At 71.4% G+C, this 57,671-nt stretch carries 48 protein-coding genes (2 of these 48 only partly in view); 25 read left to right on the top strand and 23 right to left on the bottom strand.

Features of this window, described 5'->3' with window-relative positions; all coding sequences use genetic code 11:
* Positions 1-3,616: the 5' portion of a replicative DNA helicase gene (locus FB455_RS18040; RefSeq protein WP_486481544.1), read on the bottom strand. It extends 572 nt beyond the left edge of the window; only the first 3,616 of its 4,188 coding nucleotides appear in the window; it begins with the start codon at positions 3,614-3,616; its stop codon lies off the left edge, out of view.
* A 308-nt stretch (positions 3,617-3,924) separates the two neighbouring features.
* Between FB455_RS18040 and FB455_RS18035 the strand changes: the two genes are divergently transcribed.
* On the top strand, positions 3,925-5,595 hold the full coding sequence (locus tag FB455_RS18035; RefSeq protein WP_145754198.1) for a hypothetical protein: 1,671 nt from the start codon (positions 3,925-3,927) through the stop codon (positions 5,593-5,595).
* Between the two features lie 66 nt (positions 5,596-5,661).
* Here FB455_RS18035 and rplI read toward each other — a convergent pair whose 3' ends face one another.
* The 4 genes from rplI to rpsF all read right to left on the bottom strand — a co-directional run bounded on the left by rplI (position 5,662) and on the right by rpsF (position 7,303).
* Positions 5,662-6,108: a 50S ribosomal protein L9 gene (gene rplI, locus FB455_RS18030; protein ID WP_013289354.1), complete on the bottom strand. Its 447-nt coding sequence runs from the start codon at positions 6,106-6,108 to the stop codon at positions 5,662-5,664.
* 14 nt (positions 6,109-6,122) lie between these two features.
* Positions 6,123-6,362: a 30S ribosomal protein S18 gene (gene rpsR / locus FB455_RS18025; RefSeq protein ID WP_013289355.1), complete on the bottom strand. Its 240-nt coding sequence runs from the start codon at positions 6,360-6,362 to the stop codon at positions 6,123-6,125.
* Between the two features lie 41 nt (positions 6,363-6,403).
* Positions 6,404-6,931, bottom strand: coding sequence for a single-stranded DNA-binding protein (locus tag FB455_RS18020; RefSeq protein ID WP_018788497.1), 528 nt, complete (start codon positions 6,929-6,931; stop codon positions 6,404-6,406).
* Positions 6,932-7,012: 81 nt separating this feature from the next.
* Positions 7,013-7,303 (bottom strand): 30S ribosomal protein S6, encoded by a 291-nt coding sequence (rpsF, locus tag FB455_RS18015; protein WP_013289357.1) that lies wholly within the window; start codon positions 7,301-7,303, stop codon positions 7,013-7,015.
* 634 nt (positions 7,304-7,937) lie between these two features.
* Between rpsF and FB455_RS18010 the strand changes: the two genes are divergently transcribed.
* Entirely contained in the window at positions 7,938-8,720 is a 783-nt protein-coding gene (locus FB455_RS18010; RefSeq protein ID WP_145754194.1) for a deoxyribonuclease IV, read from the top strand.
* The gene (locus FB455_RS18005) at positions 8,717-10,789 is read left to right on the top strand and encodes a hypothetical protein (RefSeq protein ID WP_145754191.1); all 2,073 of its coding nucleotides are present in this window, start codon (positions 8,717-8,719) and stop codon (positions 10,787-10,789) included. The genes FB455_RS18010 and FB455_RS18005 overlap by 4 nt, the downstream gene beginning before the upstream one ends.
* 21 nt (positions 10,790-10,810) lie before the next feature.
* On the opposite strand, the gene FB455_RS18000 is transcribed toward FB455_RS18005, so the two are convergent.
* From FB455_RS18000 to FB455_RS17990, 3 genes are all read right to left on the bottom strand, one after another.
* Positions 10,811-12,367, bottom strand: a complete 1,557-nt coding sequence (locus FB455_RS18000; protein ID WP_145754175.1) for a glycosyltransferase 87 family protein — start codon at positions 12,365-12,367, stop codon at positions 10,811-10,813.
* A 122-nt stretch (positions 12,368-12,489) separates the two neighbouring features.
* Positions 12,490-15,315: a transglycosylase domain-containing protein gene (locus tag FB455_RS17995; protein ID WP_145754171.1), complete on the bottom strand. Its 2,826-nt coding sequence runs from the start codon at positions 15,313-15,315 to the stop codon at positions 12,490-12,492.
* 194 nt (positions 15,316-15,509) lie between these two features.
* Entirely contained in the window at positions 15,510-15,956 is a 447-nt protein-coding gene (locus tag FB455_RS17990; RefSeq protein WP_013289362.1) for a DUF5318 domain-containing protein, read from the bottom strand.
* Positions 15,957-16,131: 175 nt separating this feature from the next.
* Here FB455_RS17990 and FB455_RS17985 point away from each other — a divergent pair, with 175 nt between their 5' ends.
* Positions 16,132-16,770 carry a PadR family transcriptional regulator gene (locus tag FB455_RS17985; RefSeq protein WP_013289363.1) on the top strand — a complete coding sequence of 213 codons (639 nt, stop codon included), beginning with the start codon at positions 16,132-16,134 and terminating at the stop codon, positions 16,768-16,770.
* Between the two features lie 23 nt (positions 16,771-16,793).
* On the top strand, positions 16,794-17,873 hold the full coding sequence (locus FB455_RS17980; protein ID WP_145754169.1) for an inositol-3-phosphate synthase: 1,080 nt from the start codon (positions 16,794-16,796) through the stop codon (positions 17,871-17,873).
* 65 nt (positions 17,874-17,938) lie between these two features.
* Here the strand turns inward: FB455_RS17980 and FB455_RS17975 are convergent, their stop codons facing one another.
* Complete coding sequence (locus tag FB455_RS17975; protein WP_030269532.1) at positions 17,939-18,418, bottom strand: methylated-DNA--[protein]-cysteine S-methyltransferase; 480 nt, start codon at positions 18,416-18,418, stop codon at positions 17,939-17,941.
* 81 nt (positions 18,419-18,499) lie between these two features.
* Between FB455_RS17975 and FB455_RS17970 the strand changes: the two genes are divergently transcribed.
* Together FB455_RS17970 and FB455_RS17965 are read left to right on the top strand one after the other, a co-directional pair.
* Positions 18,500-19,042: an NfeD family protein gene (locus tag FB455_RS17970; RefSeq protein WP_013289366.1), complete on the top strand. Its 543-nt coding sequence runs from the start codon at positions 18,500-18,502 to the stop codon at positions 19,040-19,042.
* Between the two features lie 25 nt (positions 19,043-19,067).
* Positions 19,068-20,576, top strand: a complete 1,509-nt coding sequence (locus FB455_RS17965; protein ID WP_013289367.1) for a flotillin family protein — start codon at positions 19,068-19,070, stop codon at positions 20,574-20,576.
* Positions 20,577-20,633: 57 nt separating this feature from the next.
* On the opposite strand, the gene FB455_RS17960 is transcribed toward FB455_RS17965, so the two are convergent.
* Together FB455_RS17960 and FB455_RS17955 are read right to left on the bottom strand one after the other, a co-directional pair.
* On the bottom strand, positions 20,634-22,670 hold the full coding sequence (locus FB455_RS17960) for a S8 family serine peptidase (RefSeq protein ID WP_145754167.1): 2,037 nt from the start codon (positions 22,668-22,670) through the stop codon (positions 20,634-20,636).
* 176 nt (positions 22,671-22,846) lie between these two features.
* Entirely contained in the window at positions 22,847-24,307 is a 1,461-nt protein-coding gene (locus tag FB455_RS17955; protein WP_013289369.1) for a CCA tRNA nucleotidyltransferase, read from the bottom strand.
* A 132-nt stretch (positions 24,308-24,439) separates the two neighbouring features.
* On the opposite strand from FB455_RS17955, the gene murJ reads away from it, so the two are divergent.
* The 7 genes from murJ to FB455_RS17920 all read left to right on the top strand — a co-directional run bounded on the left by murJ (position 24,440) and on the right by FB455_RS17920 (position 32,710).
* On the top strand, positions 24,440-26,188 hold the full coding sequence (gene murJ, locus FB455_RS17950) for a murein biosynthesis integral membrane protein MurJ (RefSeq protein ID WP_013289370.1): 1,749 nt from the start codon (positions 24,440-24,442) through the stop codon (positions 26,186-26,188).
* A 410-nt stretch (positions 26,189-26,598) separates the two neighbouring features.
* The gene (locus FB455_RS17945; protein ID WP_030269537.1) at positions 26,599-28,209 is read left to right on the top strand and encodes a protein kinase family protein; all 1,611 of its coding nucleotides are present in this window, start codon (positions 26,599-26,601) and stop codon (positions 28,207-28,209) included.
* 43 nt (positions 28,210-28,252) lie between these two features.
* Entirely contained in the window at positions 28,253-28,957 is a 705-nt protein-coding gene (gene sigM / locus FB455_RS17940; protein ID WP_030269539.1) for an RNA polymerase sigma factor SigM, read from the top strand.
* Positions 28,954-29,895 carry a hypothetical protein gene (locus tag FB455_RS17935; protein WP_091330521.1) on the top strand — a complete coding sequence of 314 codons (942 nt, stop codon included), beginning with the start codon at positions 28,954-28,956 and terminating at the stop codon, positions 29,893-29,895. The genes sigM and FB455_RS17935 overlap by 4 nt, the downstream gene beginning before the upstream one ends.
* A 176-nt stretch (positions 29,896-30,071) precedes the next feature.
* Positions 30,072-31,025, top strand: a complete 954-nt coding sequence (gene trxB / locus FB455_RS17930) for a thioredoxin-disulfide reductase (RefSeq protein WP_041784681.1) — start codon at positions 30,072-30,074, stop codon at positions 31,023-31,025.
* A 38-nt stretch (positions 31,026-31,063) separates the two neighbouring features.
* On the top strand, positions 31,064-31,387 hold the full coding sequence (gene trxA / locus FB455_RS17925; protein WP_013289375.1) for a thioredoxin: 324 nt from the start codon (positions 31,064-31,066) through the stop codon (positions 31,385-31,387).
* A gap of 162 nt (positions 31,388-31,549) precedes the next feature.
* Positions 31,550-32,710 (top strand): N-acetylmuramoyl-L-alanine amidase, encoded by a 1,161-nt coding sequence (locus tag FB455_RS17920; RefSeq protein WP_013477529.1) that lies wholly within the window; start codon positions 31,550-31,552, stop codon positions 32,708-32,710.
* 8 nt (positions 32,711-32,718) lie between these two features.
* On the opposite strand, the gene FB455_RS17915 is transcribed toward FB455_RS17920, so the two are convergent.
* Positions 32,719-33,384 carry a GNAT family N-acetyltransferase gene (locus FB455_RS17915; protein ID WP_013289377.1) on the bottom strand — a complete coding sequence of 222 codons (666 nt, stop codon included), beginning with the start codon at positions 33,382-33,384 and terminating at the stop codon, positions 32,719-32,721.
* A gap of 282 nt (positions 33,385-33,666) precedes the next feature.
* Between FB455_RS17915 and FB455_RS17910 the strand changes: the two genes are divergently transcribed.
* Both FB455_RS17910 and FB455_RS17905 read left to right on the top strand, forming a co-directional pair.
* Positions 33,667-34,980 (top strand): aminotransferase-like domain-containing protein, encoded by a 1,314-nt coding sequence (locus tag FB455_RS17910; protein WP_013477530.1) that lies wholly within the window; start codon positions 33,667-33,669, stop codon positions 34,978-34,980.
* A gap of 7 nt (positions 34,981-34,987) precedes the next feature.
* Positions 34,988-35,983, top strand: a complete 996-nt coding sequence (locus tag FB455_RS17905; RefSeq protein ID WP_013289379.1) for a D-alanine--D-alanine ligase family protein — start codon at positions 34,988-34,990, stop codon at positions 35,981-35,983.
* A 2-nt stretch (positions 35,984-35,985) separates the two neighbouring features.
* Here FB455_RS17905 and FB455_RS17900 read toward each other — a convergent pair whose 3' ends face one another.
* The 9 genes from FB455_RS17900 to rpmH all read right to left on the bottom strand — a co-directional run bounded on the left by FB455_RS17900 (position 35,986) and on the right by rpmH (position 45,190).
* The gene (locus FB455_RS17900) at positions 35,986-36,849 is read right to left on the bottom strand and encodes a hypothetical protein (RefSeq protein WP_013289380.1); all 864 of its coding nucleotides are present in this window, start codon (positions 36,847-36,849) and stop codon (positions 35,986-35,988) included.
* A 1,926-nt stretch (positions 36,850-38,775) separates the two neighbouring features.
* Positions 38,776-39,816 (bottom strand): ParB/RepB/Spo0J family partition protein, encoded by a 1,041-nt coding sequence (locus FB455_RS17895; RefSeq protein WP_013289382.1) that lies wholly within the window; start codon positions 39,814-39,816, stop codon positions 38,776-38,778.
* 27 nt (positions 39,817-39,843) lie between these two features.
* On the bottom strand, positions 39,844-41,181 hold the full coding sequence (locus FB455_RS34810) for an AAA family ATPase (RefSeq protein WP_083791353.1): 1,338 nt from the start codon (positions 41,179-41,181) through the stop codon (positions 39,844-39,846).
* A gap of 245 nt (positions 41,182-41,426) precedes the next feature.
* A complete protein-coding gene (gene rsmG, locus FB455_RS17885) occupies positions 41,427-42,179 on the bottom strand; it encodes a 16S rRNA (guanine(527)-N(7))-methyltransferase RsmG (protein WP_425311453.1) in 753 nt (250 codons plus the stop codon).
* A gap of 341 nt (positions 42,180-42,520) precedes the next feature.
* Positions 42,521-43,111, bottom strand: coding sequence for a Jag family protein (locus FB455_RS17880; protein WP_013289385.1), 591 nt, complete (start codon positions 43,109-43,111; stop codon positions 42,521-42,523).
* Positions 43,112-43,321: 210 nt separating this feature from the next.
* On the bottom strand, positions 43,322-44,323 hold the full coding sequence (gene yidC, locus FB455_RS17875) for a membrane protein insertase YidC (RefSeq protein ID WP_013289386.1): 1,002 nt from the start codon (positions 44,321-44,323) through the stop codon (positions 43,322-43,324).
* Positions 44,324-44,563 carry a membrane protein insertion efficiency factor YidD gene (gene yidD, locus FB455_RS17870; RefSeq protein ID WP_013477538.1) on the bottom strand — a complete coding sequence of 80 codons (240 nt, stop codon included), beginning with the start codon at positions 44,561-44,563 and terminating at the stop codon, positions 44,324-44,326. It lies immediately after the preceding gene.
* A gap of 41 nt (positions 44,564-44,604) precedes the next feature.
* On the bottom strand, positions 44,605-45,018 hold the full coding sequence (gene rnpA / locus FB455_RS17865; protein WP_030269559.1) for a ribonuclease P protein component: 414 nt from the start codon (positions 45,016-45,018) through the stop codon (positions 44,605-44,607).
* Positions 45,019-45,052: 34 nt separating this feature from the next.
* Positions 45,053-45,190, bottom strand: a complete 138-nt coding sequence (gene rpmH / locus FB455_RS17860; RefSeq protein ID WP_013289388.1) for a 50S ribosomal protein L34 — start codon at positions 45,188-45,190, stop codon at positions 45,053-45,055.
* Positions 45,191-45,766: 576 nt separating this feature from the next.
* On the opposite strand from rpmH, the gene dnaA reads away from it, so the two are divergent.
* The 6 genes from dnaA (at position 45,767) to FB455_RS17830 (ending at position 52,438) form a co-directional block, all read left to right on the top strand.
* Complete coding sequence (dnaA, locus tag FB455_RS17855; RefSeq protein WP_013283211.1) at positions 45,767-47,590, top strand: chromosomal replication initiator protein DnaA; 1,824 nt, start codon at positions 45,767-45,769, stop codon at positions 47,588-47,590.
* A 571-nt stretch (positions 47,591-48,161) separates the two neighbouring features.
* Positions 48,162-48,434, top strand: coding sequence for a hypothetical protein (locus tag FB455_RS17850; protein ID WP_145754165.1), 273 nt, complete (start codon positions 48,162-48,164; stop codon positions 48,432-48,434).
* Positions 48,435-48,646: 212 nt separating this feature from the next.
* On the top strand, positions 48,647-49,780 hold the full coding sequence (gene dnaN / locus FB455_RS17845; protein WP_013283212.1) for a DNA polymerase III subunit beta: 1,134 nt from the start codon (positions 48,647-48,649) through the stop codon (positions 49,778-49,780).
* A gap of 40 nt (positions 49,781-49,820) precedes the next feature.
* Positions 49,821-50,693, top strand: coding sequence for a phosphogluconate dehydrogenase (NAD(+)-dependent, decarboxylating) (gene gnd, locus FB455_RS17840; RefSeq protein ID WP_145754162.1), 873 nt, complete (start codon positions 49,821-49,823; stop codon positions 50,691-50,693).
* A 16-nt stretch (positions 50,694-50,709) separates the two neighbouring features.
* Positions 50,710-51,840, top strand: a complete 1,131-nt coding sequence (gene recF / locus FB455_RS17835) for a DNA replication/repair protein RecF (protein ID WP_145754160.1) — start codon at positions 50,710-50,712, stop codon at positions 51,838-51,840.
* Positions 51,833-52,438, top strand: a complete 606-nt coding sequence (locus FB455_RS17830) for a DciA family protein (RefSeq protein ID WP_013283215.1) — start codon at positions 51,833-51,835, stop codon at positions 52,436-52,438. Before recF ends, FB455_RS17830 begins: the two co-directional genes overlap by 8 nt.
* Here the strand turns inward: FB455_RS17830 and FB455_RS17825 are convergent.
* Positions 52,429-52,668, bottom strand: coding sequence for a hypothetical protein (locus FB455_RS17825; protein ID WP_145754157.1), 240 nt, complete (start codon positions 52,666-52,668; stop codon positions 52,429-52,431). The genes FB455_RS17830 and FB455_RS17825 overlap by 10 nt on opposite strands.
* 81 nt (positions 52,669-52,749) lie before the next feature.
* Here FB455_RS17825 and FB455_RS17820 point away from each other — a divergent pair, with 81 nt between their 5' ends.
* Positions 52,750-53,238: a MarR family winged helix-turn-helix transcriptional regulator gene (locus tag FB455_RS17820; protein ID WP_013283217.1), complete on the top strand. Its 489-nt coding sequence runs from the start codon at positions 52,750-52,752 to the stop codon at positions 53,236-53,238.
* Here the strand turns inward: FB455_RS17820 and FB455_RS17815 are convergent.
* Positions 53,223-53,777, bottom strand: a complete 555-nt coding sequence (locus FB455_RS17815) for a hypothetical protein (protein ID WP_013283218.1) — start codon at positions 53,775-53,777, stop codon at positions 53,223-53,225. The two genes, FB455_RS17820 and FB455_RS17815, sit on opposite strands and share 16 nt — an antisense overlap.
* 547 nt (positions 53,778-54,324) lie before the next feature.
* Here FB455_RS17815 and gyrB point away from each other — a divergent pair.
* On the top strand, positions 54,325-56,271 hold the full coding sequence (gene gyrB / locus FB455_RS17810) for a DNA topoisomerase (ATP-hydrolyzing) subunit B (RefSeq protein WP_013283219.1): 1,947 nt from the start codon (positions 54,325-54,327) through the stop codon (positions 56,269-56,271).
* Between the two features lie 130 nt (positions 56,272-56,401).
* Positions 56,402-57,671, top strand: partial view of an intein-containing DNA gyrase subunit A gene (gyrA, locus tag FB455_RS17805; protein ID WP_145754155.1) — the 5' end (the start) only. It continues 2,510 nt past the right edge of the window; 1,270 of the gene's 3,780 nt are visible here — the first part of the coding sequence; the start codon lies at positions 56,402-56,404; its stop codon lies off the right edge, out of view.

Below are 57,671 nucleotides of genomic sequence, written 5' to 3'. Positions count from 1 at the left end.
CGATTTCCCGAAGGAAGCGGAGCTGGTCGTCTCGGCCGGAGATGTCCAGGGTGTACTGCGGCCGGTGTCGGGCGACCGGTACCTGCCGCAGTCGAGCCGAGATTCCGTAGCGAAGCAGCAGGCGTGAGATGTCCTCCAGCATGCGCCGCGACGTGGAGGAGAAGTAGACCCGTCCGCCTCGGCCGGACTTGTTGACGGTCACGGACCCGTCGGTGGCCCAGAGGTGCCGAAGGAAGAGGGTGATCTGCTCCTTGGGCAGACCGAACACCGCTTGAGGTACGAACTTCTCGTGGGACCGCAGCCCGAACAGCCCCAACCCGTCCAGCCACTCGGCGATCGGATTCCGCCGCCCGCGAGCGAGCCGGAATGGTGCCGGTAGCCGGAGCGTGGTCACTCGGGCAGCCGGGTAGTCGTCTCGCACAGCCGTGATCCCGAAGTGCGTCGCGGCCTCAGTCACGGCCGCCAGGTTGGCCTCGTCACAACTGGCGTAGCGGATCGGCTGCCGGCGGACGAACGAGCCGTCCCCGAGGAGGTGTGCCAGCATGACCACCGCCGACTCGGCCCACGGCTGGATGTTCAGCGGCGGCGGAATGTGCCGAGGCGCGGCGAGCCGCGTTCCAACCGTGAGTTCCTCCAGTGGCACCCACCCGCCGAACGTGAGGAAAGGATGGTTGGCAGTCGCCTCCACCTGTTTCCCGGAGGCGAGGGTCATCCGGAACACCTCCCGCGTCCCACTGGGGAATGCGTGCGTGAGCGTCCGGGGGGTGTAGCGGAGACCTTCATCGAGGGCCCAGACCGGAATGTCCCTGACGTTCCCAGCAAGAAGCGCCCCGAGGGTGATCTCCGAGTTGTCGTCGGCCCTGATAAGTCTCGTATCCGCGGTCAGGCAGCCCGATTCACGCAGGTCGGAAAGCTGGGGTCGCTTGTCGGTGCGCTGCTCGGGGCCACGGTTCAGCTGACTCACCGCGATCACCGGGCATTCGACCTCCTTGGCCAGCAGCTTCAGGCCACGGGACAGGTCCGCGACCTCCTGCTGCCGGCTCTCGGTGCGCTTCGGCGAGGTCATCAGCTGGAGATAGTCGACGACGATCAGCTTCAGGTCGTGCTTCTGCTTGAGCCGTCGCGCCTTCGCCCGGATCTCCATGAGGTTCATGCTCGGCGTGTCGTCGACGAAGAGCGGCGCCTCGCTGATCTCACCCATGCAGCGGGCCAGCTTGGTCCAGTCGTCGTCGGAGAGCTGGCCACTGCGCAGGACGTGCAGGGGCACGCGCGCCTCGGCCGAGAGGAGTCGCATGACGATCTCGACCTTGCTCATTTCCAGCGAGAAGATCGCCGACGCCTGGTTGGCGCGGATAGCTGCATTTCGGGCGAAGTCCATACTTGCCGTGCTGTTGTGCGTCGGGATCATCGAGCGGCCCGCCAGATACAGATGGTCGGGATTGTCGACGGTCACACAGCGCACCGGAACGCTCGGCACCGGACGGACGTCCACGATGAACCGCGAGTGGGAGCGGACGTCCGAGGACGTCCGGCGCCGGGCCGCATGGGCGGTCCGCTTCCGGTCCAGCCGGAAGACCGTGTCCGGGGTGGAGAAGTTCAGCGTGTACTCGATCGACGATTCCTCGGTACGGCCGCGCACCTTGCGCTCGGTCATGGTGCACCGATAGCCCAGGCTGACGACGAGTTCCCGTACGCCGTCGATCAAGCGCCGCGAGGTGGACGTGTACTGCAGGTTCCCGGTCGGCGCCACCGTGCCGTCGGTGTCCATGAGACCGGCGAGCAACGCCCGGCGCTGGGTTTCGGAGGCGCGTAGATAGTCGTCCGGAATGTGCTTGTCGTAGGCCACACCGACCCGGCGGAGCAGGGCCAGGAAGGAGCCGTTCCGCTCGTGGCACTCGGCGCAGCGGCGGGTTGCGGGGTTCTCCCGCAGGGCACGGGTGGAGCCGCCGCAGTCGACGCAGGTGCGGTCCGCCGTCCTGCCCGGCGTGGGCAGATGCACGCTGTAGACCATGGGCCCACTCGGGCGCACCAGGAAGCCGTCCTGGGCCACGAGGTCGAGCATCTCCGCGTCCGCGGTGGTGAAGCGGCTGGCCCCGGTGTGCCCGTCGCCGAGCCACACCCCGAGGGTGTACGGCGGGACGGTCAGGTCGCGTTCTGGAAGTCGGAGCGGCGCGCAGTTCCGCACGGCGTGGTTGAGACGGCGGTCGGCCGTCTCGGTACGTAGCGTGGCCGCGATCTGCGCCGTCGTGACGATCCCGTCATGCTCGGCGCGGCTGCCGGCGTTCACCGGTCGTTCCGCGCGTGCACGGAGGCCGGAGATCAACGCGCCCACCGGGTAGCCCGGAGCCGTCCAGTTGCGTGTCTTGCCGGCCCAGGTCACCGGGCGGGCGACCCGGCCGTTGGAACCCACTGTCTGCGCCACCGTGTGAAGCACGTTGCGGAATTCCGGACCGACCTGTTCCAGGGTTTCGGCGAGAGTGACCAGGCGGTGCGGTTCGGCGGATGCAGCCACCTCGGCCGCCCGTACCTTCGCCAACGCCGGCTCGGCCCAGTGGTGCCGCCGACGTGCCTCCGGCTGGCGTCGGCTGGCCCGGGTGGTGGTCTTCCACAGGTGCTCGGCGTCCGCCACGATGACGCTTCCGTCGGAGAACTCGACCTCGTAGCAGGGGCGGTCGTACATCACGTCGAAGACGTTGGTGATCGTCGTCGGGATGCCGTCCGCGGCGAGGAGCTGCTCGCCGACGCGCACCTCACCCATGGTGGTCCAGCCCTGTGGGGTGGGCAGCGGGGTGTCGAGTGCGAGCGCCTTACCGAGACCAGGCCGGCCGGCCACGATGATGAGCTGGCCGGCGTGCAGGCCGTTCAGCAGGCGGTCGAGGTCGGTGAACCCGGTCGGCACACCGGTCATCACCCCGCCCTGGGCGCCGACCGCCTCGATCTCGTCCAGCGTCGGCTGGAGCATGTCGGCCAGGACGGCGAAGTCCTCGCTGACGCGCTTCTCGGTGATCTCGTACACGGCCTGCTGGGCGAGGTCGACGATGTCGTCGACGTCGCGGCTGCCGCTCGGGCCGGTGCCGTAGCCGAGCTGCACGATCCGGGTGCCGGCCTCGACCAGCCGGCGGAGCACCGCTCGTTCGCCGACGATCCGGGCGTAGTACGCGGCGTTCGCGGCGGTGGGCACGCTGGCGATCAGCGTGTGCAGGTAGGGGGCGCCGCCGATCCGGGCGAGGTCACCGGAGTCGGCGAGCGCGGCCGCCACGGTGATCGGGTCGGCGGGTTCGCCGCGACCGTAGATGTCCAGGATCGCGTCGAAGATGGTGGCGTGGACCGGGCGGTAGAAGTCGTTTGTCTTCAGGATCTCCACGACGTCCGCGATGGCGTCCTTGGACAGCAGCATGCCGCCGAGTACGCACTGCTCGGCGGCGACGTCCTGGGGTGGTGTCTTCTCGAACGCAGATTCGCGCGGCGGCGGCTCGGGCGATGATCCCCCGGTCCGTTCCGCACGCGTCTCGTCGGTGACCGACACGGGTTCCCCCCTCGCTGCGTCGGATCGAGTCCAGCTGTATCGCCGGGGTATGACAACTCTCCGCCGACCCTCCGGTCGATCGGGGGTCATCGCCCGGCGGTCGGTGGACCACGATACGGAACCCGAGGTCAACCGCTCAACAAGGCCGGTGGATGAGCCTCGGGACAACCTGTGGACGCCTGGGGACAGGCATGTGCGCAGGGTGTGCACAGGGGTGTGGAAAAGTGATGGGGAATTCCGGGCTTATCGCCTCTGACCTGGGCTTTTTCTATCCCCACCCTGTGGACGGAAGATTTCCGGCCGAGCTTTGTCGTCGTTCGTCCCGTACTATCGCTGCGAAACGGCGACACCTGGGACAGCGGGTTTACTTTCGGGTTGAGAGAGGTCACGCTCCGGCCGTGAGACACCGGGACTGGGGAAGCGGGGAGGACAGCCCGCGCGAGCGACGGCCGAGCGGTTCCTGGGACGAGCCCGCCGGGCCGCGCCGGGTCGACTCGTACGCGCCGGAGGGCTACCGCACGGCGAGCCGGCGGCGGGCGATCGAGCGCGGCCAGGACGAGCCGGTGGAGACGTACCTTCCCCGTTGGGCGCTGGAGTCCGGGGTGAGTCGCGCGGACGGCGGCGGGCGGCATGCCGCACCCGACGACGACGAGGTGGAGGCGCCGGCCTCAGGTGCCGGTCGGCGGGATCTGCGCGCGATCGGTGCGGGTCCGTTGTCGGACCACACCGCCGAGTGGACGATGGACGCCCCGCAGGAGCGGGGGTACGTGGGCAACCGGCGGGCGGACGAGGACGACGAGCCGGTGTCGGGGGCGGCACCCCGGAGTCGCCCGCGCCGGGCGGCGACGCGCCGGCCGCAGGTGACCTGGTCCGGGCTGCCGGAGTCGGCGGGTACGAGCGAGGGGCCGGCCGGATCGGACGGTGAACGGCCGGCGGGTCGGCGTCGCCGGTCGGCGTCGGGTTCCTCCTGGCCGCCGCCGGCGGGGTCGGACTCCGCATGGTCGCGGCCGGCGGCCTCGGACGGCGCGTGGTCCCGCTCGGGGACGGATGCCGAGTGGCCGGCGGCGGCGTCGGACGCGGGCCGGCCGACGTCGACGGCAGCGGAGTCGGAGCCGGCCTGGGGACGGGCGACGGCGTCCGAGTCGGAGCCGGCCTGGTCGCGGGCGACGCCATCGGAGTCGGCGCGGTCGCGGCCGGCGGCGGATCCGTGGCAGCGCCGCCGGAGCGTCGAGCGTGAGCCGGTGGAGCCGCCCGCCGTCGATCCGTGGGACGCGTCGGGCGTGCACGCCTGGGACCGGCCGGTGCCCGCGAGCCGCTGGGAGCGGGCGGAGAGCCGGTGGGATCGTACGGAGCACACGGGTGAGTGGGACCGGTTCACCGACACCGGTTTCCTGGAGCCGGTGCGGGACACCGACGACCGGTACGCGGAGGCCGATCCGTGGGACCGTTCGGCGCCGCCGGTGCGGGAGGGCTGGGCGTCGCCGGCGCGAGCCGAGGCGTTCTGGTCGGGCACCCGGCTCTCCGGTGACGACCCCCGGTGGATGGAGACACCGTCGACGGCTCCGCGTTCGCCCGCGGTGGCGTACTCGGCGCCGCGGCCGCGTACCGCGCCTCGTCGTCGCCCGGTGGAGCCGGCGGCGTCGACGTTGCGGCGGCGGGTGGAGACGATCGGCGGCGGTTCGTGGGGTCGCCGGCTGGAGGACGACCTGCTGGACCCGGATCCGGGTGGTCCGTTGCGACCGCTGGTCTACACGGCGGCCTGCTATCTGGTTCCGGCGGTGCTGCTCGTGGTCGGCCTGCTGTTCCTGAGCGGGCAGCCTCCGGCGGGGTGCGTCACGGACATCACCGGCGGTGGTTGTGACTCGCCGCGTGCGCACGCGCTGGAGTCGTTGGTGTCGGCGGCGCCGCGGTTCGGGCTGGCGATGGTGAGCAGTCTGGTGGTGGCGGTGCTGCTGCGGCAGGTCGGGACGACGTGGCGGTCGGCGACAGTGGCGCTGGCGGCCGCGGTGGTGGGTGGTGGGCTGTCCACCGTGGTGATCAGCGCGGTGACCGGCAATCCGCTCGGCTGAGCGGCGGGGATGCGGAAAGGCCCGCACCGGCGACCGGTGCGGGCCTTTCGCGTCGTGCTTCGGGTGTCAGCCCTTGACCACGTTCAGGTCGAACTTGGCGGTCACCTCGGGGTGCAGCCGGATGCTGACCGGGTAGGAGCCGAGCGCCTTGATGTGGCCGGGCAGCTCCAGCCGGCGGCGGTCCAGGGTCGGGCCGCCGGCGGCCTTGACGGCGTCGACGATCTCGGCCGGGGTGACCGAGCCGAAGAGCCGCCCGCCGTCGCCGGCGCGGGCCTTCAGGTTGACCTTCAGACCCTCGATCTGGGTCTTGACCTCGGTGGCGTGGCCCAGGTCGCGGATCTCGCGGGCCGAGCGGGCCCGCTTGATGACCGTGACCTGCTTCTCCGCGCCCTTGGTCCAGGCGATCGCGAAGCCCTGCGGCAGCAGGTAGTTACGGCCGAAGCCGTCCTTGACCTCGACGATGTCGCCCGGAGAGCCGAGGCCGGACACCTCCTGAGTGAGGATGATCTTCATGTCCGTGCCTCCTCTCAGCGGGTCGTGGCCGTGTACGGCAGGAGCGCCATCTCGCGGGCGTTCTTGACCGCACGGGCGATCTGCCGCTGCTGCTGCGAGGTCACGCCGGTCACCCGTCGAGCGCGGATCTTGCCGCGGTCGGAGATGAACTTGCGCAGCAGCGCGGTGTCCTTGTAATCGATGTAGGTGATCCCGTCCTTGTCGAGCGGGTTCACCTTCTTCTTCGGCTTGCGAAGGGCCGCAGCCTTAGCCATTGCTCGTGCTCCTGGTTTGCGATCGCGGGCGCTCGGCGCCATCAGAACGGAGGCTCCTCGTCGAAGTTGCCGCCCGAACCACCGCGGGAGGGGGCGGGGGCAGCAGAGGCCCAGGGGTCGTCGAAGTTGCCTCCGCCGCCGCCCTGGCCGCCACCACCACCGAAGCCGCCGCCACCGCCACCGGAGCGGGACATCTTCTGCACCTTCGCCGTGGCGTAGCGCAGCGACGGGCCGATCTCGTCGACCTCCAGCTCGATGACGGTGCGCTTCTCACCCTCGCGGGTCTCGTACGACCGCTGGCGCAGTCGGCCGGACACGATCACGCGAGCGCCGCGCTGCAGCGACTCGGCGACGTTCTCGGCGGCCTGGCGCCAGACCGTGCACGAGAGGAACAGCGGCTCGCCGTCCTTCCACTCGCCGGAGGCCTTGTCCATGAAGCGGGGCGTCGAAGCGACCCGGAACTTGGCGACCGCCGCACCGGAGGGGGTGAATCGCAACTCGGGGTCATCGGTCAGGTTGCCGATGACCGTGATGGTGGTGTCTCCTGCCATGACCATCTCCTCGCGCACTCATCTTTGTGCCGTCAGGCTCTCAGAGCCGTACGACAGCGTGGATGAGGCTTGTGATCCGGACGTGCCGGGTCTAGATGCTCAGCGCATCTCCGGGCGGATGACCTTGGTGCGCAGCACCGACTCGTTGAGTCGGAGCTGACGGTCCAGCTCGCCAACGGCCTCCGGCGTCGCCTGGAGGTCGATGACGGCGTAGATGCCCTCGGCCTTCTTGTTGATCTCGTACGCGAGGCGCCGGCGGCCCCACACGTCGGTCTTCTCCACCGAGCCACCCGCGGTCCGGATCACGTTCAGGTACGTGTCGAGCGACGGGGCGACGGTGCGCTCCTCGAGGCTGGGGTCGAGGATCACCATGACTTCGTAATGACGCAAGACGTGCTCACCTCCTGTGGGCTAAGCGGCCACGGTCCTTCCGTGGCAGGAGGTCGTGCGTCGTTGCCCGCGCCGGTGCCGGGGGAACCCGGCCGGACACACGGACAACCGGACCAGGATAGCCGGTCCGGACGATCATGGCCGGGCCGGTGGTCCCGGTGTGCCGGGTGCGGCGACAGGGGCCCACCTCCGGCGAGCCGGCAGGTGGACCCCTGTCCACGGGACCGCGGGGCGTCCCGTCCGCATTCCTTGGGTGGGACCTGGGGAGGAACGACCACACCGATGAGGTTGGATCGAAGACGCCCCGCGGAGCTTTATCGTGTTGTCACCTGGTCTGACCATACAATGGCTCTCGTCACCACTTGGGGTAAATGGAGGAATTGGTCCTACTGCTGGCCTCCCGTACCGGGATGACGAGCGGATCCCGCCCCGCAGTGCCGGGCCGCACGGCGGGGCGTCCCGTTTCCGGGGGTCCACCCTCGCCCGTCCGTGCTGTGGACCACGTGCGGGCGGAGCGTCGACCATCGATCCCACCTCGGACAACGACCGCCGGGCCGGGTGGTGACGCGGCCGACCCGCCGGGCGCCTCCCGCGAGCGCGCCGACCGTCGCAGGCGCGACGTAGGCTGCCCTGCATGCGAATCGGAGCCCACGTCGACCCGACCGACCCGCTGGCCGAGGCGGCCGCCCGGCAGGCCGAGGCGGTCCAGTTCTTCCTGGCCGACCCGCAGGGCTGGAAGGCCCCGAAGCCGCGCGAGGACGCCGAGCGCCTGCGTTCCGCCGACGTCGACCTCTACGTGCACGCGCCGTACGTGATCAACGTGGCCACGCTCAACAACCGGATCCGCATTCCCAGCCGCAAGCTGCTGCTCGCCCACGCGTCCGCCGCGGCGGACGTCGGGGCCAGAGGGCTGATCGTGCACGGCGGCCACGTCAACGCCGGCCACGACGTCGCGGTCGGCTTCGACAACTGGCGCAAGACCTTCGCGTACGCGGCGGACTCGGGCGGCTTCCCGCTGCCGGTGCTGATCGAGAACACCGCCGGCGGTGACAACGCCTGCGCCCGGCACCTCGACTCGCTGGCCCGGCTCTGGGACGCGCTCGGCGACCACGAGGTCGGCTTCTGCCTGGACACCTGCCACGCGTACGCGGGCGGCGAGGAACTGCTGGGCCTGGTCGACCGGGTGAAGGCGATCACCGGCCGGATCGACCTGATCCACGCGAACAACTCCAAGGGCGCGTTCAACTCCGGCCAGGACCGGCACGACAACCTGACCGGCGGCACCATCGATCCGGAGCTGCTGGTGGCGGTGATCCGCGCGGCCGGCGCACCGGTGATCGTGGAGACCCCCGGCGGCATCGAGGGCCAGACCGCCGACATCGCGTTCCTGCGCGGGCAGTTGGGCGCGGCGGCGTGACGACCGAGCAGTCCGGCACGACCGGCCGCCGGTCCGGCGCCGAGCCCCGTCCGGACGGCGACGCGACCGCACCGGACCGGCCGGACGACGCGACCGGGACGGCCCCGCCCGGCGAGGGTGGGACCGCCGGGGGCGGATCCGGCACGGACGACACCGCCGGAAAGAAGGCCGAGGCCCGGGACGAGGCCGCCGCCGAGGGCGACGCCCACGACGCCCGGACGAACGGCGGCGACGGCGGAACCGCCGCCGACAAGGCCGACGCCGGAGACGAGAACACAACGGGTACGGCCGACGGCGAGGCCGCCGATCCCTGGTCCGCGTTCGGGCCCGCGCCGGAGCCGGTGCTCGGCCGGGCCCGCCGGGCCGTCCGCGCGGTCGGCCGGTTCCTGGTGCACGAGTGGACGCTCGCCGCCGTCGCCGCACTGGCGCTGGCCGCGGCGATGACCTGGCCCACGTTGCGCTATCCGCGGCACACGCTGCCGCAGGACTACTGGGATCCGAGCCTGCAGGCGTGGCAGATGGCGTGGTCCGGCCACATCCTGCGGACCGACCCGGCGATGCTGTGGCACGCGAACACGTTCTATCCGGAGAACTGGAGCTTCGCGTTCTCCGACACGCTCCTCGGGTACGCCCCGGCCGGCCTGATCGGGGTCGGCCCGGAGCACGCCGTGCTGCGCTACAACATCATGTTCGTGCTGGCGCACGCGCTCGCCGCGTTCGGCGCGTACGTGCTGGCCCGGCAGCTCGGCGCGGGCCGCATCGGCGGCGCGGTGGCCGGGGCGAGCTTCGCCTACGCGCCGTGGCTGCTGGCCCAGGCGGGGCACCTGCACATCCTCTCCAACGGCGGCATCCCGCTGGCGCTGGCCATGCTGGCGCGGGGTCACGGCTGGTCGCTGCGGTACGGCTACCGGCCGCGCCGCCGGCACGCGGGCTGGGCGTTCGCCGGGTGGCTGGTGGCCGCGTGGCAGCTCAGCCTGGGGTTCGGTATCGGGCTGCCGTTCGCGTACATGCTGGCCGGGACCGTTCTGGTCGCGGTGGTGCTGTGGTTCGTGCGACGGCGCCGGGTGAAGCGTCCGTTCGGGCGGCGGCTGTTCCTGGCCGACGTGTTCGGCGGGCTCGCCTTCGCCGCGGTGGGCGCGGCGCTGGCGGTGCCGTACTTCAAGGTGGCCGAGCTGCACCCGAACGCGGAACGGACGCTCGGCGACATCGGGCTCTACTCGCCGCCGGCGAGCGGGTTCTTCACCGCGCCGGCCGAGTCCCGGGTCTGGGGCGGGCTGCACGAGGGTGCCCGTGCCGTGCTGCCCTGGCATCCGGAGATGACGCTGCTGCCGGGCTTCGTGCTCTACGCGCTCGCCGCCGGTGGTCTGTTCTTCTCGGTCTGGCGGGTCCGGCACCGGATCTTTCTGCTCGCCGGCGTGCTGGTGACGATGGCGCTGGCGATGGGCACCCGGTTCTTCGGCGGCCGGTTCACCTACGTGCCGTTGTTCGACTACGTGCCGGGCTGGAGCGGGCTGCGCACGCCGGGCCGGATGATGCTCTGGGCCACGCTGCTGCTGGGTCTGCTCGCGGCCGGCGCGGTCACCGCGTTCTGCATGCGGGTACGCGAGCTGGCCGCCGAGCGGGTGCCGCCGTGGCCGGGCCCGTGGCTGCGCCTGGCCACGCTGCTGCCGCTGGCGCTGGTGCTCGTGGAAGGGCTGAACGCCACGCCGCAGCCGGTGGTGCCGCGGCAGCCGGCGGCGATGCGAACTGTGGACGGCCCGATGCTGGTGCTGCCGAGCAGCCAGAACCTCGATCAGCCGGTGATGCTGTGGTCCACCGACCGGTTCCAGCCGATGGTCAACGGCGGCAGCGGTTTCACGCCGCGTTCGCAGGCCCAGATCCGCGAGGCGACAGTCAGCTTCCCGGACTACGCGAGCGTCGACTACCTGCGGCAGATCGGCGTGAAGAACGTGGTCGTGTTGCGCGACGAGCTGGAGGGCACCCCGTGGGAGGGGATGCTCGACCGGCCGGTCGACGCGCTGGGCGTGACGCGGGAGCAGGTCGGCGAGGCGGTCGTGTTCCGGCTGTAGACCGGAACACGACCGTCTCGGTCACACCGGAACGGGTTCGGCGGGCCGTTCGGCGGCGCGCGCCCGCCAGCGCTGATGCCAGGGCGCGTCGGGCGCGCCGTCGAGCACCCCGCCGTCCGGGTCGTCGGCGTAGGTGTGCCGGACGACGTCCAGTTCGGGCCGCATGATGTCCCGGATGACGAATCCGCAGAGCACCGCCACGGTGATCAGGCGCAGGCTCGACGCCAGCACGAAGACGCCCTCGGGGAAGACCGGCCGGGACATGGCCGTGCCGAGCAGTTCGCCGTAGAACGCGGCGAAGTAGCCGACCTCGGCGACCTGCCAGGCCAGGAACGCGCCCCAGCGCGGCCGGGCGAGCACCGCGAGCGGCAGCAGCCAGAGCACGAACTGCTGGGACCACACCTTGCTGAAGATGAGGAACGCGGCGACCACCAGGAAGGCGAGCTGGGCCAGCCGGGGGCGGCGCGGCGCCAGCAGCGCCAGCCCGGCCACGCCGAGGCAGGCCAGGCCGAAGAGCAGGTACGACAGCCAGTTGAGGGTGGGGATGTTCGCGTTGAGCCACTCGAAGGGCCCGAGCTGGCCGGGTGAGGACGGGCTGATCCGGCCGTCCAGGTAGCGGCCGATGTACCAGAGCGTGCCCCAGTCGATGGGGCGCGTGGTGTTCAGGTCGAAGAAGCGTTCCCAGTTCTCCCGGTACGGGATCGCCACCGGCAGGTTCACGGCCACGAGCGTCACCAGCGCGGTCGCCGTGGCGACGAGCCCGGCCAGCAGTTTCCCGGCGCGCAACGCGAGGACCAGGATCGGGCCGAGGATGAACAGCGGCCACATCTTGGCCGCGCCGCCCAGTCCGATGAGGACGCCGGCCAGTCCGGGCAGCAGCAGCGCGTACCGGTCGGGCCGGGCGCGCGCCCAGGCCAGCAGGCCGAACGCGGCCAGGCCGATGGCGAGCAGATCCCAGTTGACGGTGGCGGTGAGCACCAGCGCCGGGGAGAGCGCGAACAACGCGGCGTCCCAGGGTCGTCGTCGGCGCAGGCTGAGGATCACGGCGACGGTGGCGACCGCGAGCGCGCCGAGCACCAGCGCGTTCAGGTTGTAGAACCACTGACCCTGGTTGATGGCGGGGTTGTCGGCGCCGAGGGCGTGCACCGGCAGGCCGAGCGCGCCCATGAAGTACCCGGTCAGCACCGGGTACTCCACCGGGTGGTCGGCGTAGGGCACCTTGCCCTCGTTGAGCCCTTCGGCGTAGTAGAGCGCCAGCACGTCGGTGTAGCACATCCGGGTGTACTGGACGTTGTTCTGCCAGGCGCCGTCCTGGCAGGGCGACTTCTGCACCCAGTGCAGGGCCAGCGTCAGGCACACCAGCGCCAGCACGATCCGGCCGGCGGTCCAGAACCGGCTCTCCCGGCCGGCGGGCCGGTCCAGGGTGGCGGCGTGGTCGCCGAGCGGCCCGCCGATCAGACCGGAGGCGCCCCGGACGAACCAGTCCGAGCGGGACGGGTGGTCCACCGTCTCTGCGGATCGTGGCGCCGCCTCGGACGCGCCGGGCTCATCGATGCCTGCGGGCGACTGGGTGCTCATGGAGAGGCATCCTGCCGTACACCGGGGGTCGCCGTCCCGTCGCGCGCGGAGAAATTCCGGTACGCGAAACGCGGCGGCGGCCGGACCGCTCGGGTCCGGCCGCCGCCGTCAGGTGGTACGCGTCAGTTCTGCCGTGTCGGTGGTGTGCTCGGCAGCAGCCCACCGCCGCCACCGCCACCACCGGGGCGTCCGCCGCCTCCGGGGAGCCCACCCCCGCCGGGGTTGTTGCCACCCTGGTCGCCGCCGCCGGGGTTGCCGCCACCGGGCGTGCCGCCGGGGCAGAACAGACCCAGCGGGTCGCAGTTCGGGCCGCCCGGCTGGCCGGGCTCGTTCGTCGGCGGCGGCGCCTCGCCGTTGCCGGCCTCGTCGTCGCCGACGTTCGCGGCGGGCGGGAACTCTTCCTTGTCCTTGCCCTTGAGCGCGTCGTTCATGAAGCGCTGGAAGATGTCACCCGGCATCCGGGCGCCGCTGATGTCCCGGCCGTCCTTGTACTTGATCGCCTTGCGGTCCTTGACGTTTCCGACCCAGACGGCTGTGGCGAGCTGCGGCGTGTAGCCGATCATCCAGGCATCGCCGTTGCGGGTGGTCTTGTCACCGAGTTCCCAGGTGCCGGTCTTCTCGGCGACCTGCCGGCCCTCCTCGAGGCGCTTGTTGATCTGGCCCGGGTACTGCTTCAGCACGGACGTCACGTCGGCGACGATGTCCTTGTCGATCCGCTGCTGCCCCTTGAGCTTCTCCCCGCCGACCGTGTCCCACTTGCCGGTGTCCGGGTTCTGCTTCTGCACCAGCTTCACGAAGTGCGCCTTGTGGTAGACGCCCTGGTTGGCGAACGTGGCGACGCCGTTGGCGTGGTCGAGCACCGTGATCGGGTACTGGCCGTAGCCGACGACGTGGAAGAACGGCGACGGCGCCAGGTCCTTCGGGTCGGCCTTGGTCAGGTCGTGCGCCTTGGCCGGGTTGGTGTCGGTCTGCCACATGGTGGTGACGCCGGCCTGCTTGGCCATGTCGAGCACCTTGTCCGGGCCGATCTGCTCGGTGATGTAGTAGAACGGCACGTTCAGCGACTTCAGCGTCGACTGCTCGAGCGTGCAGGAGTCACCGCAGGTGACCCGGTCGGCGCCGGCGTTGCTGACCTTGAACTTGGTGCCCTTCGGCGTGAACGCCGATCCCTTCCACCGGGACTTGAGCGAGATGCCTTCCTTCAGGGCGGCGGCGAGCGTGTAGATCTTGAAGCTCGAGCCCGGCGAGTGACCGCCGCTGACCACGCCGTTGTCGACGTTCTTCCCGGCGTAGTCGGTGCCGGTGCCGTTGTCGCCGCCGTAGTAGGCGAGCACCCGGCCGGTCTTCGGGTCGATGGCCACCACGGCGGCCATCAGGTTCGGCGGCTGGCCGGCGAGTTCGGAGCCCTTCTTGGCCCGCTGGGCCGCGGCGAGCGCCGCCTCCTGCATCTTCTGGTTGATGGTGGTGGTGATCTTGTAGCCACCCCGGCTCAGCGCCTTCGAGCACAGCGGCTTCTTCTCGGTCGCCTCGGCCTCGTTGTCGGTGCAGAGCTTCATCTCGCGCAGTTCCTGCGAGACGTAGTTGACGATGTTGCCGTACGGGGTGTCGATGCCGAAGCCGCCGCCGCTGTTCTTCGACGGCTTCGCGATGTTCGTCGGGTACTCGGTGGGGTGCTGCGGCGTGTTCGGCGCGTCCAGCCACTTCTCCGTGATCATGCCGTTGATCACGTAGTTCCACCGGTCCAGCGCGGCGGTCGGGTTGATCGCCGGGTCGTAGCCCTGGTGGGTGGCGCTCGGCTCCGGCTGCTTGATCAGCGCGGCGAGCACCGCGGCCTCGGCCACGGTCAGGCTCTTGACGTCCTTGCCGAAGTAGGTCCGCGCCGCCGCCTGGATGCCGTACGCGCCACGGCCGAAGTAGATGACGTTCAGGTAGTGCTGCATGATCACGCGCTTGTCGTACTTGTCGTTCAGCTTGGAGGCGAGGATCGCCTCCTTCACCTTGCGGCCGTACGTGTCCTGGTTCAAGTTCTCGAACGCGTTGCGCGCGTACTGCTGGGTGATGGTCGAGGCGCCCTGCTTGTCGCCGCCGGTGAGGTTGTTCCACGCGGCGCGGGCGATGCCCTTGTAGTCCACACCGGAGTGCTTGTAGAAGTTCCGGTCCTCCGCCGCGGCGACCGCGTGCTGGACGTGCTCCGGGATCTGGTCGATGGTGACCAGCTGGCGGTTCTGGTCGCCGATCCGGGCGATGGCCTGCTTGCCGGTCGAGTCGTAGATGGTGGTGGACAGCGGCGGGATGGTGTCCTCCGGGAGCACCACCTTGGTGGAGTACCAGGTGAAACTCACCACGCCGATGCCGGCGAGCATGATGAACACGGCGAAGCCGGCGATCAGCATGTTGATCCGGCGGCGCTTCTTCGCCCGCGCCGGGTCCTCGCCGCGGCCACGCCGGCCGGGGCCGGCCGGACCGCCGGGACCACCGGGGCCGCCGCCGGAGGCGCCGGGCACCCGGGCGCGGCCACCGACGGCCGCCGCGCCGACGCTCGCGCGTGCGCCCACGCTCGCACGCCCGCCGGGGCCAGCCGCGCCGACGCTCGCCGCGCCCACCGAGGCGCGTCCGGCCGGAGCGGCCGGGGAGACGGGCACCGACGCCCGGCCGGCGCCCGCGCGTCCGGAGACGCCGGGTGCCGGCGAGACGGGCACCGAGGCCCGGCCGCCCGCGCCGGCCCGGCCGACCGAGGCCGAGCCTGCCGCCCCGCGCGGCGCCGGAGCGCCACCGACCGAGGCCCGGCCGCCCGCGCCGTACGGTGTCGCGGAGGCGCGCGCCGAGGCGCCGCCCTCAGCCGCGCCGGACCAACCGTTCCCGCCCCGGCTCCCTTCGGAACCGGGGTCGCCGTTCGGGCCCGGGATCTGGGCCCGCCCACGCGAAGAACTGGGATCGCCGTAGTTCATTCCTCACACCCTGCCGGTCGCGGTGGGGCGCGGGGGCGCCGCCACCGGGTTGCCGTGAGCTGGAACACGGGACGTTACCCGCCGGCCGTGCCAGCGATCGCCCGTCAAATCCGATCTATTCGGACCAATTACGCGTAAAGGCTGTCGATCCTGCCGCCCGGGGAATGGGCCGGCAGCGATCGGGACAGCCGCGTTCACCGTTGCGCCTCTCGCCTTCGCCGAGGGGTGGAGCCGTTGGCCGCGACCGACTCGTCCGCGTCCTCCGCCTCGCCAGCGAGACCGTCCCGGCCGAGCAGGAACTGCTCGACGAGATGGTTCCAGTCGCAGCCGGGGCAGACCTCCACCACGAACACCTGGAACTCACGCAGCGTCATGGCCAGGACGGGCAACTCGGCCCGGGTACGCGCCTGGCCGGCCGACTGCTTGAGTTCGTCACCGTAAATGTAGTGGACGTGGATCAGGTTCTCGCTGCGGCAGATCGGGCAGCGGTGGTCGGTCGGCTCGCCGTGGAAGCGAGCAGCGTTCTTCAGGTACGGCGAGGCGTCGCAGACGTCGTACGTGCCGATCCGCCCGGCGAGCAGTTCACGCAGCACAGCTCGCTTCTGAAGCGAGTAGTCGACGACCTGGCGCTGCGTACGCATGCGGCAAAGGGTACGCGCTCCCGCGAACCCAGGCGACCATGGTCACGATGCGTGATGATCGCGTCGCGTAAGCAGGGGTTTGCCCCATCCTCACCTCTCCGCTAACGTGCGATGTATCGGTTCGATACATCGCGGTGGTTAGCGCTCCGCGCAGGGGGAAAAGAGGGGATGGCCCGTGCTCGAGCTCGCCATCCTCGGCCTCCTGCAGGAGGCGTCGATGCACGGCTACGAGCTGCGCAAGGAGCTGACCGCCAAGCTCGGTGCCATCCGGGCGGCGATCAGCTACGGCTCGCTCTACCCGACCCTGCGTCGGCTGCAGGCGGCGGGATGGATCGCCGAAGCCGCCGAGACACCCGCGACCGCCGAGGAGGTTCCCGCGCTGACCAGCCGACGCGGTCGGGTGGTCTACACCATTACCGCGGAGGGCAAGGAACGCTTCGCCCAGCTCATAGCGCAGGCTGGACCCGAGACGTACGACGACACGGGCTTCGGCGTGCACTTCGCGTTCTTCGCCCGGACCGACCAGGCCACCCGGCTCCGGATCCTGGAAGGTCGTCGCCGCAAGATCGAGGAACGTCGCGAAGGTCTTCGTGACGTGCTCGGCCGGGCAGCCGAGCGCCTCGACGCGTACACCCTGGAACTGCAGCGCCACGGGCTCGACGCCTGTGAGCGCGAGGTCCGCTGGCTGGAGGAGCTCATCGCCAACGAGCGCTCCGGCCGGGCCCCCGCCGACCCGCGACCCGGGACGGCCGGTGGCCGAGGAGACAACGACAGCCCGCCCACGCCTGGAACGTCCAGGAAAGAGCGGCCGTGATGAAGAAGAAGGAGGCAGACGCTATGGGCTCCGTCCGCGTCGCCATCGTCGGTGTGGGTAACTGCGCCTCGTCCCTCGTACAGGGCGTGGAGTACTACCGGAACGCCGACCCGAACGACCGCGTCCCGGGTCTCATGCACGTCACCTTCGGCGACTACCACGTCTCGGACGTGAAGTTCGTCGCGGCGTTCGACGTGGACGCCAAGAAGGTGGGCATGGACCTCGCGGAGGCGATCGTCGCCAGCGAGAACAACACGATCAAGCTGTGCGACGTGCCGCCGACCGGCGTCACCGTGCAGCGCGGCCCGACCTTCGACGGTCTCGGCCAGTACTACCGCGAGATCGTCGAGGAGTCGGACGCCAAGCCGGTCGACGTGGCGCAGGCGCTGCGCGACGCGCAGGTCGACGTGGTCGTCTCCTACCTCCCGGTGGGCTCCGAGGAGGCCGACAAGTTCTACGCCCAGGCCGCGATCGACGCCGGCTGCGCGTTCGTGAACGCCCTGCCGGTCTTCATCGCCTCCGACCCGGAGTGGGCGAAGAAGTTCACCGACGCCGGCCTGCCGATCGTCGGCGACGACATCAAGAGCCAGGTCGGTGCCACCATCGTGCACCGCGCCCTGGCGAAGCTCTTCGAGGACCGCGGGGTCGAGCTGCTGCGCACGTACCAGCTCAACTTCGGCGGCAACATGGACTTCATGAACATGCTGGAGCGCAACCGCCTGGTCTCGAAGAAGATCTCGAAGACCCAGTCGGTGACCTCCCAGATCCCGCACGAGATGAGCAAGAGCGACGTGCACATCGGCCCGTCCGACCACGTGCCGTGGCTCGACGACCGCAAGTGGGCGTACATCCGCCTGGAGGGCCGCTCCTTCGGTGACACCCCGCTCAACGCGGAGCTGAAGCTCGAGGTGTGGGACTCGCCGAACTCGGCCGGTGTCATCATCGACGCCGTCCGCGCCGCGAAGATCGCGCTGAACCGGAAGATCGGTGGCCCGATCCTCTCCGCCTCCTCGTACTTCATGAAGTCCCCGCCGGAGCAGTACGCCGACCACGACGCGCACGCCGCCGTCGAGGCGTTCATCGCCGGCGAGATCGAGCGCTGACGCGCTGACACGCACAAGAAGGAAGGCCGGGTCCGCGCGGACCCGGCCTTCTTTCTTCGCGTCCGTCAGGACCAGGCTCGCCGCAGGGCCACTGACGCCTCCAGCTCCAGCAGCGTCACCTTGCGCGGCAGCCCGCCACCGAAGCCGACCAGCTTGCCGCCCGCGCCGACGATCCGGTGACAGGGCACGATCACCGGCACCGGATTGCGGTTGCAGGCCACCCCGACCGCCCGGGCGCCTCCGGGGTCTCCGACCGCCTTCGCCACCTCGCCGTAGGTCTTCGTCTCCCCGTACGGGATGCGGGTCATCTCCCGCCACACGGCGCGCTCGAACTCGGAGCCCCGGGGTGCCGACACCGGCACGGTGAACTCGGTCAGCTCACCGGCGAAGTACGCCCGCAGCTCCGCCACCGCCAGCCGGGCCACCGCGTCGCCGGGTTCGCCTGACGCCCCGTCCACCCGGCCGAAGTGCGCGCCGCGCACCGCGTCGTCGTCGGTGCCGACGGAGAACTCGCCGATCGGGGAGTCGAGCACGGTCCAGCGCATGCCACCCATTGTCGCGCCCACGCCGACATTCTCCCCGGCCGGTTCCCTGAGGGCGGGCTGGACGACCGCTGAGCGAAGTCGATGTTGCACGGCGTCGATACCGTGCAGGTCATGGCCACCGGGACGCTCATCTTCCTGATCATCGGCGGGATCGGTGTCGGCGTGCTGACCCTCGCCCTGCTCGGCTCGGGAGTGCTCCACCTCGGCCAGCCGGACGTCGACGGGCCGGTGTCGCTGGAGGCGGCCGCCGGGTTCACCGGGGCGTTCGGTTTCGGCGGCGCGATCGTCAACGAGCTGCTCGGGGGTCGTACCCCCGGAATGATCGCGGCGGCGGTGGCCGGCGGCGCGCTCGCCGCCGTGCCCACCGGCTGGCTGGCGGCGCGGCTGAGCCGCGCGGCCCGCAACATGCGCACGGACGCCACACCCACCCGCGACCACCTGGCCGGCGCGATCGGCCTGGTGGTGACGCCGATCCCCAGCGGCGGCTACGGCGAGGTGCGGGTACGCCTCGCCGGCCAGCCGGTGAAGCTCAACGCCCGCGCCGACGGGCCGATCGCGGTCGGCACCCGGATCTTCGTGGTCGAAGCACTGAGCGAGACCAGCGTGCACGTCGAAACCTACTGACACCACCACACAGACGGGAACGCCCATGCCCCTGCTCGTCGCCATCGGCGGCGCGGTCCTCCTCGCCGTCGTCCTCGTTCTCTTCGTGTTGTCCCGGATCAAGGTGGCCGGGCCGAACCAGGCGTTCATCGTCACCGGCCGCAAGGGCCGCACCACCCAGTCCGCCGACGGAGCCCGCTCCACCGACATGTCCGGCCAGAAGGTCGTGCTCGGCGCCTCGGTCTTCGTGCTGCCGGTGGTGCAGAAGCTCCAGTCGCTCGACCTGTCCAGCCGCCGGATCGATGTCAGCATCCGCGGCGCGGTGAGCAAGCAGGGCATCCGCACCGAGCTGCACGGCGTGGCGATCGTGAAGGTCGGCGGCACCGAGGACGCGATCCGCGCCGCCGCCCAGCGCTTCCTGAACCAGCAGGAGGAGATCGACAACTTCACCCGCGAGGTGCTCGCCGGCGCGCTGCGCTCGATCGTCGGGCGGCTCACTGTCGAGGAGATCATCCGGGACCGGGCGGCGTTCGCCAGCGCGGTCGCCGAGGAGGCCGAGCACTCGATGACCAACCAGGGCCTGGTGCTCGACACGTTCCAGCTCCAGGACATCTCGGCCGAGGGCTCCTACCTCCAGGACCTGGGCCGGCCGGAGGCGGCCCGGGTGCTCAAGGACGCGGCCATCGCCGAGGCGCGGGCCCGGCAGCAGGCCGAGCAGGAGCGGCTGCTCGCCGAGGAGGCGATCGCCGAGGCGAACCGGAACCTGGCGCTCAAGCAGGCCGGCATCCAGGCCGAGATCGACGCGGCGAAGGCGAAGTCGGCGGCGGCCGGGCCGCTCGCGCAGGCCGAGCGGGACCAGGCGATCCTCTCCGAGCAGCAGAAGGTGGCCGAGCGCAACGCCGAGCTGAAGCAGCGCCAGCTCGACACCGAGGTGCGCAAGCCGGCCGACGCGGCCCGGTACAAGGTCGAGCAGGAGGCCGAGGCGGCACGCAACGCGGCGGTGCTCAACGCCGACGCGCAGCGGCAGGCCACCATCGCCGCCGCGCAGGCCTCCGCCGAGCAGGCCCGCCTCACCGGTGAGGGCGAGCGGGCCCGGCGGGCCGCGCTGGCCGAGGCTAACGCGATCGAGGGCGCCAAGGAGGGTGAGGCCGAGCAGCGCCGTCGTTCCGCGATCGCCGAGGCGGTCGAGCGGGAGGGCCAGGCCGAGGCCGCGGCCATCCTGGCCAAGGGTCAGGCCGAGGCCGACGCGATGGCCCGCAAGGCCGAGGCGTTCGCCGCGTACGGCGAGGCGGCCGTGCTGGACCTGCTGGTCAAGGTGCTGCCCGAGGTGGTCGGCGCGGCCAGCGCCCCGATCGGCGCGATCGACAAGATGACGGTGATCTCCACCGACGGCGCGTCGTCGCTGACCAAGTCCGTGGCCGGCAACGTCGCACAGGGCCTCCAGCTCGGCAGCGACCTGACCGGCATCGACCTGGCCGGGCTGCTGGCGCGGCTGGGCAGCAGCGCCCAGCACAACGGCAAGACCACAGTGGACGGCACCACGGTCACCCCGTGACGACGGACGCCCGCCGGTTCCCCTCGGGAGCCGGCGGGCGTCGTGCGGTGGTACGGATCAGAGCACGGCGACGACGAACTTCTCGCCCGCGCCCAGGCCGAGGGTCGGGCTGTTCCAGTCGATGGTCCGGCTCGCGATGAGCTGGCTGGTGCCGGCGCTGCCGGCGGTGACCGCCTTCTCGTTGATGTTCGCGTACAGGTAGACCGAGCCGTCGGCGTTGTAGTCGAGGAACGACATCCCCTCCCACGCGCCGATCGAGGCGCCCCGCGCGATCAGCGGCTTCGCCCCGGCGCTCTCCGCCGTCACGAACTTGCCGTTGATCTGGGCCTTCAGACCGAAGGTGCCGTAGCCGTCACCCACGTTCACCAGCTCGTACTTCTCCCAGGCGCCGACGGTCGCCGAGCGGGCGATCAGCGGCTTCGCCCCGGCGTTCTCCGCCGTCACGAACTTGCCACTGGCCACCGACTTGATGCTCACGAGGGGTGCCGGGGCGTCGAAGTCGAACTTCTCGGCGGTGCCGATCGCGGTCTTGCTCGCGATCAGCGGGGAGGTGGCGCTCGGCGCGGTGACGTACTTGCCGTTGATCGCCGCCTTCAGGCTGATCGTGCCGTCGGTGTTGTCGACGATCTGGAACTTCTCCCACGCGCCGATGGTGGCCGAGCGGGCGATCAGCGGCTTCGCCCCGGCGCTCTCCGCCGTGACGAACTTGTTCGTGACCCGCGCCCGCAGGCCGAACAGGCCTCCGCCGGCGTCGACCACGTCGTACTTCTCCCAGGCGCCGATCGAGGTGCCCCGGGCGATCAGCGGCTTCGTCCCCGCGCTCTCCGCGGTGACGTAGCGGCCGTTGACGCGGGCCTTGAGCCCGTACGAGCCGCGGGCCGTCACGGCCGAGCCGATGTGCAGCAGCCGGTCGGTGGAGCCCATGATGTCGTGCACCGCGCCGCCGATGCCGGTGGTCACGATCGAGTCGCGCACCTGCTGCGGCGACCAGCCCGGGTGCTCCTCCAGGAGCAGCGCGGCGGCGCCCGCCACGTGCGGGGACGCCATCGAGGTGCCGTTCATCGACTCCGAGCCGGCGCTGGTGCCGGCCTTGGCCGAGACGATGCCGGTGCCGGGGGCGAACAGGTCCAGGCAGCGGCCGTAGTTGGAGAACCAGGCGCGCATGTCGACCCGGTCGGTGGCCCCGACGGTGATGGCGGCGGGCACGCTCGCCGGCGAGGAGCCGCAGGCGTCCTGCATGCTGTTGCCGGCCGCTACCGCGTAGGTGATGCCGGAGGCGATCGAGCGGGCGACCGCGTCGTTGACGGCCTGGTCGACGCGGTCGACGCCGAGGCTCATGTTCGCCACGGACGGCCCGGTGGCGTTCGTGGTGACCCACTCGATGCCGGCGATCACCTGCTCGGTGTCGCCCTGGCCGGAGCAGTCGAGGACCCGGACGGCGACCAGGTCGACGGCCTTCGCGACGCCGTACGTCGTACCGCCGATCGTGCCCGCCACGTGCGTGCCGTGCCCGTCGCAGTCCTGCGCGACGTCGTCCTGCTCGACCGCGTCGTAGCCGTTGCGGGCGCGCCCGCCGAAGTCCTGGTGGTCGATGTCGATGCCGGTGTCGATCACGTACGCGGTCACGCCGGCGCCGGTCGACGGGTAGGTGTACCTGCCGTCGGTCCGGGTCTTGAGCTGGTCGATGCGGTCCAGGCCCCACGGCGGGGTGGTCTGGGTGCCGGCGGTGCTCCAGCGCTGGACCTGCTGGACGTACTCGACGTCCGGGTCGGCGGCGAGCCGCGCGGCCTGCCGGGCGTCCATGGTGGCCGAGTAGCCGTTCAGCGCCTTGCCGAAGACCCGGCGGACGGTGCCGCCGTGCTCGCCGGCCAGCGCGGACGCGGCGGACTTCACCTTGGCCGGGGTGGTCTTGCCCTTCTTGAGGACCACGATGTAGCGGCCGGGCACCGCCTCGGCCGTGCCGGCGCCACGGACCGACGGTCGCTTCGGGTCGGCGAGGGCCGGCCCGGCGACGGTGGCGCAGAGGATGGAGGTGGCGCTGGTGAGGGCGAGCCCCACGAGGGCGGAGCGGCGCAAGCCGCCACGACGTGTCACGAATTGTCTCCCCGTGTCCAGCGACCGTCCGGATCGGACGGGCGGATGAATCAGAACAGCCGCATCTGTCGATTCGGCGGCTGCCGATGACTCATCATGCGGGAGACATCGACCGGAGCGGGTCAACCGTTCGGTCGACACGCCGGCGTATCGTCGTCAGATCCGCGGCGCCGGCCTCAGCCGGTGATGCCCTCGTCGCGCGCCCAGCGCAGCAGCTCCGCCTCGGCCTCGTCGCGGTCCAGCGGCCCGCGTTCCAGCCGCAGCTCCTTGAGGTACTGCCAGGCGCGACCGACCACCGGCCCCGGCGGTACGCCGAGCAGCTCCATGATCGCGTTGCCGTCCAGGTCGGGGCGGACCCGGGCCAGGTCCTCCTCGGCCGCGATCCGGGCGATCCGCTCCTCCAGCGCGTCGTAGTCGGCCGCGAGCTGGGCGGCCTTGCGCCGGTTGCGGGTGGTGCAGTCGGAGCGGGTCAGCTTGTGCAGCCGGGACAGCAGGTCACCGGCGTCGGTGACGTACCGGCGGACCGCCGAGTCGGTCCACTCGCCCCGGCCGTACCCGTAGAAGCGCAGGTGCAGCCCGACCAGCTTGACCACCTGGGAGGTGATCTCCTTGGAGTAGCGCAGCGCCTTCATCCGGTTCTTGGTCAGCCGGGCACCGACCACCTCGTGGTGGTGGAAGCTGACCCGGCCGTCCGCGCCGACCGCCTTGGTGGCGGGCTTGCCGATGTCGTGCATGAGCGCGGCCATCCGCAGCACGAAGTCGCAACCGTCGGACTCCATCGACATGGCGTTGCTGACCACCGTGAGCGTGTGCTCGTAGACGTCCTTGTGCTGGGCGTGCTCGTCGATGGTGAGCTTCAGCCCGGTCAGCTCGGGCAGGAAGCGCTCGGCCAGCCCGGTGTCGACGAGCAGGCGCAGCCCGGTGATCGGGTCGGCACCGCAGAGGAGCTTGGTGAACTCGTCCCGGATCCGCTCGGCGGTGATCCGGTCCAGGTCCGCAGCCATCTCGGTCATCGCCGCGCGGACGTCCGGGTGGACGGCGAAGCGGAGCTGCGCGGCGAACCGGGCCGCGCGCAGCATCCGCAGCGGGTCGTCGCGGAACGACTCCTGCGGCGTTCCCGGGGTACGAATGATCTTGGCGGCCAGATCGGCCAGTCCGCCGTACGGGTCGGTGAACCGGTGGTCCGGAAGACTGACCGCCATCGCGTTGACTGTGAAGTCGCGGCGCTTGAGGTCCTCGGTCAGGCTGGTGCCGTACTGCACCACCGGGTTGCGGCTGACCTGGTCGTAGACCTCCGCGCGGAACGTGGTGATCTCCAGGTTGAGGCCGTCGCGCTGGCAGGCGATGGTGCCGAACTCGCGTCCGGTCTCCCAGATCGACTCGGCCCAGCCGCGGATGACCTTGATGGTCTCGTCCGGGTGGGCGTCGGTGCAGAAGTCGAGGTCGTTGCCGAGCCGCCCGAGCAGCGCGTCGCGGACGGATCCGCCCACCAGGTGCAGTTCGTGACCGGCCTGGGCGAAGCGCCGGCCCAGCTCGTCGGCGACCGGTGAGACTCGGAGCAGTTCGGCGACGGCGTTGCGCTGCGCGGCGGTCAGTTCGCGGCGGTCGGCGGCGTGGGAGGCGGAGGCTTCGGACATGGGATCGCCAGCCTATCGGGCCGGAGGTGGATCGACCGCGCCGGGCGCGGGTAACGGGTCCGGGTTGACTAAGGTTCCGGTTGGGCGGGGCCGGCCGGGCCCGATCGCCACGTACCCCCTGGAGGCTGGCAGATGAGCGGCGGGCTCTACCGCAGCGCGAACGCGCACGGCGGCGGCCTGCCGCCGGACGACGGCGCCACCTTCATCTCGGCCGAGCCCCTGAACCAGCCCGGCGTCGAGGCCGTCGCACCGCCGCAGGAGGTGGTCGCCGAGACCAGCGCCGCGGCGAACAGCGCGGTGATGGCGATCGGCAGCCTGGTGAGCCGGGGTACGGGGTTCATCCGCAACCTGATGATCGGCGCCGCGCTCGGCACGATGGTCGGCGACGCGTTCACCACCGCCCAGTTCCTGCCCAACCAGGTGTACGAGTTCCTGCTCGGCGGCGTGCTGACGAGCGTCCTGGTGCCGGTGCTGGTGCGCCGCCGCAAGATCGACGCGGACCGGGGCGAGGCGTACGCGCAGCGCCTGCTGACGCTCGCGGTATTGGCGCTCGCCGCGACCGCGCTGATCGCGGTGCTGCTGGCCCCGGTGCTGACCGCCGTGTACGCGGCCGGCGGCGACGATCCGGCGTACACCACGCTCGTCACCCGGCTGTCGTACCTGATGCTGCCGATGCTGTTCTTCACCGGCATCAGCGCGCTGATCGCCGCGGTGCTGAACACCAGGGGGCACTTCGCCGCCCCGATGTGGGCGCCGATCCTCAACAACCTCGTGTCGATCGGCACGTTCGGCCTGTACATCGTCGTCTTCGGCGCGACCGGCCTCCGGCCCGACGAGGTGGGCTGGGACCGGATCCTGCTGGTCGGCGGCGGCACGCTGCTGGGCGTGGCGGTGCAGGCGATCGGCCTGCTGCCCGCGCTGCGCAAGGTCGGCTTCCGGTGGAAGGCGCGGTTCGACTTCCGCGAGCTGGGGCTGCGCGAGCTGGCCCGGCTCGGCGCCTGGATGTTCTGCTACGTCGCGGTCAACCAGCTCGGCCTCTTCGTGGTGGTCAACCTGCTCAACCGGGCCAGCGGCGGGGACGGCGAGAACGCCGGCCTGCTGATCTACAACAACGTCTTCCTGCTGCTGATGATGGCGCACGGCATCATCGCGGTCTCGATCATCACGGCGCTGATGCCCCGGATGAGCGCGGCGGCGGCCGAGAACCGGTTCCACGACGTCACCGCCGACCTGTCCCGCGGCACCCGGATGGTCACCGCGGTGCTCGCGCCCATCGCGGTCTGCTACGCGGTGCTGGCCGCCCCGATCTCGGTGGTGGTCTTCCGGTACGGCGCGTTCACCGGCGACAACGCGGTGGCCACCTCGACGGTGCTGCTCGTGGCGGCGCTGGGCCTGGTGCCGTTCGCGGTGAGCCAGCTCTTCACCTTCGCGTTCTACGCGTTGCCGGACACCCGTACCCCGGCTCTGATCAACATCCCGGTGGTGGCGCTGCGCGTCCTGCTCCAGGTGGGCCTGTTCCTGCTCTTCTCGAACACGTTCGCGGCCGCCGGGATGATGCTCGGCAACGCCGTGTCGTACCTGGCGGCGGCGATCATCTCGGCGATGCTGCTGCGGCCCCGGGTGGGCCGGATCGGACTGGGCGGGATCATGCGGACGCTCGGCCGGGTGGTCGTGGCGGCGCTCGGCGCGGCGCTCGTCGGCGTGCTCGTGGTGGCTGTGCTCCCCGGCGACCCGGCGAGCCTGAGCTGGCTCGCCGCGGCGGTCCAGTTGGTGATTGGCGGCGCGGCGATCGGCGCGACCTATCTCGGGCTCGCCATGGTGCTGCGGATCGGCGAGATCACCGAGGTGGTCGGGATGGTCCGGCGGCGCCTCGGGCGTTGACCCCCTCGGTGACCGACGGTGAACGAGGATCACCAGGCTGGGGATACGGCTGTGGATAACTTGGAATTCCGCCGTCCAATGGGCCTCTCGGCCTGTGGACAACCAACCGTACGGACGAGGGAGCGCAGGCCGGGGCGGGGAAAACCTCCCCGTCTCCGCACCGGTACGCCCCTGTGCCGCCTCGTTGCCGCCAACCTTTAGATTGACGGTGCGTGTCCGGCTCGCCCGCCGGGTGGGCGGGCGACCCGGCCGGGGCCCGTGGCGACTGGCCTTCCGGCCGGTCACAGCGGGAAGATGACATGTCGGAGAACCGGGCATCCCGGGTAAGGTCGCTCTCGACGGGTACGACCGGGATCGGCGCGGGTGTCGAGACCGCCGGCCGTTCCACCGAAGGCAGAGCGGGAAGCCACATGCCCAGCAGCACGGGTCCATCGATCGACGCGATCACCGAGGGAGGACGGGTGACCCAGGTCGGCGAGGGTCAGGAAGCGGAGGAGACCTCTCCTGCGGTCGTGACCTTCGGTGCTCCCACTGTCGGTGAGCTGCTCGCGGAGCGGTACGAACTGGTCGAGCACATCAACAACGACAGCGCGGGCCGGCTGGTCTGGCGCGGTGTCGACGTGGTGCTCCGCCGTCCCGTCGCCGTGGTCCTCCGCTACCCGGGTGGCGACTCCGCCACCGAGATGCTTCAGGCCGCGGTCGCCGCGAGCCGCGTCATCCACCCCAACCTGGTCGGCGTCTACGACGCGATCGACGAGGACGACCGGGCCTACGTGGTCCGCGAGTGGGTCGACGGGCAGTCGCTGCGCGAGCTGGTCGCCGCCGACGGGCCGCTGGACCCGGCCCGGGCCACCGCGATCGGCAACGCCGTCGCGAGCGCCCTCGCCGCCGTGCACGCCACCGGCATGGTGCACGGCAACCTCCACCCCGGCACCGTCATGATCAGCGACGACGGCCGCGTGGTGCTCGCCGACGCGCGTACCGACGGCGCGGACAGCCAGGAGAACGACCTGCGCGCGGTCGGCGGGGTGCTCTACTTCGCCCTGACCGGGCACTGGCCGCACGGCGAGGCCCCGCTGCACGGCGCCACCGCCGGGCACGGCCGCGCCGCCCTGCCGGACGCCGTCCGGGACGCCGGCGGCGCCATCGCCGCGCCACGGCAGATGCGCGCCGGTGTGCCGGCCTACCTCGACGACCTCACCATGGACCTGCTCGACGCGGAGATCCCTCCGCCGTCGTCGGACGTGCTGGCCGCCGAGCTGAGCCGGCTCGACATCCCCGCCGACGAGCAGTTCCTGGAGCAGGCCGGTCCGCTGCGTTTCACCGCCGAGCCCGGCGAGGAACCCTCACCGCTGGCCGCGGCCGGCGGTCGCAAGGTCGCCATCGGCATCGCCGGTCTGCTGGCGGTCGCCCTGGTCGGGCTGCTCATCGGCATCAACGCGCTCGGTGGTGGCGACGACGGCGACAAGGAGCCGGTCGCCCAGCCGTCGAACAGCGCGCCGGCCACCGGGGGCGGCGCCGAGCCCGCCGCGCAGGTCCGCAAGCTCACCATCCAGGACGTACGGATCATCGACCCGGACGGCGACCGCGCCGAGGTGCGCAACGCCGAGAAGGTGATCGACGGGAACGACGACGAGGGCTGGGAGACCAACAGCTACCGCAACAACGGCAAGTTCGGCGGCCTCAAGAAGGGCATGGGTGTCTGGATCGACCTGGGCGCCCCGCACACGGTCAAGCAGCTGGAGGCGACGCTCTCGGCCACCGGTGCCACCGTGGAGCTGCGTACCGGCGCCCGCGGCGACTTCCCGTCCAGCTCCTCCGGCGACAAGCAGCTCGTCAACGCCTACTCGACGCTGATCGGGCCGGCGAACGAGGACGGCGGCACCAAGATGATCTTCAACGCCTTCGAGCCGGACCAGAAGTACCAGTACCTGCTGTTCTGGATCACCAAGCTGCCGGCGAAGGACAGCGGCAACAGCTGGAAGCTCGGCGTCCAGGAGATCGTGGTCCAGGGCTCGTGACCCGGCCGCCGTCCCCGCCGCGCCACCTCCGCCGGATGTGGTGATGGCGGAACGCGACGGCGCGCAGCCCGGCCGCTCCGACCTGGAGCTGCTCCGGGCACACGCGGCAGGCGACCGGGACGCCTTCACCGAGCTGTTCCGACGGCACCGGGACCGCCTCTGGGCGGTCGCGCTGCGGACGATCGGCGACCGCGAGGAGGCCGCCGACGCCCTCCAGGACGCCATGCTGTCGGCGCACCGTGCCGCGGCCCGGTTCCGGGGCGACTCGGCGGTCACCACCTGGCTGCACCGCATCGTGGTGAACGCCTGCCTGGACCGGATCCGGCGGCGGCAGACCCACGCCACCGTCCCGCTGCCCGACGGCGTGCACACCGACGGCGAACCGGGCCGGCACACCGGCGGTCCGGAACCGGCCGCGCCGGCCCACGATCACGACACCGCGCTCGTGGTCCGGCAGGCGCTCGCGGCACTGCCCGCCGAACAGCGGGCCGCGCTGGTCCTGGTCGACGTGCAGGGCTACCCGGTGGCCGAGGTCGCCGCCATGCTCGGGGTCGCCGAGGGCACGGTCAAAAGCCGGTGCGCCCGCGGCCGGGCCCGCCTCGCCGTGCTGCTCGGGCACCTGCGTACCGGCACCGACGCACCGGCCGCCGACGTGCCGCGGCTCACCTCCGGGAACCGCAGACGCCCCGAGGGCGTCGGATCCTCGTCGGGAGCGTCCCGTCAGGCCGTCAGCCAGGAGGAGCCGTGACTTCCCGGGAGTTCAGCGAGGTCGACCACGACCTGCTCGCCGACTACCTCGGCGGGGCGCTGGACGGCACCCCCGAGCAGGCGACAGTGGCACGGCTGGTCGAGCAGGACCCGACGTGGCGTGCCGCGTACGAGAATCTCGCCGACGCGATCGACCTGGTCGGCGCCGACCTGGCCGGCTGGGCCGCGGCCCCCGCGCCGGAGATGCCGCAGGCGGTGGCCGACCGGATCACCGCGGCGCTCGCCGGCGCCGGCCCCGCGCTGCGCGACGGTACGCCGCTCGTGCCGGCGCAGTCCGGCGGCGCGAGCCGGCCACCCGGCACGGCACCCCGTCCCGACCGGCACAGCGGCCCCGGTCGTCGTCCCCGGCGCTGGGCCCGCATCGCCGGGCCGGTGGCCCTGGCCGCGGCCTCGGTCGCCGCGGTGGGGCTCGGTGTCGGCCGGATGGCCGACCCGGGCGACAGCGGTACGGCCGACCAGGCGGCCCGGGAGGCGGCGCCGATGGCCGCCGCGCCGTACCGGACCACCGGACCGGCAGTGCGCAGCGGCACCGACTGGACGCCGGAACGCCTCGCCGGCGCCCGGGCGCCCGCCGGAGCGAAGTCGATCCCCGGAGACATGGCCGGTCCGTCCGGCGCGGCGAAGGACGGCGCGGAGACGCCCCTGTCCATGGACAGTCAGCGCCTCAGCGGCCTCGGCGGGCTGGACCGGCTGACCCGCCCGGAGAACCTCGCCGCGTGCCTCACCGCGATCGGGGTCGAGCACGGTTCCGGGCCGCTCACCGTGAACATGGTCGACTACGCCCGGTTCCAGGGCGCACCGGCGCTCGTGGTGACGTTCGCGGACGCGGGCGGCGCCCGCTGGGGCTGGGTGAGCGGGCCGGAGTGCGGAGTACCCGGGTCCGGCGCGGACACGCGGTTCCGGACGCGGGTAGGGTGAAAACGCGGTCACGACGCTTGTCCCGCCACGTGACCTGACCCACCGGATGACCGGCTCGGGAATCCCCGCTTCGTACGATGACGTTCTGCAAGTCAGGCGCCGGCGCCCCTGAGCCGTCGGCACTCGGGATCGACATCGGTGCGACCGGTGACGAACACACACATCGGGAGACGGCAGTGGACGAGGTCCGCAACCTGATCATCATCGGCTCCGGTCCGGCCGGCTACACGGCGGCGGTCTACGCCGCCCGCGCCAACCTGAAGCCCCTGGTGATCGAGGGCGTGCAGTCGGGTGGCGCGCTGATGACCACCACCGAGGTGGAGAACTTCCCCGGCTTCGCGGACGGCATCCTCGGCCCCGAGCTGATGGACAACATGCGCAAGCAGGCCGAGCGCTTCGGCGCCGAGTTCCTCACCGACGACGTGACGCGGGTCGAGCTGAAGGACACCGGCGAGATCGGCTCCGACGCGGTGAGCACCGTGTGGGTGGGCGAGACCGCGTACCGCGCGCACGCCGTCATCCTCTCCACCGGTTCGGCCTGGCGTCCGCTGGGTGTGCCGGGTGAGCAGGAATACCTCGGCCACGGTGTGTCGTCCTGCGCCACCTGTGACGGCTTCTTCTTCCGCAACCAGCACATCGTGGTGGTCGGCGGCGGCGACTCGGCGATGGAGGAGGCGAGCTTCCTCACCCGCTTCGCCGAGTCGGTGACGATCATCCACCGCCGCGACTCGTTCCGCGCCAGCAAGATCATGGCGGACCGGGCGCTGGGCAACGAGAAGATCAAGGTCGAGTGGAACTCCGTGGTCGAGGAGATCCTCGGCGACGACGGCAAGGTCAACGGCGTACGGGTGCGCAACGTGCACACCGGCGAGAGCAAGGTGCTCGACGTCACGGGCGTGTTCGTGGCGATCGGGCACGACCCGCGCAGCGAGCTGTTCCGCGGTCAGGTCGAGATGGACGACGAGGGGTACGTGAAGGTGCAGGCCCCCAGCACCCGTACCAGCGTGCCCGGTGTGTTCGCGGCGGGCGACGTCGTCGACCACACCTACCGGCAGGCCATCACGGCGGCCGGCACCGGCTGCGCCGCCGCGCTGGACGCCGAGCGGTTCATCGCCACCATTCAGGGCTGAGAGTTCCACGAGCAAGGTTCGGAGGAGGAGAGTTCATAGTGGGAGCAACCAAGGCGGTCACGGACGCCAGCTTCGTCAGTGACGTGCTGCAGTCCGACAAGCCGGTTCTGGTCGACTTCTGGGCGGAGTGGTGCGGCCCCTGCCGCAAGGTCTCGCCGCTGCTGGAGGAGATCGCGGGCGAGATGAAGGACCAGGTCACCATCGTCAAGCTCAACATCGACGAGAACCCGGAGACGGCCCGCGCCTACCGGGTGATGTCGGTGCCGACGCTGACCATCTTCAAGAACGGCCAGCCCGTGCAGTCGATCGCCGGCGCCAAGCCGAAGGGCGAGCTGGTCAAGCTCATCGAGTCGGCGCTCTGAGCCGTACCGGCACCGCCGCAACCCCCGTCACCACGCCCGGTGGCGGGGGTTGCGGCTTTCCTGACCTGCATGAACACGAACCCGCCGGGTATCGCCCACGGTACGCTCCGTAAGCATCCGTCGGAGTTCCGGTCCGCCAACGTCCGTGCAGAGGGGGTCGTCGTGCGTCCGATCCGACCCGGTGACCAGGGACCGGCGGTGGCCGAGATCCGTACCGTCCTCGCCGGCCTGGAACTTCTTCCCGCCGAGGCCGGAGGAGACGACTACGACGCACAGACCGAACGCGCGGTACGGGCCTTCCAGCAGTCCCGCGGCCTCAGCGTCGACGGGCGGGTGGGCGCCGAGACCTGGCGGGCGCTCGACGCGGCCCGCTGGCGGTTCGGGGCCCGCGCGCTCTACCACGCCGTACCCGAGCCGCTGACCGGCGAGGACGTCCGCTCGCTCCAGGAACGCCTGCTGGAGATGGGGTACGACGTGGGCCGCGCCGACGCCATCTACGGCATCCGCACCTCCCGCGCGGTGGCGCAGTTCCAGCGGGAGATGGGCCTGAAACCGGACGGCTCGTGCGGGCCGCACACCGTCAACGCGCTGCGCCGCCTCGGCCGCAAGGTGGTCGGCGGGCGCCCGCAGTGGCTGCGCGAGTCCGACGCCATCCGGCAGGCCGGGCCGACGCTCATCGGGCGGACCGTGGTGATCGACCCGGGGCACGGGGGCACCGACCCGGGCGTGGTGGTGCCCGACGGCACGCTGCGCTGGAGCGAGGCGGACCTCGTGCACGACCTCGCCAGCCGGCTGGAAGGGCGGCTCGCCGCCGCCGGCGTACGGGTGCAGCTCACCCGGGGTCCGTCGCCCGGCGACTGCCTGCCGGACGCGGACCGGGCCCAGCTCGCCAACTCCCTCGGCGCCGACGTGTTCATCTCCCTGCACACCGACGGGCACGCCAACCCGGAGGCCGAGGGTGTGGCCACCTACCACTACGGCACCGACAACGGCGTCACGTCGGCGACAGGCGAGCGCCTGGCCGGGCTCGTGCAGCGGGAGATCGTGGCCCGCACCGGGCTGCGCGACTGCCGTACCCACGCCAAGGCATGGGAGCTGCTCCGGCTCACCCGGATGCCCGCGGTACGCGTCGAGGTCGGCTACCTCACCTCACCGGACGACCGGGCGCGGCTCGTCGACCCGCGCTTCCGGGACCGGGTGGTCGAGGCCATCGTGGCCGGCGTGCAGCGGATGTACCTGCCGATCGAGCGGGACGTGCCGACCGGCTCGATCGACGTGAGCGAACTGCGGGCGATCGTGGCCGCCGGCACCGTCGTCGACTGACCCGCGGCTCAGCTCGTCGAGCGGGTGGCGGGTGCCGGGCGGACCGGCCGCAGCAGCGTCTCCGGGCTCATCGAGCCGAGCAGCTTCTCCAGCGCGTACTCGACGTCCGACTTCCAGCTCAGCGCCGTCCGCAACTCCAGCCGCAGGCGGGGGTAGCGCGGGTGCGGCCGGACCGTCTTGAAGCCCACCGAGAGGAAGAAGTCGGCGGGTGCCACGCACGCGCGGGCCGGGTCGTCCGCGTCGTCGCCGAACTTGGCGTCGCCGAACGCCTCGATCGCCTTGATGCCGCGCTTGGTCAGGTCGCGGGCCACGCCCTGCACCAGCATCCGGCCCAGGCCGCCGTCGGCGAAGGCGGGCACCACGTGCGCCGTCATCAGCAGAGCCGCGTCCGCCGAGACAGGTGAGGTGGGAAACGCCATCGAGCGCGGGACGTACGCCGGTGGGGCGTACATGACGAAACCGGCCGGCATGCCGTCGACGTAGACGAGCTTGCCGCAGGAACCCCACTCCAGCAGCGTCTGGGAGACCCACGCCTCCTTCTCCAGGCCCGGGTCGCCTGCCGCGCAGGCCCGCTCGGCGGAGACCGGATCCAGCTCCCAGTAGACGCAGCTCCGGCAGGATCGAGGCAGGTCCTCCAGCGTGTCCAGGGTCAGGCTGACCAGACGTCGCGACATGAGCGCACCCCACCACTAGGCTCGGAGCGCCGGTGAGTCCCGCGCCCTCCTGCTCCCGACGAGCGATCGTACGCCCCCCTCCGGCGGTACGGGAGTGAACGCGCGAGCCCTCGCCCGGACGGCCGACGGCGGGTCCGGGATGTGGACGTGTCCACACGGCCGGTGCCGCGACCGTCACCGGGGACTACGATCGACCAACCGGCCCCCGCCGCCAATGGATGTCGGCATCGCGGGTACCACACCGGGCGGCAGCCCCGCCGACACCCGATCGAGGTGATGTCCATGACCGGCACGACGCTCGACGACTACACCGACCGGTACGCCCGGCGCGTCCGCGGAATGACCGCCTCGGAGATCCGGGCACTCTTCGCGGTGGCCAGCCGGCCGGAGGTCGTCTCGCTCGCCGGTGGGGCCCCCTACATCGCGGCGCTGCCGCTCGACGCGGTCGGCGAGATGCTCGGCCGGCTCGGCTCCGAGCACGGCGCCACCACCCTCCAGTACGGCATCGGCCAGGGCACCCCGGAGCTGCGCGAGCGGATCTGCGAGGTGATGTCCCTGTCCGGAATCGACGCCTCCTGCGGCGCCTCACCGGAGGACGTGGTGGTCACGGTCGGCGGCCAGCAGGCCCTCGACCTGGTCGCTCGTCTCTTCCTGGATCCGGGTGACGTGGTGCTCGCCGAGGGCCCGACGTACGTCGGCGCGCTCGGGGTGTTCCAGGCCGCCCAGGCCCAGGTGGCCCACGTGCCGATGGACGACGAGGGGCTCATCCCGGAGGCGCTGGAGACGGCCATCGCCGACCTGGCCCGAGCAGGCCGGCGGGTGAAGTTCCTCTACACCATCCCCACCTACCAGAACCCCGCCGGTGTGACGCTGAGCGAGGAGCGGCGCGAACGGGTGCTCGACATCTGCGAGCGCGCAGGGCTGCTCGTGGTGGAGGACGACCCGTACGGTCAGCTCGGTTTCGAGGGTGAGGCGCCCAGGCCCCTGCGGGCCCGGCGGCGCGACGGGGTCTTCTACCTGAGCACGTTCTCCAAGACGTTCGCGCCGGGCCTGCGGGTGGGCTGGATCCTGGCCCCGCACGCGGTCCGCGACAAGCTGGTCATCGCCAGCGAGGCGCAGATCCTCTGCCCGAGCGCCTACGCGCAGTCGGCCGTCTCGACGTACCTCGGCACCATGCCCTGGCGGCAGCAGCTCAAGGTCTACCGCGAGGTCTACCGCGAGCGCCGGGACGCGTTGCTCGACGCGATGGCCGACCTGATGCCGGAGGGCACCACCTGGACCACACCGCGGGGCGGCCTGTTCGTCTGGGCGACGCTGCCCGACGGGCTCGACTCCAAGGCGATGATGCCGCGCGCCGTGGCCGCCCGCGTCGCGTACGTGCCGGGGACCGGCTTCTACGCCGACGGCACCGGCACCGGGAACATGCGGCTCAACTTCTCCTTCCCGACGCCGGAGCGGATCCGCGAAGGCGTCCGCCGGCTCGCCGGGGTGATGGAGCAGGAGATCGCCATGCGCAAGGTCTTCGGCGCGGTCGGCGGCGCCGGACCCCGCCGTCGCCAGGGCGGCTCGGACGCGCCCGGTCCCGACTTGGCATGATGCCCGCATGTCCGACAGCCCCGCCGCACCGCCTCCCGTGACCGGATCCACCGCCGACGAGCTGCACGTGCTCGTACTCGCGGGCGGCCTCTCCTACGAGCGGGACGTCTCACTTCGGTCGGGCCGCCGGGTGCTCGACGCGCTGCGTGCCGTCGGCGTCGACGCGGAACTGCGCGACGCCGACGTGGCGTTGCTGCCCGCCCTGACCGCCGACCCGCCGGACGCCGTGGTGATCGCCCTGCACGGCGCCACCGGCGAGGACGGCTCGCTGCGCGGCGTACTCGACCTCTGGGACGTGCCCTACGTCGGCTGCGACGCCCGGTCGTCCCGCCTCGCCTGGGACAAGCCGTCCGCCAAGGCGGTGCTGCGCGAGGCGGGTATCCCCACACCCGACTGGGTGGCGCTGCCGCACGACCGTTTCTCCGAGTTGGGCGCGGTGGCCGTCCTGGACCGGATCGTCGACCGCCTCGGGCTGCCGCTGATGGTCAAGCCCGCGCAGGGCGGTTCCGGACTGGGCGCCGCCGTGGTCCGGGAGGCGGCGTCGCTGCCGGCCGCGATGGTGGGTTGTTTCGCGTACGACCAGACCGCGCTCGTGGAGCGCTACGTCCCCGGGATGGACGTGGCGGTCTCCGTGCTCGACCTCGGCAAGGGCCCGCAGGCCCTGCCCCCGGTCGAGATCGTGCCGCGCAACGGCGTCTACGACTACGCGGCCCGCTACACCGCCGGCCGTACCACCTGGCACGCGCCGGCCCGGCTCGACGCCGCGACGACCGCCCGGGTGACCGAGGTGGCGCTCGCCGCGCACACCGCGCTCGGGCTGCGCGACGTGTCCCGCGTCGACCTGATCGTCGACGCCGGAGGCGACCCGCACGTGCTGGAGGTCAACGTCTCACCGGGCATGACCGAGACGTCGCTCCTCCCGCTGGCGATCCAGGCCGCCGGGCTGGACTTCGGCCGGGTCCTCGGCACGCTCGTGACCCGGGCCGCCGCACGGCGTCGCTGACCTCAGCTCTCCCGGGTACGCGCTGCGTCCGGCCGGTCGTCCGCGGCGTCGTCCGGCCCGGCGTCGTCCTCGTCTGCGCTGTCCGGGGCACTGTCCCCTGCGTGTTCCGGTGCCGGGCCGGCCTGCGGTGCCGGGTCGGGATCCGACGGGCCCGCCGAGGGGTCTGAGAGGCCCGCTGCCGCGTCGGACTCGGGGATCTCGTCCGCTGCCTCGATCACCGACACGGCCTCGTCCTCGGGCTCCTCAGCGGCGTTCGCGGGCGAGGTCGGGGAGAGACTCGACGGCGCCTGCCAGTGGATGCGCGGCGGCTCGGCCAACGGACGGCCGCCGAACTCGGCGAGCCACGCGGCCACCATGGCGAGGTTCTCCCGCCACTTCTCCTCGGAGATCGGGGGCAGGATCGAGTCCCACAGCGACAGGAACGTGCCCCGCAGCTGCAGTCGACCGTACGGCCGGGCCAGGAACCACAGGTGCAGGTGCGCTGAGCCGTCGCCCCACCGGTTCACGTGGACGCGGGCCACTCCGTCGAGCGAGCGGACGGCCCGCTCCAGGCGGACGGTCATCACGCCCAGTTCGGCGGCGAGCAGGTTCGGCAGGTCGCCCAGATCCAGGTGGGAACGGGACTCCAGGATCAGGACCATCGGCAGGCCGGTGGGCCGGTCCATGGCGCGGACGCGCCACCGCTCACCGACCCAGATGTACGCCTCGTCGGGCGCGTTGCAGGCGGTGCACTCCCGGTCCGCCTCGCCGCGGCGGGGAGGTTCGAACGGTACGGGCTCGTCGAGTTGCTTGACGCGGAGATCGCCCTCGAAGGGGAAGGACGGCCACTGGGTGAAGTCGGGAACTGAGGGAGGGGTGTCCGGCACGACGCTGACCCTAACCGAGTTGGCGACGCCTGTCCCTACCTGTTCCACTGGCCGCCCACCGGTTGTCCACCGCGTTGTCCACAGGCTGCCGAGATCACCAGCACAGCGCGTCATGCACTGCTCAGCAAGGGTTTCCTCGCTTTGTTTCACGTGAAACGGGGAGTGCCTGTGGACAACCGCTGTGGATAACTCGGGGTGCGTCTGGGCCCGTTCTTCCAACGATCCGGTGACCGATCCGCACCGGGTGCCGACGGCTTCTTCTCGTGCGTGTTTCACGTGAAACGGCGGATGCGTCGGCCCGCATCTCGGCGCGGTCGCTCGGCTCGCTGGCGTCGCCTGACCTTGTTCCGTGACTGCATCCTCGGCGGGTACGGCAGATCGAACGAGGCGCCTCCGGGCGACGGCGACAGAGGAGTCGCGAGGCGAGCCCCCGGCTGTTCGTTGGGAGCGGGCCGGGCCGCGCGGATACCGAGCCGCGCCGACCACCGCTCGACTTGTGGCCGGCACCGCGCCGCATCGCTTGTACCCGGCACAGCCGGGACTCGATCGGATGAGGGTCGGGTTGGTCGCCGCGTTTCACGTGAAACAGCAAGCGCGTCTGAGCCGACAGGCCGAGCCCGAGCTGGCCGCACGGGCCTCGGGTTTGCCGGGCCTCGGGTTTGCCGCTCGATCGCTGATCGGGCTCGCCACCGCCCTGGAGGCGTGCGAGCACCCGGCCGGCCCGGCGAGCGATGCCGGGTCATCGACGGCGGCGCGAACGAGTCAGCATCATTCGGCCCAGGGATGCTGAGCCGGGCCGCACAGCTCGGCCAGCTGGCCGGGCTCCTCGCGACAGGCGCTCCCGACTCGGCGCTCCCGGCTCGGCCGCTCGCCGGTTCGACACTCCCCGGTTCGGCAGTGTTCGGTTCGGCACTGCTCGGTTCGGCACTGCTCGGCTCAGCGACCCTCACTCAGGTGCTCCCCGGTTCGGCGGGGCGCGGCTCAATGCGCCTGGATCGCTCACAGGCGCTGATCGGATAGGGGTCGGCAGGACGGCTCTTGCGCGGTCGTCACGGCCGGGCGTGCTCAACCCTCTGGCCCGTCAGCATGGTCATCCTCCGATCGCCCTTGCCCTAGCTCAGGGCTTGCCGCCCGGGACAGTCGACACGCCAACCCGGGACAGTCGGCACGCCAACCCGGGGCACGCCGGCACGCTGGCCCGGGCATGGCGGCTCGGCAGCCCGGCAGCCCGACGGCCCGGCAGCCCGGCAGCCCGACGGCCCGGCAGCCCGACGGCCCGGCAGCCCGGCGGCCCGGCAGCCCGACGGCTCGAATGGCTTTCCGGCGGAGAACCGGTTCGCGTGCGTGCGATCGGTGGGCGGCACCAGCCGGCGGCTAGACGAGTGCGTCACGCGGAACCAGCGAGTCACCAAGCAACGGATTCCGTCTGAGCCGTCGCCGCCAGCCCTCCTGCCAGACCAGCGGAGTGGGCGCGGACCGACTCGTCAACGCCGAACGGCGGCTCTTTCGGAACCTTTGCGCACTCGGCCCTCGCGTACTCAGCCCTTCAGCGCTCGGGCGCGCGGCCTGCCGCCGATCAGTAACGCGGATAGCAGATTCACCGCCACCACCCAGTCGCCTGCCCCCGTTTCACGTGAAACGACGGGCGAGGCACGACAGCCCCAACAGCCGATGCGACCCAGGATGCTCCCGCTTCGACCGCATCAGCGCGGAAGGACGCTAGGGCATCGGTGAGCACCACCGGCACCAGACGGCCCAGCCCCTCGTCGGAGACGGCATCGGCTTCGGAGGGGCCGGTCCCCGTCGACCGAGTAGCCGTGACCCAACGAACCGCCATGCCCGACGAACGGCACCGAACCGACCCGGACACAGATCCGGCCGCATCCCCTCGTCGGGATGCGGCCGGATCGACACCGGAGAAAAGGGCTACGCCTCGGGCTGCCCGTCCTCGCCCACGCCGATGATGCCGACGATCCGCTCCAGGTCGTCGACGGTGGCGAACTCGATCGTGATCTTGCCCTTGCTGCGGCCGATGTCGACCTTCACCCGGGTGTCGAATCGGTCCGACAGCCGGTCTGCGAGATCGGTGAGCGCCGGGGCGTGCGGCTTCGGCCGACGCTTGGCGGCGGCCGTCTTCGCCGGCTCCTCGGCGAGCGCCAGGTGCACCAGTTCCTCGGCGCCGCGGACCGTGATGCCCTCGCGAACGATCCGCTCGGCGAGTGCCTCCTGCGCCTCGGCGTTGTCCAGGCTGAGCAGTGCCCGGGCGTGGCCGGCGGAGAGGACACCGGCGGCGACCCGGCGCTGCACGGCGGGTGGCAGGTTCATCAGCCTGATGGTGTTGGAGATCTGCGGGCGGCTGCGGCCGATCCGCCGGGCCAGTTCCTCGTGCGTGGCACCGAACTCCTCAAGGAGTTGCTGGTACGCCGCCGCCTCTTCGAGCGGGTTGAGGTTGGCGCGGTGGATGTTCTCCAGGAGCGCGTCCCGGAGCATCGCGTCGTCCTTGGTGTCCCGGACGATGGCGGGGATGGTCTCCCGGCCGACCGCCTGGGCGGCACGCCAGCGCCGCTCACCCATCACGAGTTCGAACTTCTCGGGGTCGAGCTGGCGGACCACGATCGGCTGGAGGAAGCCGACCTCCTGGATCGAGGTCTTCAGTTCCTCCAGCGCCTCCTCGTCGAAGACGTGCCGGGGCTGCTTCGGGTTCGGCACGATCGCGTCGACCGGGATCTCCGCGAAGCGGGCACCGGGCACCGGGCTCAGCTGGGGCTCGGGCTCGAAGGCCGGAGGCGGGGTGCTCCCGACGCCGCCGGTGATGGCGGCGGTCGCACCGGCGACCGGAGTCGACGGCGACGCGGCAGTGGCCGACGATTCCGGTTCGGTGGCAGCCGGTTCGGCGCCCGGTACCGGTCCGGTGGGGATGAGGGCGCCGAGCCCTCGGCCCAGTCCGCCGCGGGGACGGTTCTTCATGCGACGCCTCCCAGCGACATCTCCGCACTACGCATTCCGGCTCACCGGCTCCTTGACGCCTCGCTCCGCGATCTCCTGGGCGGCCTCGAAGTAACTCGTGGCCCCCCGCGAACCGGGATCGTAGGTCATCACCGACTGGCCGTAGCTCGGTGCCTCGGAGACACGCACGTTGCGGGGGATGACGGCCTGGAGCACCTTGTCGCCGAAGTGGTTCCGGACGTCCTGCTCCACCGCGTCGGCCAGCCGGGTACGCCTGTCGTACATGGTGAGCAGGATCGTGGAGACCTCGAGCTTCGGGTTGAGGTGCTGACGAACCAGGTTGATGTTGTTGATCAGCTGGTTGAGGCCCTCCAGCGCGTAGTACTCGCACTGGATCGGGATCAGCACCTCCTGCGCGGCCACGAGCGCGTTGACTGTGAGCAGGCCGAGCGACGGCGGACAGTCTATGAAGACGTAGTCGAAGTGACCGGGGTACGCGGCGATGGCCCGCGCCAGGCGCGACTCCCGGGCCACCACGGAGACCAGCTCGATCTCGGCGCCGGCCAGGTCGATCGTGGCCGGTACGCACCACAGGTTCGGGATGCCCTCGACCGCTTGGGCCACCTCCTCCAGCGGCACACTGTCGATCAGGCAGTCGTACACGTCGGGCACGCCCGTGTGGTGCGGCACGTTCAGACCGGTGGAGGCGTTGCCCTGGGGATCAAGGTCGACCACGAGCACCCGGTTGCCGTGCAGCGCGAGTGCCACTGCGAGGTTCACGGTGGTGGTCGTCTTACCCACGCCGCCCTTCTGGTTGGCGACGCACATCACCCGGGTCCGGTCGGGGCGCGGCATGGTGACCTCGCCACTGGGATTCAGGATCTGCACGGCGCGCATCGCCTCCATAGCCAACGGTGGATCATCCTCTTCGCGCGTCGGGGTTTCACGTGAAACGTACGTGCTGGCGTCTACCTCGTCCCCGTACCCGTCCGCTTGTGGCGTGTCGGACGGCGCCGCTGTGACCTCGGGGACGGCCTGGAACGGCACGGCCGAGACGGGCGGCTGGGGTTCGTAGCGGGTGGGTACCGCGGCGTTCGCCCGCACCGCGGGCGGGCGCGGAGTCGGTGCGTTCACCGGACCGTCGGCCGGGTCGAGCGGGTCGCGTGCCGGCGGTACGTTCGCCGGCACGGACGACACGGGCCGCACGGGCCCGCCGGCCGACGGCTCCCGTCGCTTGGACGGCTGAGCCGGGTACGGGGAGGACGGTTCGCCGGACTCGTTCACCGTCCACTCCTGGTAGTTGGTTTCACGTGAAACGGGGTCGGCGGAGGGCTCGCCTCCTGGTCCGGTCAACCGTGGATCGTCGTACCTGCCGTCGTCATGCACCTGTCATCCCTACCCGCTCCGGATGGTCGGTCCGCACCCGTCGAATCGCGTCCGCGCCTCGCACGGCGCCGTCGGTTCGGCGGGAACCGTCAGGTTCGGGTGCCGCCCGGCACCGCCGTTCCACACTATCGACGCGCGGTCAGCCTACGGCCGACGGGCGCGGTGGGTCCATGTCGGGTTGCGATCGATCGCGTCACGCCCACCGGTCCAACGACCGGATCGGGCGTGCGGAATGGCGTACCGGCTCAGCGGTCGCCGCGGCGGCGACCGCCACGCGACCGCTTCGGCTTCTTCGGACGGCGCGGGTTGATCACGCGCTCCCGGACCACCTCGACCACAGTCGCCGGGGGGTCGATCACCCCTTCGCCGCAGCGGTGCAGTTCCGGGGTCGCGCCGCCGAGGCGGATCACGGCCTCGGTGTGCTCGGTGATCTCGTCGGCCGCCGAGGCGCCCTTGAGCGCGACCAGCCGTCCGCCGGGGGCCACGAGCGGCAGGCACCAGGAGGCGAGCCGGTCCAGCGGCGCCACCGCGCGGGCAGTCACGATGTCGGCGCTCAGTGGTTCCCGGTCACGCGAGCCGGCCGCCGCCTCCTCGGCCCGCCCACGGAACACACGGACGTCCCGGGTCAGGCCGAGACGCTGTACCGCCTCGATCAGGAAGGCGGTCCGCCGGGCCAGCGGCTCGACGAGCGTCACGGTGAGGTCGGGACGCGCGATCGCCAGCACCAGACCGGGCAGCCCGGCACCGGAGCCGACGTCGATCACGCTGGCGCCCTCCGGGATCCGCTCCGCCACCACCGCACAGTTGAGCAGGTGCCGCTCCCAGAGGCGCGGCGTCTCGCGGGGGCCGATCAGGCCGCGGACCACGCCGTCGGTGGCGAGTAGTTCGGCGTACGCGGCGGCCAGGTCGAGCCGGTCACCGAACAACGCGCGGGCGGCCTCCGCCAGCTCGGGCGGCAGCGTCGCCGTCGCCGGGTCGGGGACGTCGTCACCGTCCACGAGGGACGGTGCGTCCGCCGACGGCTCCGCGAAGACCGGGTCGGCCACCGCGGCCGGGTCGGCCGGCGTCACGTCCGCCGCCTGCTCGCCGGAGAAGGCGGGTGTCACGTCCACCGCCGGGTCGGCGGGCTCGATCCCGGTCACCACCGCCGGCTCGCCGGAGAAGGCGGGCTCGCCGGGGTCGGTCACGGCCCTTCCCGGGTACGCCGGGTCGGCCGGCCCGTCGTCATCGGAGAAGACCGGGTCGACTGTGTTGTCGGGGCGCACAGCCGACGGCCCGGGCGGCGTACCGCCCGGGCCGGTCACGGCTCCTGCCGTCGTCTCGTCGGAGATCACGGACCTCAGTCCGCCACCGGCCGGACGACGATGCGGCGGTTGGGCTCGACGCCCTCGGACTCGCTCTCCACCCCGCTCATCGCGTTCACCACGTCGTGCACGCACTTGCGCTCGAACGCGGACATCGGCTCCAGGCGCACCGGCTCGCCGTGCTCCTTGACCTTCTCGACCGCGTTCTTCGCCACGGCGGCCAGTTCCTTGCGCCGGGCGGCCCGGTAGCCGCCGACGTCGAGCAGCAGCCGGCTCGGGGTGCCGGTCTGACGGAACACGGCCAGCCGGGTCAGCTCCTGGAGCGCCTCCAGGGTCGCGCCGCGCTGGCCGACCAGGTTCTGGAGCCGGCCGCCGACGACCTCGACGACGGGGCGGCCGCCGGAGACCAGCTCGTCGATGTCGCCGTCGTAGTCGAGGATGTCCAGCAGTCCCTCGACGTAGTCGGCGGCGATCTCGCTCTGGCGGAACAGGTCGCTGTCGGCCGGGGCCTTCTTCTCCCGGGCCTCGCCAGCGGCGTCCTCGGTCTCGGTGGCGGCGGTAACGGGGGTCTCCTCGTCCAGGGACTGGTCGGCGCTGGGGATGCTGGTCTCGGTCACGGGTCTCATCTCCGTACTCGCTCGGCCGGACCGTCGGGGGTCCGCTGGTCTCCCGGGGCCGGCGGGAGGTTCGCCGGGTGCCCTCGGGCACGTCTGTACGGGCCAGTTTCGCCCGTGTCCGCGCTCCGCGCGGCGATTCCGGCCCGGCGCCGACTCCTCGGATGGCAGCACGCGGCCGGAACGGGCCACCGCCGACGTCGCGACGGTGGCCCTGTGGGCTCAGCCCTGTCGCTTGGCGGGCTTGCTGCCACCCTTCTTCGGGTTGACCGGCTTGGCGCCAGGCTTCGGGCCGGCCACCTTCGGCGCGACGGCCGGAGCCTTCGCCGGCGGCTGGGCCGCCTTGCGGCCGAACAGGCCACCGGCCTTGGCCGGCTGCACGGGGCCCTTGCCGGAGGTGCTCTTGGCGGCGCTGGTGCTCTTCGCGGTCGGCGGCGGCGGGAACTTCCGCAGCACCCACTGCTGCTGGCCGAGCGTGAAGAGGTTGTTGGTGACCCAGTAGATGATCACACCGATCGGGAAGATCGCACCCGAGATCAGCAGCGACAGCGGGATGCCGTAGAGCATCAGCCGCTGCACCATGCGCTGCTGCGGGTCCTCGGCCCACCCGGTCTTGAGGATCATCTGACGGCTGGTCAGGTAGGTGGTGGCGATCATGATGATCACCAGGATGCCGGCGACCACCTTGACCGTGCCGGTGCTCGCTCCGAGCCGGCTCAGCTCGTCAGCGGTGGAGCCGAACTTGCCGGAGATCGGCGCGGTGAACAGCGTCGCGTTGGAGGCGCTGTTGAACTGGTCGACGGTCCAGCCGTACAGGGTCTTGCCCTGGTTGTCAGGGCTGAGGCGGCGCAGCGTGTGGAACAGGCCCAGGAAGACCGGGATCTGGAGGAACATCGGAAGGCAGCCCATGAGCGGGTTGGCCTTTTCCTTCCGATAGAGCTCCATCATCTCCTTCTGGAGCGTCTCCCGGTCACCCTTGTGCTTCTCCTGGAGCTCCTTGACCTTCGGCTGGAGCGCCTGCATGGCACGCTGCGACTTGATCTGCTTGACGAAGACCGGGAACAGGATCACCCGGACCGTCACCACCAGGAAGACGATGGCGAGGATCCAGGCCCAGTTCGTACCGATCACGGCCCCGACCGGAACTCCGATGGCGTCCCAGGCCGAGTGCCAGGTCAGCAGGATCCACGAGATCGCGTAGTAGATCCAGTCGAGACTAAACACTCAGGCTCCAGTCACGTCGGAACGGCGGCGGTCGCCCGGCTCCGGAACCGGGTCGTGTCCACCAGGGTGGAAGGGGTGGCAGCGCGACAGCCGACGGACCGTCAGCCAGGCTCCCCGCAGCGCACCGTGCCGGGACACCGCCTCGACGGCGTAGGCACTGCACGACGGGTAGAACCGGCAGCGGGCCGGCAGTGCCGGACTTATCCACCGACGGTACGCGATGATGGGTGCCAGCAGCATGCGGGCACCGGTTGTGGGCGACGGAGTCGTCGTCGGGCCGGTCACCGCGACCGCCGTCCCCGGGGGGCCCGTGCGGCGGCGATGGCCGCGTCCAGGTCGGCCCCGAGCCGGGCGTACGTCGCGTCGGCGGCCGCAGGCAGCGCGCGTACCACGAGGGTGGTGCCGGCGGGCAGCTCGCCCAGCCGCTCGCGGACCAGATGCCGGAGCCGGCGGCGGACCTTGTTGCGGACCACAGCGCCGCCGACGGCCTTGGACACGACGAAGCCGGCGCGGCTCGGTGCGGAGGTCTCCGCACCGAGGCTTCGCGCCGGCTCCGGCGAGAGTGTCGCGGTGGTGCCGATCGGCTCGGGGAGGGTCAGGTGGACCACGACGGCGCCACGGCCGACGCGTCGGCCACCGCGAACCGCTGCGGCGAAGTCGTTACTGCGCCGCAGTCGTTGCGCGGCGGCCAGCACGACTGCCCACGTCCCCGGACCGGACCTGTCGGCGTCAGGCCGACAGGCGGGCGCGGCCCTTGGAGCGACGGGTCGAGATGATGGCGCGGCCGGCACGGGTGCGCATGCGCAGCCGGAAGCCGTGGGTCTTCGCGCGCCGGCGGTTGTTCGGCTGGTAGGTGCGCTTGCTCACGTCAGGCTCTCCGTTGTCGTACGCCCCGCGCGGCGGATCGCCCGGGGTCGTGTGCTGGTCCAGATCACCTGTCGGTGACCTCCGATCGGCGCTGCCGCGACACGCTCCCCGGCGATGCGGGGTGACAGCCACGGACAGCAAGCATCAATCACCCTAGCAGAGGGCGAGAGAGCAGCCGCTCCAGCCTACGCAGGGGCGCAATGACCGTCAAACGTCACACTCGGGCGTCCGACCTGCGCGCAAGCGCGACCGAAGGGGCGATTTTCACTGATGTTGCCAAGGTCGTCAGGGTGTCGCCGGTTGATGCTGTGGGGTCCGCGCTGTTAGCGTGCGCGATTGCGGTCGGCGTCGGGGGTCCGGGGTTTGTCGCCGATCGGCAAGACCGGACACGCTGTTGAATCGTTCGGCACGGTGAACCCGCTTCAACGCCTCCCCGGATCGAGGGGGGCAGGTCCGACCCGCGTCCGGTGGGCGGCCACAATCGGTCGGTACACAGGCTGTGGATAACTTGTGGATGACGACCGGTCAGCCGTCCGGGCGGGCGTGAGAAGGAGCAGGCGAGGGGGTGGCACGACGGTGACCGGAGCGACCGACCTTGCCGCGGTGTGGACGGCGACCACCGACGAACTCGCCGACGAGATCATCTCCGCGCAGCAACGGGCGTACCTCCGGCTCACCCGGCTGCGGGCGATCGTCGAGGACACGGCGCTGCTCTCGGTGCCGGACGCCTTCACCCGGGACGTGATCGAGTCCCGGCTCCGCCCGGCCATCACCGAGGCGTTGAGCCGCCGGCTCGGCCGGCCGATCCAGGTGGCCGTCACCGTGCGGGTCTCCGACGACCCGAGCGCCCGCCCGGCCGGCACTGTCTACCGCAGCGGCCCGGAGCCGCTGCCCGAGCACGACGCCGCCGCCCCGCTGCCCGGCTTCGACCAGCCCGCGTCCGCCTTCCCGTCGCCGCGCCCGGAACCCGGGTACGCCGAGGCCGGGTACGCCGAACCGCGCCCGGAGCAGCCGCTCGACGAGCCGGCGCCGCGCCAGCGGACCGCCGACGGCGGCGGCCGCCCGCACCTCATTCCGGCCGGCCGGGACGCGCAGGACACGCTCTTCAGCGCTGCGTTCGCCGAGCCGGTACGCACCGCGCCCGAGCGCCGCGCCTTCGACGAGCGCACCCGCATCGAGCCGCCCGTGCCCGACGCCGGCGGATACGAGCCCCGATACCGGGAGAGTCCGCCCGCCGACCCCGCGCCGATGCGCGGCCTGCCGCGCGACGGCGCCACCGACAACGGCCCCGGCCGGGGTGGCGCCGACCACCACCGTCCGGGCGGCGGCGGCCAGGCCGATCGCAGGCTCCCCGGCGGTACGGAGAGCGGCGGCAACCGGCTCAACCCGAAGTACATGTTCGAAACTTTCGTCATCGGCTCGTCCAACCGGTTCGCGCACGCCGCGAGCGTGGCGGTGGCCGAGTCGCCGGCGAAGGCGTACAACCCGCTGTTCATCTACGGCAGCTCAGGGCTGGGCAAGACCCACCTGCTGCACGCCATCGGGCACTACGCCACGACGCTCGGCAACGCGCGCTCGGTCCGGTACGTCTCGACCGAGGAGTTCACGAACGACTTCATCAACTCGCTGCGCGACGACAAGACGAGCGCGTTCCAGCGCCGCTACCGGGACGTGGACATCCTCCTGATCGACGACATCCAGTTCCTGGAGAACCGGGAGCGGACGCAGGAGGAGTTCTTCCACACCTTCAACACCCTGCACAACGCCAACAAGCAGATCGTGATCACGTCCGACCGCTCGCCGAAGCAGCTGGCGACGCTGGAGGACCGGCTGCGTACGCGGTTCGAGTGGGGTCTGCTCGCCGACATCCAGCCGCCGGACCTGGAGACGCGGATCGCGATCCTGCAGAAGAAGGCGGCGCAGGAGCGGCTGTTCGCCCCGCCGGACGTGCTGGAGTTCATCGCGTCCCGGGTGTCGAACTCGATCCGCGAACTGGAGGGGGCGCTGATCCGGGTCACCGCCTTCGCCAGCCTCACCCGATCCTCGGTCGAGCTGTCGCTGGCCGAGGAGGTGCTGCGGGACTTCATCCCGGACGGCGCCGGCCCGGAGATCACCGCGGACCAGATCATGGTGTCCACGGCCGACTACTTCGGCGTGAGCCTGGAGGACCTGCGCGGCCACTCCCGCTCCCGGGTGCTGGTGAACGCGCGTCAGGTGGCCATGTACCTGTGCCGCGAGCTGACCGACCTGTCGCTGCCCCGAATCGGGCAGGCGTTCGGCGGCCGGGACCACACGACGGTGATGCACGCGGACCGCAAGATCCGCCAGCAGATGGCGGAGCGGCGCTCGCTCTACAACCAGATCGCCGAGCTGACGAACCGCATCAAGCAGAACACCTGACCGTCTCTCTCCTCGCGCTGCCTCATTTCCCTCACCGCTCCCGCCGCGGACGTCCCCGCAGATCTTGGAAGCTTGGCGCCCTCATAGGGGCCGTTTCCTACCAAGATCTCGCCAGAGCTGAACGTCACACCTCACGCGTGACCTGAACGCAGCCACGGTCCCACCCTCACCGGCCGGCCGTTCGCGTCGATCATGAGGTTAGCGGCGACAAACCGGACGCCAGATGCCGCCAACTTCATGGTCGACCCGAGCAGGGCTGGGCGGGGCGGGCGGAGTCGCGGGAGGGGTGGGGTGACCAAGGTGACCAATTCGGCGCCGACGCGGCGGGCTCGGGCGGGTGGCAAGTAGCCGACAGCGGGGATCGGTTGACCCTCGACCCGGTGGAGGGCCCAGGATCTGTCGTGTGCTCGTCCACAGTTCGTACCCGTTGTCCACAGCCCCTGTGTCACAGGCAGTGGACAACCACGCTTTGCACCCGGCCGGTTACCCACAGACTGTGGACAACTCCTGGGGACGACGCTGTGGATGCCTGGGGACAACGCAGTCGTCATCCCCAGACGACGGTCTGCCTGTGGGCGAGCTGTTGAAGGTTCTGGGGATGACGGCTCTCGACCCTGTCGGCGTTGTCCACAGCGCTGGGGAGAAAACCGGTGGATTACCGGTGGACAACCGGTGGACAACCGTGGAAAACCCGGCGGCCGGCGAGGGCTGTGGACCGGGACACGAGTTTTACCCCTGGTTCTCCACAGCCAAACCACCGGTGGATAACGTGTCTGACCTGCGCGGACGCCGGTTCTCCACAGTTTGCACAGGTGCGATGAAGACGATGAGTTATCTCTTCTAAACAACAAAAACCAATCATCACCGTTGGACTTCCTGTGGATCGGGCCGGAGCACTGCCGTCGGCAGTCGCCCGGGGCACCTGGATCCACGGGGTCGGGCGCACAGCCGATGTCCCAGCGCCTTAAGGTGCGATGGGTACCCGCACGGTCGGGCGGGACGGGTGGCAGCGGTCGGCATGAGAGAGTTGTCGCTGACGTCGACGCGGAGGCATTGATGAAGTTCCGAGTGGAGCGCGACGCGCTCGCCGAGGCGGTCGCGTGGACCGCCAAGAGCCTGCCCAACCGACCCTCCGTACCGGTGCTGGCCGGGGTGATGCTCCGCGTCACCGACGGCAACCTGCAGGTCTCCGGCTTCGACTACGAGGTCTCCAGCCAGGTGACGGTCGAGGTGCAGGGTGACGCGGACGGCGCCGCCCTGGTCTCCGGCCGCCTGCTCGCCGAGATCACCAAGGCCCTGCCGGCCAAGCCGGTGGACATCGCCGCCGTCGGCGCCCACCTCGAACTGGTCTGCGGCAGCGCCCGGTTCACGCTGCCCACCATGCCGGTGGAGGACTACCCGACGCTGCCGGAGATGCCGGAGAGCGCGGGCACCGTCGACGCCGCCGCCTTCGCCTCCGCCGTGGCCCAGGTGGCTGTCGCCGCGGGCCGCGACGAGACGCTGCCGATGATGACCGGCGTACGGATCGAGCTGAGCGGCAGCACGATGGCCATGCTGGCGACCGACCGCTACCGCCTCGCGCTGCGCGAGATGGAGTGGAACCCGGACGACCCGGAGATCAGCCTCAACGCGCTGGTGCCGGCCCGTACGCTGCACGACACCGCGAAGGCGCTCGGCCCGCTCGGTGGCCACGTCACCATGGCGCTGTCCTCCGGCGGCGCCGGTGAGGGCATGATCGGTTTCTCCGGTGGCACCCGCCGGACCACCAGCCGCCTGCTCGACGGCGCCAACTACCCGCCGGTGCGCTCGCTGTTCCCGGCCGACCACAACGCCGAGGCCCGCGTCGCCGTCGCCGCGCTCATCGAGGTGGTCAAGCGCGTCGCGCTGGTCGCCGAGCGCACCACCCCGGTGCTGCTCAGCTTCAGCGCCGACGGTCTCGTGGTCGAGGCGGGCGGCACCGAGGAGGCCCGGGCCAGCGAGGCCATGGAGGCCACCTTCAGCGGCGAGCCGCTGACCATCGGGTTCAACCCGCAGTACCTCATCGACGGCCTGGCCAACCTGGGCGCGCAGCACGCCCTGCTCCGGTTCGTCGACGCGTTCAAGCCCGCGGTCATCTCCCCGGCCGGCGAGGATGGCGAGGTCATCCCGGGGTACCGGTACCTCATCATGCCGATTCGCGTGTCCCGCTGATCGCAGGCAGCACGACCCTGACGTACGGAGGTAGGAGCAGATGCAGCTCGGCCTGGTAGGACTCGGCCGCATGGGCGGCAACATGCGGGAGCGGTTGCGCGCCGCCGGGCACGAGGTGGTCGGCTACGACCACAACCCGGAGATCAGCGACGCCGCGAGCCTGGCCGAGCTTGCCGAGAAGCTCCAGTCGCCCCGCGCGGTCTGGGTCATGGTCCCCGCCGGCGTCACCGACGCCACCATCGACGAGCTCGCCGGTGTGCTCGGCGAGGGCGACATCATCATCGACGGCGGCAACTCCCGGTTCAGCGACGACGCCCCACGCGCCGAGCGGCTGAACGAGCAGGGCATCGGCTACATCGACGTCGGCGTCTCCGGCGGCGTCTGGGGCCGGCAGAACGGGTACGCGCTGATGGTCGGCGGCGCGCAGGAGCACGTCGAGCGCCTCATGCCGATCTTCGAGTCGCTCAAGCCCGAGGGCGAGTTCGGCTTCGTGCACGCCGGCCCGGTCGGCGCCGGCCACTACGCCAAGATGGTGCACAACGGCATCGAGTACGGCCTGATGCACGCCTACGCCGAGGGCTACGAGCTGCTTGCGGCCTCGGAGCTGGTGACGAACGTTCCCGGCGTGTTCAAGTCGTGGCGCGAGGGCACCGTGGTCCGGTCCTGGCTGCTCGACCTGCTGGACCGGGCACTCGACGAGGACCCGGAGCTGGCCGAGCTGAGCGGCTACACCGAGGACACCGGCGAGGGCCGCTGGACCGTGGACGAGGCGGTCCGGCTCGCCGTACCGCTCAACGTCATCACCGCGTCGCTCTTCGCCCGGTTCGCCTCCCGGCAGGAAGACTCGCCCGCGATGAAGGCCGTCGCCGCGCTGCGCCAGCAGTTCGGCGGCCACGCCGTCCACAAGCGCTGACCGGTATCCACAGGCTGTGTACGTCCGCCGGCTCGAACTGGTCGACTTCCGCTCGTACGAGCGCGTCGGCGTCGACCTGGAGCCGGGGCCGAACGTGCTCGTCGGCGCCAACGGCGTCGGCAAGACCAACCTGGTCGAGGCGCTGGGTTACGTGGCGACCCTGGATTCGCACCGGGTCGCCACCGACGCCCCGCTGGTTCGGATGGGCGCCGCCTCGGCGGTGATCCGGTGCGCCGTGGTGCACGAGGGCCGGGAGCTGCTGGTCGAGCTGGAGATCGTCCCGGGCAAGGCCAACCGGGCCCGGCTCGGCCGGTCCCCGGCCCGCCGCGCCCGGGACGTGCTCGGCGCGCTGCGCCTGATGCTGTTCGCGCCGGAGGACCTGGAACTGGTCCGCGGCGACCCGGCTGAACGCCGCCGCTACCTGGACGACCTGCTGGTCACCCGCCAGCCCCGCTATGCCGGTGTTCGTGCCGACTACGAACGTGTGGTCAAGCAACGCAACGCGCTGCTGCGTACGTCGTACCTCGCTCGGAAGACCGGCGGCACACGCGGCGGTGACCTGTCGACGCTGGCCGTGTGGGACGCGCATCTGGCGCAGCACGGCGCGGACCTGCTCGCCGGCCGCCTGGAGCTGGTGGCCGCGCTGACCCCGCACGTGGCGAAGGCGTACGACGCGGTGGCGGCCGGCCGCGGCGCGGCGGGCATCGCGTACCGGCCCTCGGTCGAGCTGCCCGAACCCGGCGTCGACCGGGCGGCGCTGGCGGAGGCGCTCGCCGCCGCGCTCACCGCGAACCGCGCCGCCGAGATCGAGCGCGGCACCACGCTCGTCGGCCCGCACCGCGACGACCTGGCGCTGACGCTCGGCCCGCTGCCCGCGAAGGGGTACGCGAGCCACGGCGAGTCCTGGTCGTACGCGCTGGCGTTGCGGCTGGCCGGATACGACCTGCTGCGCGCCGACGGGATCGAGCCGGTGCTGGTGCTCGACGACGTCTTCGCCGAGCTGGACACCGGCCGGCGGGAGCGGCTGGCCGAGCTGGTCGGCGGCGCGAGCCAGCTCCTGGTCACCTGCGCCGTGGACGACGACGTGCCGGCGACGCTGCGCGGCACCCGGTATGCGGTGGGCGAGGGGACGGTGCGACGTGCCTGATGACGAGGTGCAGCTCCCACCCGCGCGGCTCGGGCCGGGACGCGACGCGCGTACCCCGGGGAAGCCCGCGGACGGCGAGCCGGCCGCGAAGCTGCCGGAGGGCACGGCCGGGCCGGAACTGGCGCGGGCGGTGCTCGACGCGGCGAAGGCCCGGCGGCAGGCGGCGGCCCCGCGACGGCGCGGCGCGGTCCGCGGCGACGGCGAGAAGCGGCTGCGCGGCTACTCCGGCCCGGGGCCGGACCCGCGCGACCCGCAGCCGCTCGGCGCGGTGCTGGACAAGCTGATGAAGGCGCGCGGCTGGCAGCAGCCGGCCGCCGAGGCGACCGTGTTCGGCGCGTGGGAGAAGGTGGTCGGCCCGGAGGTCGCGCAGCACAGCCGCCCGGTCAAGCTGGAGGACGGCGAGCTGACCGTGGAGGCGCGTTCGACGGCGTGGGCGACCCAGTTGCGCCTGCTGGCGGGCTCGCTGTTGCAGCAGATCGCCCGGGAGGTCGGCCACAACGTGGTGCGCAAGCTGCACATCCACGGGCCGGCGGCGCCGTCGTGGTCGCGCGGTCCCCGACGGGTACGCGGGCGCGGCCCTCGCGACACCTACGGCTGACCGACACCGCCCGAACGCCGCGCCTCCCGCCGGGCGCGCTTGAGTTCGCGCTGCTCGCGGCTCCACTGCTTGCGGCGTTCCAGGTCTTCCTTCCACGCGTCGCGGGCCAGCTTCGAGCCGCCCTGCACCGCGCCCTGCACCTGGGACGGGCCGGCGAGGTTGCGGAACACCCAGCCCAACAGGCGGCCACCCTTGCCGGAGGCGTCGCCCACCTGCTCCTCGTCGCTCATCCCGCCGCCCTCTCTGTTTGTGTGCAAACCATTGGTACACCAATCATTGCTACGATCGCAACGACGACGAGGAGGACGCGGGTGACCGACGGCATCGAGGAGGACCCCCTGGCGCTGGAGCAGCAGGTCTGCTTCGCGCTCTCAGTCGCCGCCCGGAGCGTCGTCGCTGTCTACCGGCCGCTGCTGGAGCCGATGGGGCTCACTCATCCGCAATACCTGGTGATGCTGGCGCTCTGGCAGCACGCGCCGCTGTCCGGCCGGGATCTGAGCCGGCTGCTCCAGCTCGACCCGGGCACGCTGTCACCGCTCCTCAAGCGGCTGGAGGCGGCCGGCTACATCCGGCGGGAACGCGACGCCGCCGACGAGCGCAGCCTGGCCGTCTCGCTCACCGCCGAGGGGCAGGCGCTGCGGGCGCAGGCCGAGCGGATCCCGCCGGCCATCGTGCAGCGCCTCGGCCTGCCGCTGGCCGACCTGCGGCACCTGCACACGGCGCTGACCGAGGTGATCGCGGCAGCCAACCAGGCCACGTCTTCTTCCGGCGCTGCGGCGCCCGGTCAGGCGTCGGCGTAGACCGCGAAGCCCCGCTCCGCGCAGCGCCGGTAGAAGGCCGCCAGCACGCTCAGCTCGGCGCAGGTGAAGTTCCACTGCGGCGGATCGCCGCTCTCGTCCCGCAGCCGGTCGAGCCGGCTGTCGAGCCAGCGGAGCTGCTGCTCGGCCAGCCGCCCGTCGCCGAGCAGCGCGCGCAGCACCTCGCTCACCGACTCGAACGTGACCGGCTCGCCGTACGGCCGGTGCCGTGCGACGAACTTCTCCACGCCCTCGGCGATCCAGGAGCAGCCGTCCGGGTCGATCACCGGGTCCTCGTCCTCGACCGCGTTTTCCGTGGCGTAGAGCACATTCTCCAGCCCGAGGATCAAATCGACCAATTCGGTGTACGCGGTCGCGCGTACCGTGCCGGTCTTCGCGATCAGCTCGGCGAGCGCCGCGGTCGGCGCGGAGATCCGGGGCATGTCCACGATCTCGCCGAAGTCCACGAACTCAGCCGGCGCGACCGGATCGTAGAAGCGGCCGGTCCGCGGCCAGTGCACCGCGACGTTGTCCAGCCCCATCTGGCGTCACCTCTCACCAAGCGTTTTCGGACCATCTCCGACGATCGTCCCGGTTCCGGGCGCAAAAGATCAAGACCGCAACGGCGGCGCCGCAAAAGCTACGGCACGCCGGGCCCGGCCGCGACCCCCGGTCGGGGCAGCCGCCGATCACCGGTCGGATGACCGTCGTGGCTCACGGTGGCCGGTGGCGCGGTACCGCCCCAATGGCGTGTAGGGGGAGTCGTGGGCGACGCGGTTCGTCCGGCTACGGCATTCTCAGCCGCCCCGGAGAGGGTGCCGAGTGGCGGTTTGGTCGGCTCCGCACAGTAAGATTGAGGGCGAGACGAAAGACCCGAGACGGAGCGACGGACAGGGGCCCGCATGAGCCCTCGATCATAGTCCCGCATCGGGTCCGAGCCGATCGCGATCCGCGGGCAACCGCGGCGCCCGGCGTACATGATCCGAGCCTGGCGATCCCAGGGGCGGTCCATGCGCGCCGACGTCGCGTCCTGTCCGCCGAACCCGCGCCCCGCGCCCACGCGCGGCCGGTGCGAGAAAGTGGCCGAGCGTGGCAGCGGAGGACAACAAGAAGTACGGTGCCGAGTCCATCACCGTTCTCGAAGGCCTGGAAGCGGTCCGGAAGCGGCCCGGTATGTACATCGGGTCCACCGGCGAGCGCGGTCTGCACCACCTGGTGTGGGAGGTCGTCGACAACGCGGTGGACGAGGCGCTGGCCGGGCACTGCGACACCATCGACGTGGTGCTGCTGGCCGACGGCGGTGTCCGGGTGACCGACAACGGCCGTGGCTTCCCGGTCGACCTGCACCCCAAGCTGAAGAAGCCGGGTGTCGAGGTCGCCCTGACCGTGCTGCACGCGGGCGGCAAGTTCGACGGCAAGGCGTACGCCGTCTCCGGCGGCCTGCACGGCGTCGGCGTCTCCGTGGTGAACGCGCTGTCCACCAGGATGGCCGTGGAGATCCACAAGGACGGCTTCGTCTGGCGTCAGCAGTACCACCACTCCAAGCCGACGCCGCTGGAGAAGGGCGAGGCGACCGACCGCACCGGTTCGGCTGTCTCCTTCTGGCCCGACCCGGACGTCTTCGAGACCGTCGACTTCGACTTCCACACGATCTACCGGCGCCTCCAGGAGATGGCCTTCCTCACCCGGGGTCTCACCATCCACCTGCTCGACGAGCGGGTGCCGGAGGACGAGGACGGCAAGACCCGCGAGGTCACCTTCCACTACGAGGGCGGCATCGCCGACTTCGTCCGGCACCTCAACGCCTCCAAGAGCCCGATCCACAAGACGGTGGTCGAGTTCGGCGCCGAGGAGACGGGCATGTCGGTCGAGATCGCCATGCAGTGGAACGAGTCGTACGGCGAGTCGGTCTACACCTTCGCCAACAACATCAACACCCACGAGGGCGGCACCCACGAGGAGGGCTTCCGGGCCGCGCTGACGAGCGTCGTCAACCGCTACGGCGCCGAGAAGAAGCTGCTCAAGGGCGACGAGCGCCTCTCCGGTGAGGACATCCGCGAGGGCCTGGCCGCGATCATCTCGGTCAAGCTCACCGATCCGCAGTTCGAGGGTCAGACCAAGACCAAGCTGGGCAACACCCCGGTCAAGGGCTTCGTGCAGCGGGTCTGCAACGAGTCGCTCGTCGACTGGTTCGACCGCAACCCGGCCGAGGCGAAGATCATCATCCAGAAGGCCTCCCAGGCGGCCCGGGCCCGGATCGCCGCCCAGCAGGCGCGCAAGCTCGCCCGGCGCAAGTCGCTGCTGGAGTCCGGCTCGATGCCCGGCAAGCTGGCCGACTGCCAGTCCACCGACCCGCGCGAGTCCGAGGTCTTCATCGTCGAGGGCGACTCGGCCGGCGGTTCGGCCAAGCAGGGCCGCGACCCGCGTACGCAGGCGATCCTGCCGATCCGCGGCAAGATCCTCAACGTGGAGAAGGCCCGGATCGACCGGGTGCTGAAGAACAACGAGGTGCAGGCGCTGATCACCGCGCTCGGCACCGGCATCCACGACGACTTCGACATCGAGAAGCTGCGCTACCACAAGATCGTGCTGATGGCCGACGCCGACGTCGACGGCCAGCACATCCAGACGCTGCTGCTCACGCTGCTGTTCCGGTTCATGCGGCCGCTGGTCGAGCTGGGGCACGTCTACCTGGCCGCCCCGCCGCTCTACAAGATCAAGTGGAACAAGAAGGGCGACGACGCCCAGTACGCGTACTCGGACCGGGAACGCGACGGGCTGATCGCACTGCGCCAGCAGAAGAAGCCCAACGCCCGCCCGGACGACATCCAGCGGTTCAAGGGTCTCGGCGAGATGAACTACCCCGAGCTGTGGGAGACCACGATGAACCCGGCCACGCGTACGCTGCGCCAGGTCACGCTCGACGACGCCGCCACCGCGGACGAGCTGTTCAGCGTCCTGATGGGTGAGGACGTCGAGGCTCGCCGGTCGTTCATCCAGCGCAACGCCAAGGACGTGCGGTTCCTGGACATCTGACGGACGCGCCCGGGTCGGCCGGCGATCCACCGGCCGGCCCGGCGATCCACAGAGTTATCCACAGTCTGGCCGCTTTCCACAGCCGTTATCCACAGCGAGACCACGACTCTGAGTCTGATAAGGGTTAACAGTGACCGATACTCCCGAGTCCACCCCGAACGAGCCGGAGACCCCGGAACCACTGGCGGCGGTCGTCCAGCACGACCGGATCGAGCCGGTCGGCCTCGAGGTCGAGATGCAGCGCTCGTACCTCGACTACGCGATGAGCGTCATCGTCGGGCGGGCCCTGCCGGACGTCCGGGACGGGCTCAAGCCGGTCCACCGCAAGATCCTCTACGCCATGTTCGACTCCGGCTACCGGCCGGACCGCGGGTACGTGAAGTGCTCCCGCGTCGTCGGCGACGTGATGGGCCAGTTCCACCCGCACGGCGACTCGGCCATCTACGACGCGCTGGTCCGGATGGCGCAGCCGTGGTCGCTGCGCTACCCGCTGGTCGACGGCAACGGCAACTTCGGCTCGCCGGGAAATGATCCGGCTGCGGCCATGAGGTACTGCCTTGCGGCAGATGTCCGGGTTCGTACCGTCGACGGCACCGTCCGGATCGGCGACGTCGTGCCGGACGCCGCGCCGAGCAGCGAGACCGACGTCGACCTCAAGGTCCGTGACCGCAACGGCGACCTGGTCCGTGCCAGCAGGTTCTTCCACTCCGGCGAGCACCCCACGCTGCGGCTGCGCACCCGTGAGGGGTACGAGCTGACCGGCACCCACAACCACCCGGTGCTCTGCCTGGTGAACGTGGCCGGTGTGCCGACCCTGCTGTGGAAGCTGCTTGCCGAGATCGCCCCGGGCGACCGGGTGGCCCTCCAGCGCACCGTGCCGGACGAGATCGGCTACCCGATGCTGGAGCACGTCGAGGCAGCCGTGTTCGCGGGCGCGTTCGTGTCCGAGGGGTGGGTGTCCGAGCAGCGGGCCGGCTTCAACAACGTGGACCGGGAGTTCTTCGTCCGGGTCCTCACCGCCTATGACCTCGCGGTCGGCGGCCCCCGGTACGTCGCCGAGCGGGTCATCGACTCCGGCAGCACGCTGCACGAACTCGATGTACAGAACCTCGCCGCACTGCGGGCGAGCGTACTCGGCGAGATGGTGGGCGCGCGGAGCGCCGACAAGTTCGTGCCGGAGTTCGTCTGGCGCGGACCGGCCGCGGTCAAGCGGGCCTTCCTCCAGGCGTTGTTCGAGGGCGACGGCTCGTCGTCGCTGCTGCCCCGCCACACGATCCAGGTCTCCTACTCGACCCGCAGCGAGCGGCTGGCCCGCGAGGTGCAGCAACTGCTGCTGGAGTTCGGCGTGGTCAGCCGGCAGTGCCGGTACGACGACGGCGAGATCAAGGTCGTCGTCACCA

Source organism: Micromonospora sp. CNZ296 (assembly GCF_007827635.1).
The sequence above is the reverse complement of the archived record's forward strand: the minus strand, read 5'-3'. Positions and strand labels throughout refer to the sequence as shown.

What these genes read in the sequence shown, in the direction of transcription:
- FB455_RS17970 (WP_013289366.1), top strand. Translation starts at nt 18,500, where the DNA reads ATGTTGCACGGCGTCGATACCGTGCAGGTCATGGCCACCGGGACGCTC.
- FB455_RS17915 (WP_013289377.1), bottom strand. Translation starts at nt 33,384, where the DNA reads ATGTCGCGACGTCTGGTCAGCCTGACCCTGGACACGCTGGAGGACCTG.
- FB455_RS18000 (WP_145754175.1), bottom strand. Translation starts at nt 12,367, where the DNA reads ATGAGCACCCAGTCGCCCGCAGGCATCGATGAGCCCGGCGCGTCCGAG.
- FB455_RS17975 (WP_030269532.1), bottom strand. Translation starts at nt 18,418, where the DNA reads ATGCGCTGGACCGTGCTCGACTCCCCGATCGGCGAGTTCTCCGTCGGC.
- FB455_RS17825 (WP_145754157.1), bottom strand. Translation starts at nt 52,668, where the DNA reads ATGAGCGACGAGGAGCAGGTGGGCGACGCCTCCGGCAAGGGTGGCCGC.
- FB455_RS17990 (WP_013289362.1), bottom strand. Translation starts at nt 15,956, where the DNA reads ATGCGTACGCAGCGCCAGGTCGTCGACTACTCGCTTCAGAAGCGAGCT.
- FB455_RS17995 (WP_145754171.1), bottom strand. Translation starts at nt 15,315, where the DNA reads ATGAACTACGGCGATCCCAGTTCTTCGCGTGGGCGGGCCCAGATCCCG.
- FB455_RS17905 (WP_013289379.1), top strand. Translation starts at nt 34,988, where the DNA reads ATGTCCGACAGCCCCGCCGCACCGCCTCCCGTGACCGGATCCACCGCC.
- murJ (WP_013289370.1), top strand. Translation starts at nt 24,440, where the DNA reads ATGAGCGGCGGGCTCTACCGCAGCGCGAACGCGCACGGCGGCGGCCTG.
- yidD (WP_013477538.1), bottom strand. Translation starts at nt 44,563, where the DNA reads ATGCTGCTGGCACCCATCATCGCGTACCGTCGGTGGATAAGTCCGGCA.
- FB455_RS17815 (WP_013283218.1), bottom strand. Translation starts at nt 53,777, where the DNA reads ATGGGGCTGGACAACGTCGCGGTGCACTGGCCGCGGACCGGCCGCTTC.
- dnaN (WP_013283212.1), top strand. Translation starts at nt 48,647, where the DNA reads ATGAAGTTCCGAGTGGAGCGCGACGCGCTCGCCGAGGCGGTCGCGTGG.
- FB455_RS17980 (WP_145754169.1), top strand. Translation starts at nt 16,794, where the DNA reads ATGGGCTCCGTCCGCGTCGCCATCGTCGGTGTGGGTAACTGCGCCTCG.
- FB455_RS17945 (WP_030269537.1), top strand. Translation starts at nt 26,599, where the DNA reads ATGCCCAGCAGCACGGGTCCATCGATCGACGCGATCACCGAGGGAGGA.
- rpsR (WP_013289355.1), bottom strand. Translation starts at nt 6,362, where the DNA reads ATGGCTAAGGCTGCGGCCCTTCGCAAGCCGAAGAAGAAGGTGAACCCG.
- FB455_RS17965 (WP_013289367.1), top strand. Translation starts at nt 19,068, where the DNA reads ATGCCCCTGCTCGTCGCCATCGGCGGCGCGGTCCTCCTCGCCGTCGTC.
- FB455_RS17880 (WP_013289385.1), bottom strand. Translation starts at nt 43,111, where the DNA reads ATGAGACCCGTGACCGAGACCAGCATCCCCAGCGCCGACCAGTCCCTG.
- FB455_RS17955 (WP_013289369.1), bottom strand. Translation starts at nt 24,307, where the DNA reads ATGTCCGAAGCCTCCGCCTCCCACGCCGCCGACCGCCGCGAACTGACC.
- gnd (WP_145754162.1), top strand. Translation starts at nt 49,821, where the DNA reads ATGCAGCTCGGCCTGGTAGGACTCGGCCGCATGGGCGGCAACATGCGG.
- rplI (WP_013289354.1), bottom strand. Translation starts at nt 6,108, where the DNA reads ATGAAGATCATCCTCACTCAGGAGGTGTCCGGCCTCGGCTCTCCGGGC.
- FB455_RS18010 (WP_145754194.1), top strand. Translation starts at nt 7,938, where the DNA reads ATGCGAATCGGAGCCCACGTCGACCCGACCGACCCGCTGGCCGAGGCG.
- FB455_RS17895 (WP_013289382.1), bottom strand. Translation starts at nt 39,816, where the DNA reads ATGAAGAACCGTCCCCGCGGCGGACTGGGCCGAGGGCTCGGCGCCCTC.
- FB455_RS17910 (WP_013477530.1), top strand. Translation starts at nt 33,667, where the DNA reads ATGACCGGCACGACGCTCGACGACTACACCGACCGGTACGCCCGGCGC.
- sigM (WP_030269539.1), top strand. Translation starts at nt 28,253, where the DNA reads ATGGCGGAACGCGACGGCGCGCAGCCCGGCCGCTCCGACCTGGAGCTG.